Annotated in this window: 57 protein-coding genes (2 of these 57 only partly in view); 56 read left to right on the top strand and 1 reads right to left on the bottom strand. The window is 50.7% G+C overall.

The window, feature by feature from the left end; genetic code table 11:
- The 50 genes from C8J48_RS07615 to C8J48_RS07365 form a co-directional block, all read left to right on the top strand.
- A protein-coding gene (locus C8J48_RS07615; RefSeq protein WP_425430450.1) for a PolC-type DNA polymerase III crosses the window boundary here: on the top strand, positions 1-2,532 show its 3' portion. 1,767 nt of this gene lie to the left of the window's left edge; only the last 2,532 of its 4,299 coding nucleotides appear in the window; the start codon falls outside the window, past its left edge; its stop codon occupies positions 2,530-2,532.
- 446 nt (positions 2,533-2,978) lie between these two features.
- Entirely contained in the window at positions 2,979-3,440 is a 462-nt protein-coding gene (gene rimP / locus C8J48_RS07610) for a ribosome maturation factor RimP (RefSeq protein WP_107725705.1), read from the top strand.
- A 22-nt stretch (positions 3,441-3,462) separates the two neighbouring features.
- Positions 3,463-4,614 (top strand): transcription termination factor NusA, encoded by a 1,152-nt coding sequence (nusA, locus tag C8J48_RS07605; protein WP_107725704.1) that lies wholly within the window; start codon positions 3,463-3,465, stop codon positions 4,612-4,614.
- Between the two features lie 32 nt (positions 4,615-4,646).
- The gene (gene rnpM, locus C8J48_RS07600) at positions 4,647-4,925 is read left to right on the top strand and encodes an RNase P modulator RnpM (RefSeq protein ID WP_107725703.1); all 279 of its coding nucleotides are present in this window, start codon (positions 4,647-4,649) and stop codon (positions 4,923-4,925) included.
- The gene (locus C8J48_RS07595) at positions 4,918-5,220 is read left to right on the top strand and encodes a YlxQ family RNA-binding protein (RefSeq protein WP_107725702.1); all 303 of its coding nucleotides are present in this window, start codon (positions 4,918-4,920) and stop codon (positions 5,218-5,220) included. The genes rnpM and C8J48_RS07595 overlap by 8 nt, the downstream gene beginning before the upstream one ends.
- Complete coding sequence (infB, locus tag C8J48_RS07590) at positions 5,220-7,442, top strand: translation initiation factor IF-2 (RefSeq protein ID WP_107727641.1); 2,223 nt, start codon at positions 5,220-5,222, stop codon at positions 7,440-7,442. Before C8J48_RS07595 ends, infB begins: the two co-directional genes overlap by 1 nt.
- Positions 7,442-7,729: a DUF503 domain-containing protein gene (locus C8J48_RS07585; protein WP_107725701.1), complete on the top strand. Its 288-nt coding sequence runs from the start codon at positions 7,442-7,444 to the stop codon at positions 7,727-7,729. The genes infB and C8J48_RS07585 overlap by 1 nt, the downstream gene beginning before the upstream one ends.
- Before the next feature lie 34 nt (positions 7,730-7,763).
- On the top strand, positions 7,764-8,123 hold the full coding sequence (gene rbfA, locus C8J48_RS07580) for a 30S ribosome-binding factor RbfA (protein ID WP_107725700.1): 360 nt from the start codon (positions 7,764-7,766) through the stop codon (positions 8,121-8,123).
- Positions 8,104-9,096: a DHH family phosphoesterase gene (locus tag C8J48_RS07575; protein WP_107725699.1), complete on the top strand. Its 993-nt coding sequence runs from the start codon at positions 8,104-8,106 to the stop codon at positions 9,094-9,096. Before rbfA ends, C8J48_RS07575 begins: the two co-directional genes overlap by 20 nt.
- A complete protein-coding gene (gene truB / locus C8J48_RS07570) occupies positions 9,096-10,004 on the top strand; it encodes a tRNA pseudouridine(55) synthase TruB (RefSeq protein ID WP_245891092.1) in 909 nt (302 codons plus the stop codon). Before C8J48_RS07575 ends, truB begins: the two co-directional genes overlap by 1 nt.
- Positions 10,005-10,009: 5 nt before the next feature.
- On the top strand, positions 10,010-10,969 hold the full coding sequence (locus C8J48_RS07565) for a bifunctional riboflavin kinase/FAD synthetase (RefSeq protein ID WP_107725697.1): 960 nt from the start codon (positions 10,010-10,012) through the stop codon (positions 10,967-10,969).
- A 154-nt stretch (positions 10,970-11,123) separates the two neighbouring features.
- Entirely contained in the window at positions 11,124-11,393 is a 270-nt protein-coding gene (gene rpsO / locus C8J48_RS07560; protein ID WP_107725696.1) for a 30S ribosomal protein S15, read from the top strand.
- Between the two features lie 168 nt (positions 11,394-11,561).
- A complete protein-coding gene (pnp, locus tag C8J48_RS07555) occupies positions 11,562-13,652 on the top strand; it encodes a polyribonucleotide nucleotidyltransferase (RefSeq protein WP_107725695.1) in 2,091 nt (696 codons plus the stop codon).
- Between the two features lie 144 nt (positions 13,653-13,796).
- Positions 13,797-14,774, top strand: coding sequence for a polysaccharide deacetylase family protein (locus C8J48_RS07550; protein ID WP_107725694.1), 978 nt, complete (start codon positions 13,797-13,799; stop codon positions 14,772-14,774).
- A gap of 65 nt (positions 14,775-14,839) precedes the next feature.
- Positions 14,840-16,096 carry a M16 family metallopeptidase gene (locus tag C8J48_RS07545; protein ID WP_107725693.1) on the top strand — a complete coding sequence of 419 codons (1,257 nt, stop codon included), beginning with the start codon at positions 14,840-14,842 and terminating at the stop codon, positions 16,094-16,096.
- Positions 16,080-16,532: a dUTP diphosphatase gene (gene dut / locus C8J48_RS07540; RefSeq protein WP_107725692.1), complete on the top strand. Its 453-nt coding sequence runs from the start codon at positions 16,080-16,082 to the stop codon at positions 16,530-16,532. The genes C8J48_RS07545 and dut overlap by 17 nt, the downstream gene beginning before the upstream one ends.
- Positions 16,533-16,548: 16 nt before the next feature.
- Positions 16,549-16,728, top strand: coding sequence for an aspartyl-phosphate phosphatase Spo0E family protein (locus tag C8J48_RS07535; protein WP_107725691.1), 180 nt, complete (start codon positions 16,549-16,551; stop codon positions 16,726-16,728).
- A gap of 117 nt (positions 16,729-16,845) precedes the next feature.
- A complete protein-coding gene (locus C8J48_RS07530; protein WP_107725690.1) occupies positions 16,846-17,103 on the top strand; it encodes a YlmC/YmxH family sporulation protein in 258 nt (85 codons plus the stop codon).
- 115 nt (positions 17,104-17,218) lie between these two features.
- Positions 17,219-18,115 (top strand): dipicolinate synthase subunit DpsA, encoded by an 897-nt coding sequence (gene dpsA / locus C8J48_RS07525; protein ID WP_107727640.1) that lies wholly within the window; start codon positions 17,219-17,221, stop codon positions 18,113-18,115.
- On the top strand, positions 18,112-18,714 hold the full coding sequence (locus C8J48_RS07520) for a dipicolinate synthase subunit B (RefSeq protein WP_107725689.1): 603 nt from the start codon (positions 18,112-18,114) through the stop codon (positions 18,712-18,714). The genes dpsA and C8J48_RS07520 overlap by 4 nt, the downstream gene beginning before the upstream one ends.
- Before the next feature lie 104 nt (positions 18,715-18,818).
- A complete protein-coding gene (locus tag C8J48_RS07515) occupies positions 18,819-19,850 on the top strand; it encodes an aspartate-semialdehyde dehydrogenase (protein WP_107725688.1) in 1,032 nt (343 codons plus the stop codon).
- A gap of 19 nt (positions 19,851-19,869) precedes the next feature.
- Positions 19,870-21,111, top strand: coding sequence for an aspartate kinase (gene dapG / locus C8J48_RS07510; protein ID WP_107725687.1), 1,242 nt, complete (start codon positions 19,870-19,872; stop codon positions 21,109-21,111).
- Positions 21,112-21,132: 21 nt separating this feature from the next.
- Positions 21,133-22,029, top strand: coding sequence for a 4-hydroxy-tetrahydrodipicolinate synthase (gene dapA / locus C8J48_RS07505; RefSeq protein ID WP_107725686.1), 897 nt, complete (start codon positions 21,133-21,135; stop codon positions 22,027-22,029).
- 301 nt (positions 22,030-22,330) lie between these two features.
- Positions 22,331-24,010 carry a ribonuclease J gene (locus C8J48_RS07500; protein ID WP_107725685.1) on the top strand — a complete coding sequence of 560 codons (1,680 nt, stop codon included), beginning with the start codon at positions 22,331-22,333 and terminating at the stop codon, positions 24,008-24,010.
- A gap of 213 nt (positions 24,011-24,223) precedes the next feature.
- Positions 24,224-25,111, top strand: coding sequence for a phosphoenolpyruvate mutase (gene aepX / locus C8J48_RS07495; RefSeq protein ID WP_107725684.1), 888 nt, complete (start codon positions 24,224-24,226; stop codon positions 25,109-25,111).
- A 5-nt stretch (positions 25,112-25,116) separates the two neighbouring features.
- Positions 25,117-26,253, top strand: coding sequence for a phosphonopyruvate decarboxylase (aepY, locus tag C8J48_RS07490; protein WP_107727639.1), 1,137 nt, complete (start codon positions 25,117-25,119; stop codon positions 26,251-26,253).
- A 63-nt stretch (positions 26,254-26,316) separates the two neighbouring features.
- Complete coding sequence (locus C8J48_RS07485) at positions 26,317-27,432, top strand: 2-aminoethylphosphonate aminotransferase (protein WP_107725683.1); 1,116 nt, start codon at positions 26,317-26,319, stop codon at positions 27,430-27,432.
- A 2-nt stretch (positions 27,433-27,434) separates the two neighbouring features.
- The gene (locus C8J48_RS07480) at positions 27,435-28,178 is read left to right on the top strand and encodes a YheC/YheD family protein (RefSeq protein WP_211316602.1); all 744 of its coding nucleotides are present in this window, start codon (positions 27,435-27,437) and stop codon (positions 28,176-28,178) included.
- A gap of 123 nt (positions 28,179-28,301) precedes the next feature.
- Positions 28,302-29,342, top strand: coding sequence for a 1-aminocyclopropane-1-carboxylate deaminase (locus tag C8J48_RS07475; RefSeq protein ID WP_211316601.1), 1,041 nt, complete (start codon positions 28,302-28,304; stop codon positions 29,340-29,342).
- 113 nt (positions 29,343-29,455) lie between these two features.
- Positions 29,456-29,884, top strand: coding sequence for a hypothetical protein (locus C8J48_RS07470; protein WP_245891091.1), 429 nt, complete (start codon positions 29,456-29,458; stop codon positions 29,882-29,884).
- 131 nt (positions 29,885-30,015) lie between these two features.
- Positions 30,016-30,222: a YqaE/Pmp3 family membrane protein gene (locus tag C8J48_RS07465; RefSeq protein WP_107725682.1), complete on the top strand. Its 207-nt coding sequence runs from the start codon at positions 30,016-30,018 to the stop codon at positions 30,220-30,222.
- A 198-nt stretch (positions 30,223-30,420) separates the two neighbouring features.
- A complete protein-coding gene (locus tag C8J48_RS07460) occupies positions 30,421-31,152 on the top strand; it encodes a ClpP family protease (RefSeq protein WP_107725681.1) in 732 nt (243 codons plus the stop codon).
- The gene (locus C8J48_RS07455; RefSeq protein ID WP_107725680.1) at positions 31,149-31,364 is read left to right on the top strand and encodes a YlzJ-like family protein; all 216 of its coding nucleotides are present in this window, start codon (positions 31,149-31,151) and stop codon (positions 31,362-31,364) included. The genes C8J48_RS07460 and C8J48_RS07455 overlap by 4 nt, the downstream gene beginning before the upstream one ends.
- Before the next feature lie 122 nt (positions 31,365-31,486).
- Positions 31,487-33,820 (top strand): FtsK/SpoIIIE family DNA translocase, encoded by a 2,334-nt coding sequence (locus C8J48_RS07450; RefSeq protein WP_107725679.1) that lies wholly within the window; start codon positions 31,487-31,489, stop codon positions 33,818-33,820.
- Between the two features lie 364 nt (positions 33,821-34,184).
- The gene (locus tag C8J48_RS07445) at positions 34,185-35,222 is read left to right on the top strand and encodes a BMP family lipoprotein (RefSeq protein WP_107725678.1); all 1,038 of its coding nucleotides are present in this window, start codon (positions 34,185-34,187) and stop codon (positions 35,220-35,222) included.
- A gap of 104 nt (positions 35,223-35,326) precedes the next feature.
- Positions 35,327-36,835, top strand: a complete 1,509-nt coding sequence (locus C8J48_RS07440) for an ABC transporter ATP-binding protein (protein WP_107727635.1) — start codon at positions 35,327-35,329, stop codon at positions 36,833-36,835.
- Entirely contained in the window at positions 36,835-37,890 is a 1,056-nt protein-coding gene (locus C8J48_RS07435) for an ABC transporter permease (RefSeq protein WP_107725677.1), read from the top strand. Before C8J48_RS07440 ends, C8J48_RS07435 begins: the two co-directional genes overlap by 1 nt.
- The gene (locus C8J48_RS07430) at positions 37,890-38,828 is read left to right on the top strand and encodes an ABC transporter permease (RefSeq protein WP_107725676.1); all 939 of its coding nucleotides are present in this window, start codon (positions 37,890-37,892) and stop codon (positions 38,826-38,828) included. Before C8J48_RS07435 ends, C8J48_RS07430 begins: the two co-directional genes overlap by 1 nt.
- A 169-nt stretch (positions 38,829-38,997) precedes the next feature.
- Positions 38,998-40,299: an EF-P 5-aminopentanol modification-associated protein YfmF gene (yfmF, locus tag C8J48_RS07425; protein ID WP_245891090.1), complete on the top strand. Its 1,302-nt coding sequence runs from the start codon at positions 38,998-39,000 to the stop codon at positions 40,297-40,299.
- Positions 40,286-41,572 (top strand): EF-P 5-aminopentanol modification-associated protein YfmH, encoded by a 1,287-nt coding sequence (gene yfmH, locus C8J48_RS07420; protein ID WP_107725674.1) that lies wholly within the window; start codon positions 40,286-40,288, stop codon positions 41,570-41,572. The genes yfmF and yfmH overlap by 14 nt, the downstream gene beginning before the upstream one ends.
- 82 nt (positions 41,573-41,654) lie before the next feature.
- The gene (gene ymfI / locus C8J48_RS07415; RefSeq protein WP_170105269.1) at positions 41,655-42,410 is read left to right on the top strand and encodes an elongation factor P 5-aminopentanone reductase; all 756 of its coding nucleotides are present in this window, start codon (positions 41,655-41,657) and stop codon (positions 42,408-42,410) included.
- Positions 42,411-42,484: 74 nt separating this feature from the next.
- The gene (locus C8J48_RS07410) at positions 42,485-42,745 is read left to right on the top strand and encodes a DUF3243 domain-containing protein (protein ID WP_107725672.1); all 261 of its coding nucleotides are present in this window, start codon (positions 42,485-42,487) and stop codon (positions 42,743-42,745) included.
- Positions 42,746-42,991: 246 nt separating this feature from the next.
- Complete coding sequence (locus C8J48_RS07405; protein ID WP_107725671.1) at positions 42,992-43,765, top strand: DUF3388 domain-containing protein; 774 nt, start codon at positions 42,992-42,994, stop codon at positions 43,763-43,765.
- Positions 43,766-43,791: 26 nt separating this feature from the next.
- Complete coding sequence (locus C8J48_RS07400; protein WP_170105267.1) at positions 43,792-45,018, top strand: helix-turn-helix domain-containing protein; 1,227 nt, start codon at positions 43,792-43,794, stop codon at positions 45,016-45,018.
- A gap of 41 nt (positions 45,019-45,059) precedes the next feature.
- Positions 45,060-46,232, top strand: a complete 1,173-nt coding sequence (locus C8J48_RS07395; protein ID WP_245891191.1) for a helix-turn-helix domain-containing protein — start codon at positions 45,060-45,062, stop codon at positions 46,230-46,232.
- Between the two features lie 187 nt (positions 46,233-46,419).
- Entirely contained in the window at positions 46,420-47,250 is an 831-nt protein-coding gene (locus C8J48_RS07390; RefSeq protein WP_107725668.1) for a helix-turn-helix domain-containing protein, read from the top strand.
- 594 nt (positions 47,251-47,844) lie between these two features.
- Complete coding sequence (pgsA, locus tag C8J48_RS07380; protein ID WP_107725666.1) at positions 47,845-48,429, top strand: CDP-diacylglycerol--glycerol-3-phosphate 3-phosphatidyltransferase; 585 nt, start codon at positions 47,845-47,847, stop codon at positions 48,427-48,429.
- A gap of 20 nt (positions 48,430-48,449) precedes the next feature.
- Entirely contained in the window at positions 48,450-49,703 is a 1,254-nt protein-coding gene (locus tag C8J48_RS07375; protein ID WP_107725665.1) for a competence/damage-inducible protein A, read from the top strand.
- Between the two features lie 9 nt (positions 49,704-49,712).
- Positions 49,713-51,296 (top strand): DEAD/DEAH box helicase, encoded by a 1,584-nt coding sequence (locus C8J48_RS07370; protein WP_107725664.1) that lies wholly within the window; start codon positions 49,713-49,715, stop codon positions 51,294-51,296.
- 164 nt (positions 51,297-51,460) lie between these two features.
- Entirely contained in the window at positions 51,461-52,327 is an 867-nt protein-coding gene (locus tag C8J48_RS07365) for a cation diffusion facilitator family transporter (protein WP_107725663.1), read from the top strand.
- A 345-nt stretch (positions 52,328-52,672) separates the two neighbouring features.
- On the opposite strand, the gene C8J48_RS07360 is transcribed toward C8J48_RS07365, so the two are convergent.
- On the bottom strand, positions 52,673-52,984 hold the full coding sequence (locus C8J48_RS07360) for a metal-sulfur cluster assembly factor (protein WP_107725662.1): 312 nt from the start codon (positions 52,982-52,984) through the stop codon (positions 52,673-52,675).
- A 188-nt stretch (positions 52,985-53,172) separates the two neighbouring features.
- On the opposite strand from C8J48_RS07360, the gene recA reads away from it, so the two are divergent.
- The 6 genes in view from recA to C8J48_RS07330 are tightly spaced (at most 23 nt apart) and all read left to right on the top strand, a layout consistent with a single transcriptional unit that may run on beyond the window.
- Positions 53,173-54,255: a recombinase RecA gene (gene recA / locus C8J48_RS07355; RefSeq protein ID WP_107725661.1), complete on the top strand. Its 1,083-nt coding sequence runs from the start codon at positions 53,173-53,175 to the stop codon at positions 54,253-54,255.
- A gap of 23 nt (positions 54,256-54,278) precedes the next feature.
- Positions 54,279-54,926, top strand: a complete 648-nt coding sequence (locus tag C8J48_RS07350) for a RecX family transcriptional regulator (RefSeq protein ID WP_107725660.1) — start codon at positions 54,279-54,281, stop codon at positions 54,924-54,926.
- A gap of 4 nt (positions 54,927-54,930) precedes the next feature.
- Positions 54,931-55,926, top strand: a complete 996-nt coding sequence (locus C8J48_RS07345) for a metallophosphoesterase family protein (protein ID WP_107725659.1) — start codon at positions 54,931-54,933, stop codon at positions 55,924-55,926.
- Positions 55,923-57,413: an AAA family ATPase gene (locus tag C8J48_RS07340; RefSeq protein ID WP_107725658.1), complete on the top strand. Its 1,491-nt coding sequence runs from the start codon at positions 55,923-55,925 to the stop codon at positions 57,411-57,413. The genes C8J48_RS07345 and C8J48_RS07340 overlap by 4 nt, the downstream gene beginning before the upstream one ends.
- A complete protein-coding gene (locus tag C8J48_RS07335; protein WP_107725657.1) occupies positions 57,364-57,624 on the top strand; it encodes a hypothetical protein in 261 nt (86 codons plus the stop codon). The genes C8J48_RS07340 and C8J48_RS07335 overlap by 50 nt, the downstream gene beginning before the upstream one ends.
- Positions 57,608-57,671 carry the start of an ATPase gene (locus C8J48_RS07330; protein ID WP_107727634.1) on the top strand. The gene runs 617 nt beyond the window's last position, so 64 of the gene's 681 nt are visible here — the first part of the coding sequence; the start codon lies at positions 57,608-57,610; its stop codon lies off the right edge, out of view. The genes C8J48_RS07335 and C8J48_RS07330 overlap by 17 nt, the downstream gene beginning before the upstream one ends.

Genomic DNA, 57,671 nt, shown 5'->3' with positions numbered 1-57,671 from the left:
TTGGATCAACTGAATCAGCTGACGGGTGAGCGGGATGTCTCCCGTTTGCGTCCTTTTCATGGGATTGTGCTGGTGGAGAATCTGACCGGACTTAAAAATCTATACAAAATGGTATCGGAATCCCATCTTAACTATTTCCATCGCACACCCCGCATTCCGCGCAGCCTCCTGCAAAAATATCGTGAAGGTCTGATTGTCGGCTCCGGCTGTGAAAAGGGAGAGCTATATGAGGCGGCTTTGACTAAATCACCGGAGGAAGTGGAAGCGATCGCTGAATTCTACGATTATCTGGAGATTCAGCCGATCGAGGTGAACCGTCACTTGGTGGAGAAGGAATTGGTAGAGAATGAGGAGCGGTTGCGGGACGCCAACCGACTGTTGGTGGAGATCGGAGAAAAGCTGGGCAAGCCGGTTGTGGCTACTTCCAATGCACATTATCTGGATGCGTGGGATTCCCCTTTTCGGGATATTCTCGCCTTCAATCAGACCGGGGGCTTTCGCAACAGCGGCCCTCTCTCCCCAGTGCACTTCCGCACCACCGATGAGATGCTGGCGGAGTTTTCCTATTTGGGGGAGGAAAAAGCAATTGAGGTGGTAGTAACCAATCCGCGCGCCATTGCCGACCGCATCGAGGAGATGAAGCCCTTTCCCGATGATCTGCATACACCGATTATCGAGGGGGCGGAGGAAGAGCTGCGTCAGATCTGTTATGACACCGCCAGGGAGATGTATGGCGAGCCGTTGCCTACCATTGTGGAAGAACGGTTGGAAAAAGAGTTGGGCAGTATCATTAAGCACGGGTTTGCGGTGATTTATCTCATTTCGCAGAAGTTGGTGGTCAAATCGTTGCAAGACGGTTATCTAGTGGGATCGCGTGGCTCGGTCGGCTCCTCTTTTGTCGCTACCATGAGCCATATCACCGAGGTAAATCCGCTGCCGCCTCACTATGTTTGCCCTTCATGTAAACACAGTCAATTTATCGCTGACGGCACGGTTGCCTCCGGTTTTGATCTCCCGGACAAAGATTGTCCGGAATGCGGCAGCAACATGAAAAAAGACGGCCATGATATCCCCTTTGAAACATTTCTCGGGTTTAAAGGGGACAAGGTGCCGGATATCGATCTCAACTTTTCCGGGGAGTATCAGCCCCAGGCTCATAAATATACGGAAGAGTTGTTTGGCAAAGATTATGTGTATCGCGCCGGTACCATCTCAACGGTGGCGCAGAAGACGGCCTTTGGTTATGTCAAGAAATTCGAAGAAGAAAAAGGGCAGCAATGGCGCAGTGCCGAGATTGACCGTATGGTGGAAGGATGTAGCGGGGTGAAGCGTACCACTGGGCAACATCCCGGGGGCCAGATGGTGATTCCGCAGAATCTGGAAGTGTTTGATTTTACCCCGATTCAGCGACCTGCTGACGATGTCAAATCGGAGACCATCACCACCCATTTTGATTATCACGCCATCAGTGGACGCTTGTTAAAGCTGGATATCCTGGGGCACGATGATCCGACGGTAATCCGGATGCTACAAGATCTCACTGGTGTCGATCCCCAATCGATCCCGGTAGATGATCCTGAGGTGATGAAGCTTTTTTCCGGCACGGAATCACTGGGGATCACACCGGAGGAATTGGGTACGGTAACGGGTACACTGGGTATTCCGGAGTTTGGGACGCGGTTTGTACGGCAGATGCTGGAGGATACAAAGCCGACCACCTTCAGTGAGTTAGTGCGGATCTCCGGTTTGTCCCACGGTACCGATGTTTGGCTAAACAATGCGCAGGATTTAGTGCGAAACGGTACCGCAGTCTTGTCTGAGGTGATTTCCACCCGGGACGATATTATGATCTATCTAATTTATAAAGGGATGGATCCTTCGATCGCCTTTAAACTGATGGAAAAGGTACGAAAAGGAAAAGGGCTGACCGAGGAAGAAGGGGAGTTGATGCGGCAGCATGATGTGCCGCAGTGGTATATTGACTCCTGTCGCAAGATCAAATATATGTTTCCCAAGGCGCACGCTGTCGCTTATGTGTTGATGGCGGTCCGTATCGCCTGGTTTAAGGTGTATCATCCCATCGAATACTACGCCACCTATTTCACCGTCAGGGCGGATGACTTTGATGTGGAATTGGTGTTGAAGGGGAAAGATGCGGTCAAAAAGGCGATTGTTGAGATCGAGGAAAAAGGGGTGAGTGCCAGCCCCAAAGAAAAAGGGCTGCTTACCATACTGGAATCGGTGCGGGAGATGCTGGCTCGGGGGTTGACGTTTCAACGGGTGGATTTGTACCGCTCCGATGCCACCCATTTTAAAGTGGAGGGCGATTCGTTGATTCCCCCGTTTTCATCGGTTTCCGGCATTGGAACCAATGCTGCCAAAAACATTGTGGTCGCCCGTCAAGACGGCGAATTTCTCTCCATCGAAGATCTGACGAAGCGGGCTCGGGTCACCAGTGCCGTCGTCGAAGTCCTAAAGCGACTCGGATGCTTGGATGAGATGCCGGAGAGCAATCAGTTGACGCTTTTCTAGTAACTATCCGTAAAGGTATTTCGCTTTCAAAATCCTATCCTCATCTCACTATTTTCGGATGACAACATTACTTTTTCAGCCATTTGTAAGGAAGCTTTGCGCATGATGCGACGGTTGTGATATGATGGCGATTGGGAATACTCTCCACCTTAGCGGGAGAGTTTCTGTTTTTCCACGTTTAAAAGGTGGGGAAACTGTTGTAAACTGTGTAAGAACGGGCTGCTTGGAGCGAGGTGCCGTGTAAAGGGAACCATCGGTGGTGTGTGCCGTTCCGCCAAACACCGACGGTCGCGGATTTGTGCCATTCTGATGGCATTGTCGTTTACGATCTTTTTGGCTATACTGATAGGAGAAATGTCCGGCCGAAAAGAGTGGGTTGTTACCCACTCTTTCCCTTTGTAGCTGTAAGAAACGGTACAGCTCGTAATAGAAGGAGGGAGTCGCATTTGAGTCGCAAGGTGCTTGAGGCTGTAGAAGAGTTGGTAAATCCGATCCTGACAGAAGAAGGGTTGGAATTGTATGACACGGAATTTACAAAGGAAGGGAAGAGTTGGTTCCTGCGCGTCTATATTGACCGACCGGATGGAAAGGTGGACCTGGACGACTGCAGCCGGGTAAGCGAGCGGCTCGGTGCAGCATTGGATCGGTCGGATCCGATCAAGGGCGGTTATTATCTGGAGGTCTCTTCCCCCGGGGCGGAACGCCCGTTAAAAAAGGACAGCCATTTTCAGCGCGCTGTCGGTGAACGTATCTTTTTAACCACCTATGAGGCCATCGACGGCCGTAAACAATTTGAAGGGACGCTGGAAACGTACACCGCGGATATGGTCACGATTGATATGGATGGGGAAGTGGTGGAAATTCCTCGTGACAAAGTGGCGAAAGCGCGACGTGTCCTCGTGTTTTAATTGAAGGGAGGAGAAATGAGCGATGAATGCAGAGTTCATCGACGCCCTAGCCCAGTTGGAAAAAGAAAAGGGCATCAGCAAAGAGGTGTTGATCGAGGCGATTGAAGCGGCCTTGATTTCAGGGTATAAGCGAAACTTCAATTCCGCCCAAAATGTGCGGGTGGATATCGACCGGAATACGGGACGGGTTCGGGTGTTTGCCCGTAAAACGGTAGTAGATGAAGTCCTTGATCCAAGGCTGGAAATCTCCCAGGATGCCGCTGCGGATATTAGCCCCACTTATCAGCTGGGGGATATTGTGGAGATTGAGGTGACACCAGCCGACTTTGGCCGGATTGCAGCGCAAACGGCGAAACAGGTGGTAACCCAACGCATTCGCGAAGCGGAACGAAGCATTATTTACGAAGAGTTTATCGACCGGGAAGAAGATATTGTAACTGGGGTTGTGCAGCGATCTGACAATCGCCACTATTTTATCGACCTGGGGCGGGTGGAGGCGTTGCTACCTCATGTGGAGACGATGCCTGGTGAACGCTTTAAGCACAATGACCGGGTTAAAGCATATATCACCCGGGTGGAGAAATCGACCAAAGGTCCGCAAGTATTTGTATCCCGTACCCATCCCGGCTTGTTAAAACGGCTGTTTGAGTTGGAGGTTCCCGAGATTTACGAGGGAATTGTGGAGATTCGCTCCGTGGCCAGGGAAGCGGGCTACCGTTCTAAGATTGCGGTTTCCTCCCGGGATGAGCAAGTGGATCCCGTCGGTGCATGTGTGGGTCATCGGGGCATGCGGGTACAGACGGTGGTCAATGAGCTGCGAGGGGAAAAAATCGATATCGTTCGTCATTCCGAAGAAGCGGTAGAATTTGTCTCCAATGCCTTAAGTCCGTCCAAGGTAGTTAGTGTCGATATCCAAGAGGGAGAAAAAGTGGCCCGTGTGGTGGTTCCCGATCACCAGTTATCACTGGCGATCGGCAAGGAAGGGCAGAACGCTCGTCTTGCAGCCAAACTGACCGGTTGGAAAATCGACATTAAAAGTGAGTCTGAAGCGTTGAGTCAGGAAGAGACAGAGCCGGAAGTTAAATCCGTTGAGGCAGAGCCGGAAGCGGTAGAGACTGAAGTCGGTTTAGCGGAATCATCCGAAAGCGCTGTCGATGGTGATCATCAGTCCTGACGTCTCCTACGGGAGTGAAGGAGGTGGATGGGTTGAAAACGCGCAAGGTACCCATGCGCAAATGTGTTGCATCCCAGGAGATGTTTCCGAAGAAAGAGTTGATCCGGGTGGTGCGCACGCCGGATGAGGAGATCCTGATTGATCCGACGGGCAAGAAATCTGGTCGTGGTGCCTATCTATGTGCCAAGCCGGAGTATGTGGAGTTGGCGAAAAAGAAAAAGGCGTTGGACCGGGCTCTTAAGACAAAAGTGGATGAGAAAGTCTACCAACAGTTAGAGTCGTATATTGCGACGGGGAAGCTGGATGAGTGATTGGCTGAATCTACTTGGCCTAGCCATGCGGGCAGGTAGTGTCATTACAGGTGAAGAGCCGGTTCTACGGACGGTTCGCAGCGGTGATGTCGCTCTGGTAATACTTGCCGCAGACGCCGGTCCCAACACAAAAAAGAAAGTATCCGATAAATGCGCGTCCTACCGGATTCCCCTGATCCAGATTTCATCAAGGCAACAATTGGGCCACGCCCTCGGTAAAGCGGAGCGGGTGGTGATCGCCGTTACCGACCCGGGCTTTGCCCGTACGATTCGGGATCGGGTTTCCAGTCATTGATGGAGGTGAGCGATTTGTCGAAAGTTCGCGTATATGAATACGCTAAACAAATGAATATGAGTAGCAAAGAAGTTTTAACCATCTTGAAACGGATGGATATCGCGGTCAATAATCATATGAGCGTGATGACTGACGATATGGTAAAACGAGTAGAGAAATTTTTTAAAGACGTAAAGCAGGGGGCGGAGAAAACGAATACCAAAGCAGAAGCAACAGAGACAAAACAGCAGGATAGAAAGCCGCAGAGACAAGGCCAGGGAAACCGGCAAGGCCAAGGTCAGGGGAATCGTCAAGGCCAAGGTCAGGGAAACCGGCAGGGTCAAGGGCCAAACCGACAAAACCAGGGGAAAAGCCAACATAAAAACGCCAACAAGGGTGGCGGAAATTTTCGCGGTAAAAAAGGCGGTCGTGACCGTCGCGGCGGCCGTCGGGGCGGACGGGGTAGTCAAGCGCCTAAGCAGGCACCAGTATTGCCAACGGAGATTGAAGTATCCGGCCCGATGTCTGTCGGGGATCTGGCTAAACTCTTGCGACGCGAAGCATCCGAAGTGATTAAAAAGCTGATGGGATTAGGCACCATGGCCACCATCAACCAAGAGATTGATGTAGACACGATTCAATTGGTCGCTGGAGAGTTTGGTGCAAAGGTCAATTACAAAGAGATTATCGATGAATCGGCGTTTGAAGAGCAAGTGGAAGAAGACGCTCCTGAAGATCTACAAGAGCGTTCACCTGTGGTTACCATTATGGGGCATGTCGACCACGGTAAAACTACTTTGCTTGATACGATCCGCCATACAAAAGTGACGGCTGGTGAAGCGGGCGGAATTACCCAGCATATCGGTGCTTACCAAGCGGAAGCCAACGATAAAAAGATCACGTTCCTGGATACGCCGGGACACGCGGCCTTTACGACGATGCGGGCCCGTGGTGCCGAAGTGACGGATATCACGATTCTGGTGGTAGCTGCTGATGACGGTGTGATGCCGCAGACGATTGAGGCCATCAATCACGCCAAAGCGGCCAATGTGCCCATTATTGTGGCGGTCAATAAAATGGATAAACCGGAGGCCAACCCCGATCGGGTGAAACAACAACTGACCGAACACGGTTTGATACCGGAGGAATGGGGCGGCGAGACTATTTTTGTACCCGTGTCCGCGGTTAATGGAGAAGGCATTGAAGAGCTGTTAGAGATGGTTTTGCTGGTGGCTGAAGTGCAGGAATATAAAGCCAACCCGAATAAACGGGCACGAGGAATTGTGATTGAGGCTGAGTTGGATAAAGGTCGTGGCGCCGTCGCTACCATTCTGGTACAAAACGGAACCCTACATGTGGGCGATGCGATCGTGGCTGGCAACTATTTCGGTAAAATCCGGGCGATGGTCAATGATCGCGGCAAACGGGTGAAATCGGCTGGCCCCTCCACACCGATCGAGATTTTAGGTTTATCCGATGTTCCGGAGGCAGGCGATCCCTTTTTAGTGTTTACGGATGAAAAGAAAGCCCGGGAGATCGCCGACAAACGGAATGAGAAGAAACGGCAAGAGGAATGGGGAGCCAGCAGCCGCGTCACCCTCGATGATTTGTATAAGCAGATTAGTGAGGGAGAGGTAAAAGACCTCAATATTATCATTAAAGCGGATGTGCAAGGTTCAGCGGAAGCGTTGCGCGGTTCTTTTGAAAAGATCGAGATCGAAGGGGTTCGCGTCAACATCGTCCACTCCGGTGCCGGGGCGATTACCGAATCTGACGTTATTTTGGCTTCAGCATCCAATGCCATCATCGTCGGTTTCAACGTACGCCCGGAACCCAATGCCCGTGCCACGGCAGAGCAGGAAAAAGTGGATATTCGCCTGCATCGGGTGATCTACAACGCGATCGAAGAGATTGAGTCGGCGATGAAAGGAATGCTGGACCCCATCTTTCGGGAGCAGATGGTGGGTCGGGCTGAGGTTCGACAAACCTTTAAGGTTTCCAAAGTGGGAACGATCGCCGGTTGTTATGTGACGGAAGGAAAAATCGTGCGTGACGGCAAAGCCCAGCTGATCCGGGACGGTGTCGTGATTCACGAAGGGGATCTCGATACACTGAAACGGTTTAAGGACGATGCCAAAGAAGTAGCCCAGGGCTATGAATGTGGCTTGACGCTGAAAGGATATAACGACATCAAAGAAGGCGACGTCATCGAAGTGTTTATCCTGGAAGAAGTGGAGCGCTGATGGCGGCGGTTGTCGGCCTGTTGGAGTGCCGCTGCCGTATGATGGGTTCCACTTCGCTCAAAGATAAGCGGAGAGCCGTCAAAAGTGGACTTGCCCGCGTGCGGCAGCGATTAGGTTTATCCGCCGCAGAGGTAGGCGAACAGGATGATCGACAGTGGGCGCAGTTGGCGGTTGCGGCCGTCAGCAGCTCCCGTGTATTAGTGGAAAAAGAATTAAATACCGCTCTGCGCCTGTTGGAAGAGGTGGAAGGGCTGGAAATAATCGACGCCGAAATCACGTATCTGTGATGGGTGGATGGAAGGCGAGTAGGAGGTATCGGCGATGGCACGCATACGTGCGAGTCGTGTCGGCGAACAGGTAAAAAAAGTGTTGAGTCAAGTGCTGCAACAGGAGATGAAAGATCCCCGAATCGGATTTGTCACAGTAACGGCTGTAGAGATGAGCGGGGATTTGCAACAAGCAAAGGTATTTATCAGTGTGCTGGGTGGGTCCGATCAGCGTGAACAAACCTTAGCGGGATTAGAGAAGGCAAAAGGTTTTTTGCGTACGGAGATCGGCAGACGCGTTCAATTGCGCCATACACCGGAGTTAATTTTTAAGTTTGATGAGTCGATTGAACACGGTCAGCATATTTCAAAGCTGCTGAAGGAAGTGAACCGGGATGGCCGGGGACCACAGTGACGTCTGGCTTCAGACGTCATCGTTTCTGCGGGAGAAAGAGCGCTATCTCGTTGTCTCCCATCTTCACCCCGACGGAGATGCCATCGGTTCCACATTGGCCGTTAAGGCGATGTTGGAGCATCTAGGCAAAGAAGTCGTCTTAACCAATGAATCGCCGATCCCACCTAAATTTCAATTCTTGCCCGGCTGCGATAGGATTCTGCCGCCGACGGAGTTGGATGGATGCTCTTTTGATGGCGTTGTTGCCGTTGATGTGGCCGATCGGGAACGAATGGGAGTGGTGTGGGAGTATATCCCCGCAGATATCCCGTTGTTAAATATTGATCACCATCCCACCAATGATCGCTTTGGCACGGTTAATCTGGTGGTGGAGGATGCGGCGGCAACGGCCCAAATTCTCTATACGGTAGCAAAAGTGATGGATATACCCTTTTCGTCTTCCTTGGCGCTTGCTTTGTACACGGGCTTGCTGACGGATACAGGCGGATTTCGCTACTCCAACACGACGCCAGAGGTGATGGAGATGGCGGCTTCTCTCTTGCGTCACGGTGTGAACGCAGGGGAAGTAGCGGATCGGGTGATCGAAACGATGAGCCGGGGTCAGTTGGCCTTGCTGCAGCGGGGATTGTCCAACCTTCGCTTTACCGCTGACGGCCGCGTCGGCTGGATCTGGTTGACTCGGCTCGATTTTCAAGAATCCGGGGCGGAAGAGGACGATCTGGACGGCATTGTCAACTATGCCCGCAATGTGATCGGAGTCGATGTCGGGTTGTTATTTCGGGAAACGGAAGGCGATAAGGTGAAGGTAAGCCTTCGTTCCAGAGAAATCGTCGATGTGGCTGAGCTGGCTCATTCCTTCGGCGGAGGCGGCCATGCTCGTGCTGCGGGATGCACCTTGACGGGAAGCCGCGAAGAAGTGGAGCCGATGATGTTGGAACGGGTGAATGCCTGTTTAGAGGGAGGGAGGGAGTGATGTTGCATGGCGTTTTGCCGGTGGCAAAGCCAAGCGGCATGACTTCTCACGATGTAGTTTCCCGTGTGCGGCGTCTTACCCGTCAAAAAAAGATCGGTCATACAGGCACGCTTGATCCGGAAGTGACAGGGGTGCTTCCCCTCTGTCTGGGGCAGGCGACCCGGATTGTAGAGATCGTGCAGGAGATGCCTAAGCGATACCGTGGTTCATTGGTATTGGGCATGGCGACAGATACCCAGGATCAGACCGGGCGCGTGATTGAAGAGGCGGAAGTGTCCCCTCTCGATATCAACCAGGTGGACGAGGTGTTGCGCCGATTTGAAGGAGTGATCCGGCAAACACCTCCGATGTACTCCGCTGTCAAGATTGACGGCAAACGGCTGTATGAATGGGCGAGAGAGGGAAAAGAGGTGGAGCGCCCTTCGCGGGAAGTGGTGATCCATCGGTTGACCCGCGTCGGGTTTGAACCGGGCCCTCGACCGCGCCTTGACCTGGATGTCTGGTGTTCCAAAGGAACCTATATCCGTACCCTCTGTGTCGATATTGGACGAGCATTGGGAGCGCCTGCACATATGTCGGCACTGGTGCGAGTACAGAGCGGCCCCTTTTCGTTACAGGATGCCTGGTCACTGGAATCATTGGAGGAAGTGGCGCAGCGGGGGGATTGGAATCAGGTATTGGTAAGTGTTGGTGAAGCCTTGTCCCATCTTCCTGCAGTCACGATCACTGATGACGAGCAAAAACGGGTAGAAAACGGCGTCCCTCTTCCTTGGAACGGTGAGCCAACCGACGCAAAACCCGGCACCCGCTTTCGCATCTTGACGGAAGACGGGAACTGTCATGCATTGTATCGCTTGATGGAAGATCAACCGGTCCTTAAACCGGAAAAAGTTTTTCGGGTCAGGTGAAACCGATGGAAACGATCCAACTAAACTATCGACACATTCCAACTCCCGATACCCCATTGTCTATGGCGATCGGTTACTTTGACGGGGTTCACCTCGGGCATCAAGCGGTAATCAAACAGGCGGTAGACGTTGCAAAGGCGTCGCAAGCGACTGCGGCAGTGATGACTTTTGACCCCCATCCCCGCGAAGTTTTAGGCAAAAAAAATGGGATCAATCAGTATCTGACACCACTTCCGGAAAAGTTGGATCAGTTTCAACGTCTGGGTGTGGAGCGGGTCTATGTGATGCAGTTTAACCGTGCGTTTGCCGCCTTGAGCAAGGAAGCGTTTGTACAGGATGTGTTGCTTCCGCTGGGTGTGAACAGCGTCTCTGTTGGTTATAATTTCAACTTTGGACGTGGAGCCGAAGGGAAGCCGGAAGACCTTTCTCTTCTGGGACAAGGGCGTATCCAAGTAGAGGTAGTGGGTCCGGTCGATTGGGATGGCCAGCCGGTTTCCAGCAGTCGCCTTCGCACCTATCTGGATCAAGGAGAGGTGGAAAAAGCGATTTCCATTTTGGGGCGCCCCTACGGGCTACGGGGACATGTGATTCCCGGTGATCAACGGGGGCGAACCATCGGTTATCCTACCGCCAATTTATCCGTGAAGGAGCCTTATCGAATTCCGGCTACCGGTGTCTATGTGATAGAAGTATATCGGGGGGAATCCTCGTTTCCCGGCATGATGAATGTAGGGTTTCGCCCCACTTTTGCCAAAGATAACCCCTCTTTGCGATTAGAAGCTCATCTGTTTGATTTCTCCGGGGATTTGTATGGGGAGGAGTTAACGGCTGTATTTCTCCATCGCTTGCGCGGGGAGGAACGATTTGCATCGGTTGAGGCATTGGTTGATCAGCTTCGCAGCGATGAGAGAAATGCCCGGGCGTGGCTATCAGGGAGAGGAGAGTCCTCATTTACTTCTTCATGAAAGTTATGCTATACTGTTTGGGAATCAAAGGGGCCGCCTACTATCGCGGTCCCCTTTGATAGGCGGGGAAACCCGCTCAACCCTGGCTCGGAGAATCGACAGCCTCGGCGATTGCCTGGGCTACGGGGGTTTTCAAAAATAGGAGGTGAACGTCATGGGCCTTTCCCTGGAAAAGAAGCAGGAGATCATTAATGAGTTTAAGACTCATGAGAATGATACCGGGTCTCCGGAAGTGCAGATCGCAATCTTGACCACGCGGATCAACGAGTTAAACGAACATTTGCGTGAGCACAAGAAAGATCACCACTCCCGCCGCGGACTACTCAAGATGGTCGGACAACGCCGTAATCTTCTCAACTACCTGAAGAAGAACGATATCGCGCGGTACCGGTCATTGATCGGAAAATTGGGTTTGCGCCGGTAACACGAACAAAGCGGGGATATCCCCGCTTTTTTCAGTAGAAACCGGAAGCGCTCTACATATTTTTCAACCTGTTGCTTCAATGGGGTTGTAATGATGCGGAGGAAGGAAATACTGGAGTGGTAGAGAAGTGTTCATGTGCCTTTTACGAGAGGAGGAAAAACAGCGACGATGGAATCGACCATTTATGAAACGGCGTTGGCCGGCCGCAAACTAACCTTGGAGATCGGCAAGTACGCCAAGCAAGCTAACGGTGCCGTCATGGTTCGTTACGGCGAAACGGCTGTATTGGCGACGGCGACTGCCTCCAAAGAGCCGAAGGATTTACCCTTTTTTCCGTTGACGGTTAACTATGAAGAGCGACTGTATGCCGTTGGAAAAATCCCAGGTGGATTTATCAAGCGGGAAGGGCGGCCCAGTGAAAAAGCGATTTTAGCCAGTCGGCTAATCGACCGACCGATTCGTCCCTTGTTTCCCGATGGTTTTCGTAACGAAGTGCAGGTTGTGACGACAGTGATGTCTGTCGACCAGGATTGCTCAACCGAGATTGCAGCGATGATTGGTGCTTCAGTGGCTCTGTCCATCTCCGACATTCCTTTTGCCGGTCCGATCTCCGGTGTAATCGTAGGCCGGATCGACGGGCAATTGGTGATCAATCCGACGGTGGAGCAGATGGAAAAAAGCGATCTTCATCTGGTGGTCGCCGGTACCAAACACGGTGTCAACATGGTAGAGGCGGGAGCAGAGGAAATCCCCGAAGATATCATGTTGGAAGCGATTCTGTTGGGACACGAAGCGATCAAGGAAATGGTCGCTTTCCAAGAGAAGATTGTGGCGGAGATCGGGGCGGAGAAAATTGAGCCGCAACTACACGCGATCGATCCTGAATTGGACCAACGGGTACGGGAGCTGGCGGTCGTACCCATGGTGGAAGCGGCGCAGGTGTTGGAGAAACACGCCCGCCAAGAAGCGATTGACCGCGTAAAAGAAGAGGTTTTGGAACAGTTGGCGGAAGCGTACCCGGAAGGAGAGCAGCAGAAGGGTATTCAGGAAGTGTTGGATGCGGTGCTGAAGGAAGAGGTTCGCCGCATGATCTTGGTAGAGAAGAAGCGTCCCGACGGTCGTTCTCCTGAGGAGATTCGCCCTTTGTCCAGTGAGGTAGGGATTTTGCCCCGTACCCACGGTTCCGGTCTGTTCCGGCGTGGACAGACACAAGTGCTCACCGTCTGCACATTGGGAGCGCTGGGAGATGTACAGATTTTGGATGGGTTGGACTTAGAAGAATCGAAGCGCTTTATGCACCATTACAATTTCCCTCCCTTCAGCGTGGGAGAAGCGCGGCCTCTGCGGGCACCGGGTCGGCGTGAAGTGGGGCACGGCGCGTTGGGCGAGCGGGCATTGGAGCCGATCATTCCGTCAGAGGACGAGTTCCCTTATACGATTCGCCTGGTATCGGAAGTGTTGGAATCCAACGGTTCTACTTCACAAGCCAGTATCTGCGCTTCCACACTGGCCTTGATGGATGCTGGTGTCCCAATTCATTCTCCCGTTGCCGGAATTGCGATGGGGTTGGTGAAAGAAGGGGACCAAGTGACGGTGCTCACGGATATCCAGGGGATGGAAGACCACTTGGGTGATATGGATTTTAAAGTGGCAGGCACACCCAAAGGGGTTACCGCTTTACAGATGGACATCAAAATTGAGGAAATTGATCGTGGTGTACTGGAAGAGGCGTTGGCACAAGCCCATCGTGCGCGCTTACAACTGCTGGAGAACATGCAGGCGGCTATACCTGAACCGCGTCAGGAACTTTCCCCGTATGCACCTAAAATTCTCACCTTACGCATTCATCCCGACAAGATTCGCGATGTGATCGGGCCTAGTGGCCGTATGATCAATAAGATCATCGATGAGACCGGGGTTAAAATCGATATTGAACAGGATGGACGCGTTTATATCGCTTCAACCGACCCCGCCCAAAACAAAAAAGCGAAACAGATTATCGAGGATCTGGTGCGGGAAGTGATGGTGGGAGAAACTTACACCGGCACCGTGAAACGGGTGGAGAAGTATGGAGCGTTTGTGGAGGTCCTACCCGGTAAGGAAGGGTTGGTACACATCTCCCAGCTGGATCAAAACCGGGTCAACAAGGTGACGGATGTGGTTAATCTGGGAGACAGCATCCTGGTCAAAGTGACTGAGATTGACAACCAAGGCCGGATCAACCTGTCCCGCAAGGCGGTTTTGCAGGATAACAGCTGATTTTTCTTCCGGCTATTTTCCGGACGAGAAAAAGAGTCAGAGCGATCTGCCTCTTTTTTGTTTGCGCTTTAATGCCGTATTTGTGCTTTGTATAGGAGTTTGCCCCCGTGCATAAGTTAGTGATGATCACGGGAGGTGTAAGCTATGGAGAACAGATTGAAGATGCGGTGGTTATTGTTGGCGGTTCCGGTGGTTGGGCTGATTCTGTTTATTCCATCGGTTAGCGCATATGTGTCAGCGGTAAAAGCAGGTGAGGCGGAGCCGGTATTTCAACAGGATCAATTACGACAATGGATTGAGGAAGAAGCGGATAGACGGGATGAACCCCCCCGTGATGCGCGCCTGGACTCCATTTGGAAGGCAATTCCCGATTACGAGGGCATTACGATCGATCGGGAAGCGACTTATCAATTGGCCAAAAAACGAGGGGAGAAACGTCCCAGCCATTGGATTGTCAAAACGGTACCGTCAAAGGTGTCGCTCTCTGATCTGGGAGCGCAACCCATTTATCGTGGCAATGAACAGAAGCCGATGGCGGCGCTGATGATTAATGTCGCCTGGGGAACGGAACACTTGCCGACAATGTTGGAGATCTTACAGCGTGAAAGGGTGAAGGCGACCTTTTTTTTGGACGGGTCCTGGCTAAAAAAACACCCAAAAGAAGCTTTGCAATTGTTGGAGCAGGGGCATCAATTGGGAAACCATGCCTACTCACACCCGTTGATGAGTGGGATGGAGGCGTTTAAGATCAAGCGGGAGATTGAAAAAACGGAAGCGCTGATCCGCGACTTAGGCGTTCGCTCGCAATTTTTTGCGCCACCGGCAGGGGATTACGATCAACAAGTAGTAACAATCGCGCATCAGTTGGGCATGAAAACCGTATTGTGGACAGTGGATACGGTAGATTGGAAAAAATCTTCGTCTCCCGGATGGATGGTGGATCGGGTAAAAAAGGGGATCGGCAATGGATCGCTGGTTTTGATGCATCCGACCGATCGAACGGTGATCGCTTTACCCAAAATCATAAGCACGATCAAGGAAAAAGGATTAAAACTGGGGACTGTGGACGAGGTTCTCTCATCCAAACGAGTGGAACATGTTGAGTCCGTTCCGGGCTTTTGATATATTGGGGATACTTCGCGGAAAATACTTACAAAACGATGGTGGGCCGGAAGGGGACAAGCCGGGTGATACATAAACACACGTTGCCAAACGGGGTGCGCGTAGTGGCGGAACATATCCCACACGTTCGATCCGTAACCTTAGGGCTTTGGGTCGGAACCGGATCCCGGTATGAGGCGGTAGACAACAATGGTATTTCTCACTTTATTGAACACATGTTGTTTAAAGGGACCAAAAAGCGGACAGCCCGGCAGTTGGCGGAAACCTTTGATGAGATTGGCGGTCAAGTGAATGCTTTTACATCGAAGGAGATGACTTGTTACTATGCTAAGGTGTTGGACCAGCATCTGGATATCGCGCTAGAGGTGTTGGCCGACATGTTTTTTGAATCTACCTTCCAAGCGGAGGATGTGGACAAAGAGCGAAAAGTGATTGAAGAGGAGATTCGAATGGTGGAGGATACGCCAGACGATATTGTGCATGACTGGTTATCCGCGGCGGCGATGGAAAACCATTCGCTTGGTCTTCCTATCCTAGGCCATCGCGATAATCTCCGCCGCTTTGATCGAAATGCCCTCGTCACTTTTCGAGATGAAAACTATACACCGGATCGGTTGGTAATTGCCCTGGCTGGTCATCTACCGGATGATTATCTCGATCGGGTCGCCGGTTATTTCGCAGCCTGGACAAATCGGGGGAAAGAAGATCGTCCCACTGTTCCGCAGTTTACCTCCGGTGTGATCCACCGCAAAAAAGAGACGGAACAGACGCATTTGTGCCTGGGATTTCCCGGCATCTCTATTCGTGATTCTCGTATTTATTCACTTATTTTGCTAAACAATCTCGTTGGAGGAAACATGAGCTCCCGTCTCTTTCAGCAGGTACGCGAAGAGCGGGGGTTGGCCTACTCTGTTTATTCATATTTTAGTGCATACAGCGATAGTGGTCTGTTTATTTTGTATGTTGGTACGGGACAAGGACAGGAGAACGAGGTATTGCACCTCCTGTTTCAGATCCTGGATGAGGTTCGACAGCACGGTGTGACGGAAAAAGAGCTGCACAAGGGAAAAGAGCAATTAAAAGGTAGTCTGATGATGAGCTTGGAAAGCACCAATAACCGGATGAGCCGACTCGGCAAAAATGAGCTGCTCCTGGGAAAACACCGCTCATTGGATGAAGTGGTGGCGGCGGTAGAAGCGTTGACGCGGCAAGATTTACTGGAGACGGCGCAGGCGATTTTCTCCCATCCGACAGCACTGTCGGTCGTTTCCCCGGATGGTGCGATTCCATCCGCATATAGGAGGGATGCACTTGTTGGTTGATGTAAAGATTCAGCCGGTGGTCGGAGCCGAAGATTTGCCGCTGCCTCGACAGATGACAGCGGGAGCGAGTGGGTTTGATCTGTTAGCTGCGGTAGAGACGGAGGTACGGTTGGAGCGGGGTGAGCGGAAGCTGATCCCGACGGGGATTAGGCTGGAGATGCCCATCGGTTTAGAAGCACAAGTTCGCCCTCGCAGCGGTTTAGCGTTGAAATACGGGGTTACGACGCTTAATTCTCCCGGGACGATCGATGCGGATTATCGGGGTGAGATCGGTGTTATTCTGATCAATTGGGGAGAGACAGCCTTCATGATTCAGCGTGGAGAGCGGATTGCACAGTTGGTATTTCAAACGGTTCCATCGGTGCGGTTGATTCCAGGGGCTGATTTGACGGTGACGGAGCGGGGCAGTGGCGGATTTGGACATACAGGAAAATAATGCGGGAGGGAACCAGGTGAATGCCACAGATTTAAAATCGCTGGAACAGGAACTGGAGAAAATGAGACAAGTCCTTCATCAACAAGTAGGAGGAAATGTTTCCGCTCTTTCACATGCTGCGGTACTGCCCATCAGTCGCCGTTTGGATTATCTGTTAAACCGATATTATGAGCTAAAACAGAAACAATCCTTTTGAAAACGGCCGCCGGATTACCGGCGGCTTTATGTTGTGCGGTCATAAGGAAACGGAAGCAGGGATAGGTTGTAAGGAAACAGTTTGTCAACCACCTTGCAATGGGAGGAGAACATACCGATGCGCTGGAGCGAATTTGCAGAAAAAGAGTTGATCGATATGGCAGGAGGGGAGAAGATGGGGGTAGTGGGGCACGCCGATCTGGTGATCGATCCGGCGACAGGTCAGATTCATTCGTTGTTGTTACCGATTCCGTCCACTTCCTGGTTCGGCAAAAAGCAAGGACACCGGGAAATCCATTGGCATCATATTAAAAAGATTGGACCGGAGATGGTAATTGTGGAGGGGAAGCGAGGATCCAACAACGATCCGTATTAAAGACAAGGAACGACTCCATTCACCCCATCATATGATGTCAGCAGAAGCCACGCTTCCTGCAGATGAGGCGCCTTGAAGAAGGCGCTTTTTCTGGGAAAGGGGTTGGATGGGGGAGATGTTGACAGGTAAACATGTCGCTTTTCTCGGCGGAGATGCCCGCCAGTTGGAAGTGATCAAAAACTGCATCCAACTAAACGCCAATGTAAGTCTGATCGGATTTGACAATTTGGAAAGCCCGTTTAGTGGAGCGGTTAGACGCGACCTAGATCCAAAGTGGTTTGCCACCATTGATTTATTGATTTTGCCGATTTTGGGTACGGACGAGGACGGGCATGTGGACAGTATTTTTACGACACGATCGTTAGTGCTCACCCAGGATCATATCGGTAAGCTTCCTTCCCATGCCATGGTGGTGGCGGGTATGGCGAAATCATATCTTCAAAATCTTTGCTCCCATAATGGTGTGCAATTGGTGGAGCTGTTAAAACGGGATGATGTCGCCATCTATAACTCCATTCCCACGGTGGAAGGAGCCTTAATGATGGCCATCCAGAGCACCAATATCACCATTCACGGTTCCCGCAGTCTGGTATTGGGGTTGGGACGAGTCGGATTAACCTTGGCCCGCACCCTGCACGCGATAGGTGCTCGCGTAAAAGTAGGGGTACGAACAACGGCTCAAGTGGCGAGAGCGGTGGAAATGGGAATCACCCCTTTTTACACCGAGAATTTGGCCGATGAAGTGGAGGATGTTGATCTTCTCTTCAATACGGTGCCAGAGCTGATTGTAACGGAGCCGGTACTGGCGGTGATGCCGAGTACGGCGGTTATTATCGATCTGGCGTCAAAACCGGGAGGGACCGATTTCGCTTTTGCTAAAAAACGCGGCATTAAAGCGATGTTAGCCCCTAGTCTACCAGGCATAGTCGCTTCCAAGACCGCCGGTCGCATCTTGGCACAGACGATCACGGGCCTGCTATCGGAAGAGCTCGCGGAGGAGGGTCAATCATGAATTTCAGCGGCAAGACGATCGGGTTTGGCATGACGGGATCTCATTGTACTCATGAGGAAGTGCTACCACAGATGGAGCGCCTCGTTTCCATGGGAGCGAGGGTGGTGCCTATTTTATCCCATACGGTACAAACCGTGGACAGCAAATTTGGGGAAGCGGCCCAGTGGTTACGCCAAATTCGTTCCATCACTGGGGAGGAGCCAATTACTTCCGTTCCAGAGGCAGAGCCGATCGGTCCTAAAAAACTGCTGGATTGTATGTTGATCGCTCCCTGCACCGGCAATAGTCTCGCCCGTTTGGCCAATGCTTTAACCGACGGACCGGTTTTGATGGCCGCCAAAGCGCAGATGCGCAACCGTCGTCCGGTTGTGGTGGCCATCTCCACCAATGATGCCTTAGGCTTAAATGCTTCCAATCTGGCTCGACTGTTGCCGGCCAAGTATATTTATTTTGTTCCCTTTGGTCAGGATAACCCTTTTGCAAAGCCGAACTCGTTGGTAGCAGAGATGGATCGGATTCCGGATGCAGTGGATGCCGCGATGCGTGGAGAGCAAATCCAGCCATTGATAGTTGAAAAATACCGTGCTCCTGCCCCATAATAGAGATTAAGTTTAAGAGAACCGGATAAAAGACAAGGCCTTCCTCCTTTGGAATGAAGGCCCTTGCCTCTTTTATCCCACTTTTATAAGGGGGAACTGATACAATGCCATCACAACAGGTGACAGTGGCTGTTTTGGGAGCGACAGGTGCTGTTGGAGAACAGATCCTAAAAAACCTTGAAAATCGATCCTTTCCAGTAAAAGAACTTCGACCGCTCGCTTCTGCACGTTCCGCTGGTAAAACCGTCTCTTTTCGCGGGGAGGAAGTAACCGTGTTGGAGGCGACACCCGACGCATTTGAAGGGGTGGATATCGCCCTGTTTAGTGCGGGGGGGAGCATCAGCGAGAAATTGGCTCCAGAAGCGGTGAAACGGGGAGCCGTTGTGGTGGATAATACCAATGCATTCCGCATGGACCCCGATGTCCCTCTGGTCGTACCGGAAGTAAATGCCCATGAAATCAAGAATCATCACGGCATTATCGCCAACCCCAACTGTTCTACCATCCAGATGGTGGTGGCGCTGAAGCCGTTATATGATCGGTTTGGATTTGACCGTGTGATTGTATCCACCTACCAGGCAGTGTCCGGTTCCGGTGCCCAGGCGATGGAAGAGTTGCAAGCCCAATCCCGGGCTTATCTCTCCGGTGAAGAGATAAAAACGGAAATCATGCCTGTGGGTAAATTGGATAAACACTACCCGATTGCCTTCAATGCGATTCCACAATGCGATGTGGCCCAGGAGAACGGGTTTACGCTGGAAGAGATGAAGATGGTGCGCGAAACCAAGAAGATCTTTGGCGATGAGTCCATCGGTGTGACCGCCACATGTGTCCGGGTGCCGGTTCTCCGCGGTCACAGTGAAAGTGTCTATGTGGAGCTGAAGCGGGATTTCGATCTGGAAGAAGTGCGTACGGCATTGCGTGAGGCGGAAGGCGTGGTGCTAGAGGATGACATCCATCAACAATTGTATCCGATGCCGCTGGAGAAAGCGGGTCAAGATGAGGTGTTTGTCGGCCGGGTACGTCGGGATACAGTAAACCCCCGTGCGCTCAACCTGTGGGTTGTATCCGATAACTTGTTAAAAGGGGCGGCCACCAACGCTGTCCAAATCGCAGAAAAACTGGTACAACAATAGAGTGGAAGGGAACGTGCCCATGAAAATCCGAGTACAAAAGTTCGGAGGAACCTCGGTGGCTACGCCGGAACGACGGGAACGAGTGCTGCACCATATCCGTCAAGGGCTGGCTGAGGGGTGTCGCTTGGTGGTGGTGGTTTCCGCCATGGGACGGAAAGGGGACCCCTATGCGACGGATACCTTTCTGGACTGGATCGGGCAGAATGGACGCTCACTCCCCCCGCGGGAACATGATTTACTTTTAAGTTGCGGTGAGATTATCTCCGCGTCCACCTTGTCCAGCCTGCTCAATCACAAGGAAATTCCCAATACGGTTTTAACAGGCGGTCAGGCCGGTATTATTACCAACGATAATCATATGAACGCTCAAATTATGTCGATCAATCCCACACGAGTGATCGAAGAATTGGAACAGGGACGTGTGGTGGTTTTAGCCGGGTTTCAGGGTCGAACCACCGAGGGTGAGGTAACGACATTGGGGCGCGGGGGGAGCGATACGACAGCTACCGCTCTAGGCGTCGCCCTCCATGCGGATGTAGTAGATATTTTTACGGATGTGGAAGGAATCATGACGGCAGATCCTCGGATTGTGGATGATGCAGCCGCTTTGCATTCGGTCACATACAGTGAGATCTGCAATTTGGCTTTTTCCGGGGCGAAGGTGATTCACCCGCGTGCGGTGGAATTGGCGATGCAGACCAATGTACCGATCCGTGTCCGCTCTACGATGAGCGACTCTCCCGGCACGCTGGTCACCAATGCAACCCAGACCGATCATCTCGCCAGAGAACTGCGCGAACGTTTAATCACCGGGGTTACACAGATGCCGGACATTACCCAGATCCAGATCCCGGTGAAAGAGGGGCAATTGGATCTGCAATTATCCGTATTTAAAGCGATGGCGGAAAATCGGATCAGTGTTGACTTTATCAATATCAACCCCAGCCTGGTTACCTACACCGTTCACAACCAAGTAGCAGATCGGGCTCATGCGATTTTACGGGAGATGGGTCTGGAACCGGAACTTAATCGCAACTGCGCCAAAGTCTCCGTCGTAGGGGCGGGGATTGCGGGTGTACCGGGAGTCATGTCCCGTATTGCGGAAGCGTTGACTGATGAGGATATCCAAATCTTGCAAGCGGCTGACTCCCATACCACCATCTGGGTGTTGGTGCGAGGGGAAGACATGGTAAAAGCGGTGCGGGCGCTTCACCGCAAATTTGACCTTCATAATCTACCACAGCCCGCACAGTATATGTAAAGGCGAAGATCATTTAGGGGGATGGAGACAGTGCAATTTGGAAGACTGCTGACAGCGATGATAACACCTTTCACATCGGATGGAACCGTGGATTGGCCCCGGTTTGACGCGGTTTTGGAACATCTGATCAATCATGGGTCCGATTCTGTAGTGATTGCGGGTACCACCGGGGAGTCACCCACACTTGCCCACGATGAAAAGCTGCAACTGTTTAAACGGGCGGTACAACGGGCTCAAGGTCGGGTAAAGGTGATCGCCGGCACCGGAAGTAACGATACAATCGCTTCCCAGAAGCTAACACAGGAAGCGGAAGCAATCGGGGTAAACGGTGTGATGTTGGTGGTCCCTTATTACAATAAACCGACCCAGGAGGGGCTGTATCAGCACTTCCGAAAAGTAGCCGGGGCCACCTCCCTTCCCGTCATGCTGTACAATGTCCCAGGGCGGACAGCGCTCCATATGGATGTAGATACGATGGTACGGCTCACCCATGATGTGCCGAACATCACTTCCATTAAAGAATCCAGCGGTCGCCTGGTGGATGTGATGAAACTGGCTGCCCACAAACGGGAAGATGTTGAGCTGTACAGCGGAATGGATGAACTGATCATCCCCTACCTCGCTTCCGGGGCGGACGGCGTTGTCAGTGTGGCCAGTCATGTAGCCGGACTGGATATGAAGCAGATGATTGAAGCCTTTATCAATGGGGAGATAAAAACAGCGACGGCGATGCAGCAACGATTGATACCCTTGGTAGAAGCGTTGTTTATGACTTCCAGTCCTGCTCCGCTGAAATATGCCCTCTCCCGGATGGGATTGTGTGAGGAAAGCGTTCGTCAGCCGATTTTACCGCTTTCCGACGCAGAGAAAAAAGAGATGGACTCCATTTTGCAGGGGTTTGTTTTGGCGGAAGCCTAGTTGCCTCGTCAGGCAGGCAAAAGGCCACTCTCACTGCTCTTATTGTCATAGCAAGGACGGACAATAATCAAACACTTAAATATCAGTAGCAGCCGTGCCCACGAGTAGGGACGGCTTTTTTTGTTACTAAAGATTACCCAAATATCCCCTCGTTTTACGTCTGAGTCAAGGCATTGACGGAAATGGAAGATCTTTGTGTTGCCAGCTTGCAAGTGGGCCGTCGGATTGTATATAATATCGATAAGTGACTTGTGCGGTTAATTTGGGTGGCTGACAACTGAATAGTACAGGAGGAATTTTTTTGACTAAAAACAACTCACGAAGCAAATTGACGATTTTTGCTCTCGGTGGGTTGGATGAAATCGGGAAAAACATGTACGTGGTACGGTACGGTGACGATATTGTTGTCATTGATTCCGGTTTGATGTTTCCGGAAGAAGAGATGTTGGGAATTGACGTGGTAATTCCCGATGTTACGTACTTGGTTGAGAATCAGGACAAGGTTCGCGGAATCCTGCTGACACATGGACACGAGGATCACATTGGCGGGCTTCCCTACATTTTGAAACAACTTAATGTGCCGATTTTCGGCACGAAGTTGACCATGGGTCTTGTTGAACATAAACTGCGTGAAGCCCACTTATTAAACCAAACCAAACGGGTGCTGGTTAACAATCGCTCAGAAATCAAACTGGGTTCGATCAAGGCGACGTTCTTTCGAACCAATCACAGTATCCCTGACTCAGTGGGCGTCTGTCTGGAAACGCCGGAAGGAAACGTGGTACACACCGGTGATTTTAAGTTTGATATGACACCGGTGAACGGAAAGGAAGCGGATATACACAAGATGGCCGAGATCGGGCAGAAAGGCGTCTTATGTCTGCTTTCCGACAGTACCAACGCAGAACGTCCCGGCTTTACCGGTTCAGAGCGGGAAGTGGGAGAAGCGATTGAAAACTTGTTTCGGAAATCGAAACAACGGGTGATTGTTGCCACTTTTGCCTCCAATATTCACCGTATCCAACAAGTAGTGGATGCGACTTGCAAATATAACCGTAAGTTGGCGGTGATCGGTCGCAGCATGGTAAATGTGGTCAATATCGGCATGGAGTTGGGCTATTTACACGTTCCGCCCGATCTCTTAATTGACCCGGATGATATCAACCGCCTGCCGGCTCATAAGGTGACAGTGATGTCGACTGGGAGTCAAGGCGAGCCGATGTCAGCATTGACCCGCATGGCACACGGATCTCATCGCAAGATTGAGATTTTACCAGGAGATACGGTGATCCTGGCAGCTACTCCGATCCCCGGTAACGAGAAAGCGGTGGCTCGTACGGTAAACCAGTTGTTCCGGGTAGGGGCTGATGTTTTTTACAGCAACAATACCCAACAAGGTGTCCACGTGTCCGGACACGGATCGCAGGAAGACCTCAAACTGATGCTTAACCTGATGAAACCTCAATTTTTTATCCCGATTCATGGTGAGCACCGTATGTTACGGGCTCACGGCCAACTTGCCGAAAGTATCGGTGTGCCGTCGGAAAACATCTTTGTCTGCGACAATGGGGATGCGGTTGAAATCTCCGGCGGAAAAGCGCGCTATGGAACGAAAATCACAACAGGTAACGTCTTGATCGATGGTCTGGGCGTTGGCGATGTCGGAAACATCGTCTTACGTGATCGAAAATTGTTGTCCCAAGACGGAATTCTGGTGGTTGTGGTGACTCTCAGCAAAAATAACGGAAAGGTTTTGTCCGGACCGGACATTATCTCCCGCGGGTTCGTCTATGTACGGGAATCCGAGAAATTGTTGGAAGAAGCCAACCGCATTGTCACCCAAACGATGGAAAAATGCGCCAATGAACGCGTCAGCGAATGGGCTTCTCTGAAGACCAGCATCCGCGATGCATTGGGTCGGTACCTTTACGACCAAACCCGCCGTCGCCCGATGATCCTGCCGATCATCATGGAAGTATAATATCCAGCAGTCACCCAAAAGCCAAGAAGCCGTGATCCTATAGGGATTGCGGCTTCTTGGTTTTTTAGGATGTTTGCCCAGTTGGAGAAGGATGGTCGTGTGTGGCGTGCAGCTTCCTGTAGAAAATTGATTATTTCCGAGATAGGTGCCGATTCCGATTGATTCCTTTTTCATAAATTAGGGTAGCTCCATTTTTGGCGAAAGGAGAATGAAATGAAAAAAACAGCAAAATTAAGAAAGATGATTCAGACGAATAACCTGGATTTCATCATGGAAGCTCACAACGGTTTATCAGCAAAAATCGTGGAAGAGGCGGGCTTTAACGGGATATGGGCCAGCGGACTTACCATCTCCGCAAGTTTAGGTGTCAGAGACAACAACGAAGCTTCCTGGACGCAGATATTGGATATGTTGGAGTTTATGAGTGACGCCACCTCCATTCCAATCTTGTTGGATGGGGATACGGGATACGGGAATTTCAATAATGCAAGGCGATTGGTGAAAAAATTGGAGCAGCGCAATATAGCCGGTGTGTGTATAGAAGATAAATTGTTTCCTAAAACCAACTCCTTTATCAACGGAGAAGCGCAACCACTGGCCGATGTAGAAGAATTTTGCGGCAAGATTAAAGCGATGAAAGACAGCCAATTGGATAAGGATTTTATTGTGGTTACAAGAGTGGAAGCTTTTATCGCAGGCTGGGGTTTACAGGAAGTATTGCGGCGGGCGGAGGCATACCGGCAAGCGGGTGCAGATGCTGTATTGATTCACAGTAAACGATCGGACTTGACAGAAATTGAAGCATTTATGAAAGAATGGAGCGGTAGACACCCCGTGGTCATTGTCCCCACAAAATATTATGCCACTCCAACGGAACGTTTCGCTGAATTAGGGGTTAACCTCGTGATATGGGCCAATCATAATCTACGGGCATCCATTGACGCCATGAAAATTATCTCGCAGCAAATTCGCCAACAGAAGAGTCTCATCGGTGTGGAGGGCAAGGTGGCATCGATCGACGAAATTTTCCGATTACAAGGAGCTGACGAGCTGCAAATGGCGGAAAAAAAATATCTTCCCGGTAAAAAGAGTGTAAGGTAATGCCGATGTTAAATACAAAAGGGTTTGGGGACGAACTGCAAAAGATGGGTTTTTCTTTTTATAGTGGTGTTCCATGTTCTTTTTTGAAAAGCTTCATCAATTACGCGATGAATGAATGCGAATATATTGCGGCGGCGAACGAGGGAGAAGCGGTGGCCATTTCTTCCGGAGCGGTGCTGGCAGGAAAAAAAGCCGTGGTTCTCATGCAAAATTCAGGGCTGACGAATGCAGTTTCCCCATTGGCCTCTCTTAACTATCCGTTTCAGATTCCGATCTTGGGATTTGTCAGCTTGCGCGGGGAACCGGGGACCTCTGATGAACCGCAACATGAGCTGATGGGAAAAATTACGACCGAAATGCTGGATTTGATGCAAGTGGAATGGCAATTTCTTGCAACGGATTTAGAAACAGCGAAAGGCCAATTGTGGCAGGCGAATAAGTGTATCACCAATAATCAACCTTTCTTTTTCGTTGTTAGAAAAGGGACATTTACTGATGAATTCTTGCAGAAAGAGATGGTTTCCTCATGTACCAACCGCATCAAGAGGATAAAAAATCCAACGATAAAGGAAGAGATGCCGCTCCGATACGAAGCACTTCACATCATTAACGGCTGGAAGGATAATCAAACCGCCGTGATCGCCACCACGGGAAAAACAGGCCGGGAATTGTATGAAATCGAAGATGCCCCGAATCACTTCTATATGGTCGGATCAATGGGGTGTGCCGCTTCGCTTGGACTGGGATTGGCGCTGGCTTGTCGCGATCTGGATGTTACGGTTATCGATGGCGACGGAGCGTTGCTCATGCGTATGGGGAGTTTAGCTACCAATGGCTATTACAATCCGGGCAATTTGCTTCATATCCTGCTTGATAATCATACCTATGATTCGACAGGGGGGCAGAGTACGGTCTCCGTTAATACTGATTTTGTGGAGATTGCCGCTGCCAGCGGATATACCAACTCCATCTACGTTCACAATCGAAAAGAATTGAAATCTGCCCTCAGCGAGTGGAAACAGAGCGGTGGACTAACTTTTCTCCATATGAGAATTGCTAACGGATCAAAAAGCCGACTGGGTCGTCCCAAAATGAAACCGTATGAAGTAAAAGAACGGTTACAATCTTTTATTAAGCAATAAGCCCCCTACTTCAAGTACATAAGTAGGGGGTTATTTACTCTCTGAATAAACGAAGGTGAGAAGATGGTTAAAAGAAATATTCTGTTGACGCCTGGACCCGCTACTACATCGGATCGTGTCAAATACGCTCAAGTCGTTCCCGATATATGCCCCCGTGAAGCGGAATTTGGCCAATTGATGGCATGGATCTGTATTGAATTAACCCGATTGGTGGGTGATCCAAAACCGATTGCGACGATATTGTTTGGCGGTTCAGGAACGGCGGCGGTGGAATCCATTTTAAGTTCGGTTGTGGATGAGGGTACATTGCTCATTGTCAACAATGGTGCCTACGGTAAACGGATGTGTGAGATTGCGGACGCCTACGGACTCGATTTTCAAATATTTAATAGTTCTCCTGAGAAGGGAATCGACTTAAACGCCTTAGAAAAGCGGATTAACCACTCTTCCCGAACGATTACACATCTTGCCGTTGTTCACCATGAAACGACTACCGGTCTCTTAAATGATATAGAGTCGATCGGTCAAATTTGCCGAAAACACCAAATCGAGTTGATCGTGGATGCAATAAGTTCCTTTGCAGCGATCCCCATCCAGATGAGAAGCATGAATATTAGTTTCCTGGCCGCCAGTTCCAATAAAAACTTGCAGGGAATGGCAGGGTTGGCTTTTGTAATCGCAGATCGCAGCAAGTTGGAACGCATTCGGCATCATCATCCGCGAAATTATTATTTAAATCTGTATAAGCAATATCAGTTTTTTTCCCAAACTTCCCAGATGCGTTTTACACCTCCTGTACAAACCTTATATGCCCTTAAACAGGCGATTATGGAGTTGAAACAAGAAGGAGTCGTGAGCCGATACAGACGATACGTCAAATCGTGGGAAACGTTGACGAAGGGAATTGCACGGCTTGGATTCAATCATATCGTCCCAGAGAAACATCACTCCAAATTGATTACGGCCATCCGTGAACCGGATTGCTCCAGGTATGATTTCAATCGCATGCACGACTACTTTTACAGTCGGGGTTATACCGTATATCCGGGCAAACTGGAACAGCTAAAAACCTTTAGAATCGCCAACATCGGTGAGATTGATCACAAAGATATTGAAGCGTTTTTAAGTTTGTTTGAACGTTACCTACATTCGATCGGTTATGTTTCGAAAGGGGAATAACCATGAAAAAAATTCGAAGAGGCGATAAATGGTTTAAATATTCATATATGGTGAAGAGTACCCATTTGGCTCCCCATATGCCGAAGACCTGTTTTTTTACCGCTGAATCGTTGCAGAAGATGATTACCCGTTATGGAGAGGTAATTTTGAAACCAGTGATAGGAAGTCGTGGATCGGGTGTGATCAAGGTGTCGTTTTTAAAAGAAAACGGTTATGAAATCCACACGGAAAACAAAAAAAAGGAAATCACAGAATTTGAAAATGTGGTCAACCATATCAAAAAAAAGATTGGATCCCGAAGATATCTGATTCAGCGGCGAGTCAGACTGTCCGAAATCGACAACCGTCCATTTGATATACGAATAATCGTTCAACGAAAAAAAAATTCCCGCTCATGGAAAGTAACAGGGAAAGTGGCCAAAGTGGCCGGAAAAGGGTATATCGTCACGAACATTACAAGAAGTAAAGGAACACTGCTCACGGTGGAGACTGCAATTGAACGATCGAGCTTAGAGCACATTTCTGTAAGCGAACTGACTGCAAAGATCGATCAAGTTGCTTTATTGTCAGCTCGAAGATTGACCAAGTTATTTCCTCACCATCGTATCTATGGATTGGACATGGGTTTGGATCAGAAAGGTCATATTTGGGTGATTGAAGCCAACACATCCCCCATGATGTCCCACTTTCGCAAAATGGAAGACAAATCGATGTATCGTCGAATTAAGGCATACAAACAAGGGTAACGCTTCTTTATAAGATCGTTTATTGCTATGATGAGGGGCATTCGATTACTGAAATAAATCTGCCTGTATCTTATACTTATATAGACAACCCCTCATCAACATTGTTTTTTCTGGAGGATGGATATGGAAAAGAAAAGCGAACAGGTAGATTCTTTGTCTCTCAACGTGTTTAACCGCTACCCGCTGTTGTTTGGTCCATCCCCTGTCCATCGGTTGGACCGGTTGACGGCTCACTTGGGCGGTGCGGAGGTATGGGCGAAACGGGAGGATTGTAATTCTGGGATTGCCTATGGCGGCAACAAAACGCGCAAGCTTGAGTATCTGGTCGCCGACGCATTGGCCCAGGGTTGTGATACGTTGGTATCGATCGGTGGTGTACAGTCCAACCATACCCGCCAGGTGGCGGCAGCTGCGGCTCGTGCCGGGCTCAAGTGTGTGCTTGTCCAGGAGAGCTGGGTTGATTGGCCAGATGCGGTGTACGATAAGGTTGGAAATATTTTGTTGTCCCGGTTGATGGGTGCGGATGTGCGTTTGGTGCAATCAGGCTTCGGTATCGGCTTTAAAGAAAGCTGGCAGCAGGCGCTCGCTGAGATCGAAGCTTCCGGGGGAAAACCTTACGCCATCCCCGCGGGGGCATCGGACCACCGACTGGGTGGACTCGGTTTTGCAAACTGGGCTTTCGAGCTTGCTGAGCAGGAACGTGAACTTGGTATGTTCTTTGACACCATTGTAGTCTGTTCAGTCACGGGCAGTACGCAAGCAGGTATGATTGCCGGATTTGCCGCACTGGGAGGGAAACCACGACGAATCATCGGCATTGACGGTTCCGCCAAGCCCGAGGAAACATGGGGACAGGTAGCACGGATTGCTCGCAACACTGCTGAACTTATCGGTGTCGATCGCGATCTTACTGATGAGGAAATCATTCTCAACGAAGATTACCATGCGGGTACATACGGTATTCCGGATGAGTCTACTCTAAATGCCATGCGGCTGGCTGCTCGTACGGAGGGATTGATTACTGATCCGGTATATGAGGGGAAATCGATGGCAGGGTTGATCGATCTCGTGACAAGTGGCGACATCGACAAAGACGCTAAAGTCCTTTATGTTCACTTGGGAGGCCAACCCGCCCTCAACGGCTACAGTGCCCTGTTCGGCTAATCGTTTGGGACCAAATTCTAAACTGATTTGTTTTCCGATCAATCGCTAAAATTGAAATTCAACATACAATATGGCAGGCGACTCGCCCAAATTCTCAGGGAAGGTGTTGTAGGGTGTTTGGGATCCATCAATCATGGCAGTCTGTCGTGGCGGAACTTAACCGCAGTATGTACGGGGAAGAAATGGTTTGCTCCATGAGTTCGCAGTTGTTTCACATTCCGGAAACGGAAAATTTACAAGGGAATGCGGAAATGCACAGTCATCTGGTTCCGGCATCGTATCATCGGGTGACGGCACTAGGATCAGCGCGACGATTGCAGAGCGGAGAGAGTGCCCGCTCGCTGATGAAGACACTAACCGCTTGCATTCAAAACGCAGAACGGCAAGACCGTGATGTACGTGCTGGTTTACAAGTGATGAGAAATGCGGCTCCCGCTGCGTACAAAACGTTTGTAGAAACGATAATCCGTTGGCAGGATTATACGGAACTCCATTTGCGAAATGCAAAGCAACTGACGAGCCAAATGACGGGAACACGATAGGAAGAGAAATTTTAGTCATCAAAAAAATTTTCCCGCCGCTACTTGTTGTTGGGCGGTTTTTTTTCGCCGTGGAACAAAAATGGAATTCTGTATAAGATAAAAAGGAATCCGTATTGAAAGGAGCCGTCATCATGCTATATTTACTCGCGGTCATTCTTCCACCGGTTGCGGTTTTGTTTGTAGGAAAGCCATTCCAAGCCTTGCTCAACCTGATCCTCACTTTAATTGGATGGCTTCCCGGTATGATTCATGCCATTCTAGTGGTGAACGAATACAAAGCGGATAAACGAGCAAAACGGCAGGCGGAGTATCTGGCTGCCGTAAGAAAGCGAGCATAGGCGCCAAGACCCAAAGATTGAGTTGGTAAAACCGGGAGGCTGATTTCCGCGAAGTGCCCGATAAAGGATATTCGGTGCACCTGCTGCCCTCTGTTCTCAAATTTTTCACCTTTACACCCTGTAAACAGGGTGTTTTTTTCGCTTCTGTATGTGTTCCATTCTCCAGAGCATACTAGGGTTGGAAAAGGAGGGCGAATCATGTCAGATGAAACGACCACTCAGCCGGCACCGGAAGTGGAACGGGATAAGGATACACACAAAAAGAACGCAATGGACGCGATTCGGCAATTGGGGCAAGCCAATGTGCCGCAATTGGAATCCAATATTTATTGTTTATCGGTGATTGGGCAGGTGGAAGGCCACTTGGTGATGCCAGCCCAAAACAAAACGACAAAGTATGAGCATGTAATCCCCCAGATTGTAGCGGCGGAGCAAAATGAAAACATCGAAGGCATCATCGTTATTTTGAATACCGTCGGCGGCGATGTAGAAGCGGGGTTGGCGATCGCTGAAATGATCGCGTCTATGAGCAAACCCACGGTTTCATTGGTGTTGGGGGGAGGGCACAGCATCGGGGTGCCGATCGCTGTCAGCGCCAATGTCTCCTTTATCGCGGAGACGGCTACCATGACGATTCATCCAGTTCGGTTGACGGGGTTAGTGGTGGGTGTGCCGCAAACCTTTGAATACATGGAAAAGATGCAGGAACGGGTGATTCGATTTGTGGCCAACCATTCCAATATCTCACAGGAACAATTCCGGGAATTGATGTTTCGTACTGGAGAGTTAGCCCGAGACATCGGAACCAATGTGATCGGCTCGGATGCCGTTCAACACGGGTTAATCGACCGTGTGGGAGGATTGGGGGAAGCGTTGGCAGAACTCAACCGGCAAATAGAAGAGAGCCGCAGTGGAGGGATTGTTCAATGATCTATTATTCAGTGATACCGGCGGAGACGGCTTTGACGGATGAAACGGAAATCTCAAATGTGCGGGAAGTGAGTATCAATGGGGTGATGATGCAAGTAGAGATGATTGGTCCAGGACAAGGGCGTATCCAGCGTCTTCTGTCCCCGGAACCCCACCATTATCTGGACGCTCGCTATCAGCCGGGTCAATCAATTGCGATTCCACTACAATGACAAATGCGTTATTACCGCAACAAACCCCCTTCAAATCACATGGAGGGGGTTTTGTACTATAATTGGAGGCTCTTTCCATGCTATAATGGTGGTGAAACGAGCGGTGGAAAAAGGTGATCGAAATGGCAAAATCCAAAGGTAGAAAAAAGAAGGCGAAAGCATCTAAAGTAGCGGTGTTAAAGGAGGCCATTCGATTTGAACTGTATGCCATCATTTTGCTGACCCTGTCTCTTCTGACCATTGCACAACTGGGAGCGGTGGGCCGATCGTTTACATACCTGTCCCGTTTTTTTGTTGGTAACTGGGATTTCCTTTTACCTTTGGCCGGTATTTTCGTTGCGGGTTATCTGGCATTGAAGCGGCAGTGGCCGCAGGAGTGGTCATCCCGGTGGACGGGGATGCTGTTGTTATTGTTGGCGTTTTTGATTTGGAACCATATCGATACATTTGACGGTCTTCAACAACGGGGACTGGACGGGTCCGTTATTCCGGTCACCTGGGATTTGATCCTGGAGGAACGGCAATCCCGTTTGCCGACAGATATTGGCGGAGGGATGGTAGGGGCATTGGGTTACGCCTTGTTTCTCTATCTGTTTGATCGAGGCGGTTCTACGATTGCAGTTGTTGCTGTGGGGATCGCAGGAGCACTGTTGGCGAGTGGATTTTCTTTTGTGCAGACAATGGAGCGTTTGCGCGATTGGAGTCGGCAAACGCTCCAGGAGTGGAAAGCCCGTTTGAGTCAGATCGTCGGCCGGATGAAACAGAGGGATTTGCATAAACAAAAACCAAAACGGATGAAAAAAGAGACTGTAGCGGAAGAGGAAATACCAGTAATTCACGACTTTTCCGACAAAGAGGTTCCAAAGAGGTGGGAACAACCGGAATTGTTTCCACCAGGACAAGAACCCCCTTCCCCATCGAAGGTGGAGAAAAAAGTTTCACCACCGCTGGAGAGTGGGCCAAAAGAAGAAAAAAATACGGGTGGTGTGGTCGTTCAATTCAACCATGATCAGGATATGTCGGAATACCGGCTTCCTCCTTATTCGCTGTTGGAAAAGCCAAAAAACAAAGGGCGTAGCCGTGAACGTCTCGACATGACGGAAAACGCCAAAAAGCTAGAGGCCACGTTGGCCAGTTTTGGCGTCAAGGCTAGAGTGACGCAAATTCATCGGGGGCCTGCTGTGACCCGATATGAGGTGCAACCCGATATTGGTGTCAAAGTGAGTCGCATCGTTAATCTGTCCGATGATATTGCCTTATCGCTGGCGGCTAAGGATATTCGCATCGAGGCTCCCATTCCCGGGAAGGCGGCCGTGGGGATTGAGGTACCCAATCCGGAGATCTCCATCGTCGGTTTGCGCGATGTGCTGGAAAGCTCCCATTATCATGAATCACCGTCTAAGCTTTCCATCGGTCTGGGGCGGGATATCTCGGGCGAGCCGATTGTAGGCGACCTGGCAAAGATGCCGCATTTGTTGGTGGCTGGTGCCACGGGGGCGGGAAAAAGTGTCTGTATCAACGATATCATCTGCAGTATCCTGTATAAAGCGAAGCCCAATGAAGTGAAGTTTATGATGATCGATCCTAAGATGGTGGAGTTAAATATCTACAATGGCATCCCCCATCTGTTGACACCGGTGGTGACCGATTCACGCAAAGCGGCGATTGCTCTAAAAAAAGTGGTGGCGGAGATGGAGAAGCGCTATGAGCTTTTTGCTGATTCCGGTGCCCGAGATATTGAGCGGTATAATCGGATTCAACAAGAGCGGGAAGGAAAAGAGGGTGCCACGCTTCCCTATATTGTGGTGATTGTGGATGAGTTAGCCGATTTGATGATGGTGGCTCCCGCAGATGTGGAAGATGCCATCTGCCGGTTAGCGCAAATGGCCCGGGCGGCGGGAATCCATTTGATTATCGCTACCCAACGCCCCTCTGTCGATGTGATTACCGGGGTGATTAAAGCCAACATCCCATCCCGCATCGCCTTTGGGGTTTCCTCCCAAGCGGACTCTCGCACCATCTTGGATATGGGCGGTGCCGAAAAGTTACTGGGACGGGGGGATATGTTATATTTGCCGGTCGGAGCTTCTAAACCGATCCGTGTACAAGGATCATTTCTGTCGGATAAAGAGGTGGAAGCGGTTGTCCGGTTTGTGAGTGATCAGCAGCAAGCACGTTATCAGGAAGAGATGATCCCAGAAGATGTCGGCGAGGAGATGGAGCAAAAAGTAGAGGATGAGCTTTTTCCGCAAGCAGTCCAGCTTGTGGTGGAGGCTAAAACCGCATCGGTTTCGCTGTTGCAGCGTCGCCTCCGCATCGGCTATACCCGTGCGGCCCGGCTGATCGATTTTATGGAACAACGGGGCATCGTCGGCCCTTATGAAGGGAGCAAACCACGTGAAGTGTTGATGGGACCTGAACAATGGAACCTTCATCAACAAAAACGGGATGCTTGACCACTCCCCATGCGTAAAGGCAGGGGATTCACCACAGGCACTTCCTACGGTCGTTTGGGTAATCCTCGGTAGCGCGAGGATATGGAGAGCGGTTTGTGCCCATTTTACTACTCAGGAGGCAATCCCTCCTGTTTATTTTTGTCTAGGTATTTAGGCGGTGTATTTAACGCAAACTAGTAGCAAAAAGGGATAACCCATGGTATAACAGTAGAGGAGCATGTACGCTGGACAGGATAACGGAAAGGCTCACGATTTGGTTGGAAGGACATTTGTACAATCAATCCATTGGATAGAGGTTGATACAATCAAACTTCCATCGTCTGGTTGATTTCCGTTTGTCCACCACACAAGGGGGTTTTTGTAAATGTCTTTTAAAAAAGCTTGGGCAGCGGGTCTCTTGTGCGCTGTATTGGTTGTTTCCACTGCTTGTGGCGGAGCGGGAAGTAGCGACGGTGGCGACAAAGCCGAACTTAGCACCGCTCTGGTTACCGATACCGGCGGTTTAAACGACGAATCTTTTAACCAAATTTCTTGGGCCGGTTTGCAACAGGCAGAGAAAGAATTAAACGCTGACATCGCTTATCTCGAATCGAAACGGGATGAAGATTATGTTCCCAACTTAACCAAGTTTGCTCGTGATGGGCGCGATATCACTTGGGGAATCGGGTTTAAATTTGAAAAAGCACTCCCTGAGGTGGCCAATCAGTTCCCGGATGCCAAGTTTGGGATTGTAGATACCAATCTGGGTGGAGACATCCCGGAAAACGTCGTGGCTGTCACCTTTAAGGAAGAGGAAGGCTCCTTTTTGATGGGAGTGATTGCCGGCTCCATGACAAAAACGGATAAAGTGGGCTTTATCGGTGGGGTAACTTCCCCTCTGATCAAGAAGTTTGAAGCGGGCTTTACCGCCGGGGTGAAATCGGCTAACCCTGATGCCAAAGTGGTCCCCGCTTATGCAGAAAGCTTTAATGATGTATCCAAAGGGCGTTCGCTAGCCGCCAATATGTATAATGACGGCGTCGATGTGATTTATCACGCTGCTGGTGGCGTTGGCAAAGGATTGTTTGACGAAGTGAAAACCCGTGAGCAAGGGAAATATTGGGCGATCGGCGTCGATATGGATCAGTCGAAACTAGCCCCGGATCATACCCTCAGTTCTATGATTAAACGGGTGGATGTGGCTGTTTTCGATATCGTAAAAGATCTGAAAGAAGGTAAGTTTGAAGGCGGTAAGCAGGTGGAGCTAAGCTTGGCCGATGACGGTGTGGATATCGCAGAAAACACGGATAAGCACGTTCCGGAGGATGTATTAAAAACCGTGGATGAGTATAAGCAGAAGATTATTGATGGTGAAATTGAAGTGCCTGCCACTGAAAAGGAGTTAAAGGCATTTTTGAAGTAAGTTTCTCACCTGCATCAATTGGATGGCAATTGAAACAGGGCTGGCGATAAGCTAGCCCTGTTTCTCAGGTAAGAAAGGGGGATTTTGCGTTGAACGTCGTGGAAATGAAAGAAATCACGAAGCGATTTCCCGGTATCGTCGCCAATGACGGCATCAATTTGACGGTGAAGCAGGGAGAGGTTCACGCATTGCTGGGGGAAAATGGTGCCGGGAAATCGACGTTGATGAACATCTTGTTCGGCTTGTATCAGCCTGATGAAGGAGAGATCCACATTAAAGGCGATCCTGTCACGATTACGGGACCGTCTGATGCAGGCAGGTTGGGGATTGGGATGGTTCATCAGCATTTTATGTTGGTAGAGCCCTTTACTGTAACAGAAAATATTATTCTTGGTGTAGAGCCCAACCGCCGCGGGTTTATTGACCGCGAAAAAGCAGAGCGGGAAGTACAGGAGATCTCGGACCGGTATGGATTACGTGTCGATCCTCGTGCTCGAATTCGCGATATCTCTGTCGGCATGCAACAGCGGGTGGAGATTCTAAAAACGTTGTATCGAGGGGCGGATATCCTCATTTTTGATGAGCCGACAGCGGTATTGGCTCCGCAGGAGATTGATGAGTTGATTGAGATTATGCATAATCTCGTTCGGGAAGGGAAAACGATTATTTTTATCACCCATAAATTAAAAGAGATTATACAAGCTTGCGATACGGTTACTGTGATCCGGCGTGGGAATTATATTGGTTCCGTCAATGTGAAAGAGACGGACCAAAACCGCTTAGCCGCGATGATGGTGGGACGGGAAGTCTCTTTCCAAGTGAATAAAAAACCGGCTGAACCCACAGAACAGGTGTTATCGGTTGAAAATTTAGTTGTTGCCGATGCTCGTGGGGTTGATGCGGTGCGAGGATTAGATTTGGATGTGCGTGCCGGGGAGATTGTGGGACTGGCCGGAGTAGACGGCAACGGACAATCGGAGTTGCTGGAAGCGATCACCGGTTTGCGCAAAGTCCGGTCCGGTCATGTTCGAATCAATGGAAAAGCGATTACCAATAAAAAACCACGGCAAATCACCCGTTCCGGTGTAGGGCATATCCCAGAGGATCGTCATCGCCGCGGATTGGTGCTCGATTTCTCTATCGGAGAAAACATGGTGTTACAAACCTATGCTCAAGCTCCTTTTTCCAAGGGGATGGTGATGCAGTTTCCCCAGATACATCGCTACGCCGACAAGTTGATCCAGGAATTTGATGTGCGTACGCCAGATGTTCACACCTTGGCTCGCTCTTTATCAGGAGGCAACCAACAAAAAGGGATTATTGCCCGGGAAGTGGATCGGGACCCGGATCTCCTCATTGCTGCTCAACCCACCCGAGGCTTGGATGTGGGGGCGATTGAGTTTATCCATCGCCGCCTGATTGAACAGCGGGATCGTGGCAAGGCCGTTCTCCTGATGTCCCTTGAACTGGATGAAGTGTTAAAACTGAGCGACCGTGTTGCCGTCATCTATGAAGGAAAGATTGCCGGTTGGGTTGATCCGGCGACCGTCACCGAAGAAGAAGTCGGGTTGTTGATGGCTGGCGGTCAACCAGGGGCGGAGGTGGATGTCTGATGCAATTACTCTCCAAAATCAATAAACAGGCGTCGTTGTTGGCGGCTGTTATTTCGGTACTGATGGGGATGTTGATAGGAGCGGTTATGATGCTGGTGGCGGGATACAATCCGCTGGTGGCTTATAGTGCTCTCTTTCAAAGCGCTTTTTTAGAACCCTTTGATATGGGTGAGACGATTCGGACGATTACACCGTTGATCCTCACCGGTTTAGCGGTGGGACTCGCCTTTCGTACGGGATTGTTTAATATCGGGGTAGAAGGACAATTGATTATCGGCCAGTTGGTGGCGGTGATTGTCGGCTTAAAATTGGACTTGCCACCGGTTATCCATGTGACAGTCGCCGTGATGGCCGGAGCTTTGGGCGGAGCCTTATGGGCGGCGATTCCAGGATTGTTGAAGGCGCTTAGAGGGGTTCATGAAGTGATTATCACCATTATGATGAACTTTATCGCCCTTTATCTGGCCAATGTGACGGTGCGGGAATGGCTGACCAGTGGGGCTGATTCTACTGCCCGCATCCCGGAGTCGGCATCGTTGCGCTGGGAGTTTCTCTCCGATCTATTTGGACACTCGCGGATTCACTTGGGGATCTTTGTGGCGCTGTTGGCTGCACTTTTGATGTATTTTATCTTATGGCGCACAACTCTGGGCTTTGAATTGCGAGCGGTCGGACTCAATCAACATGCGGCGGAGTATGCAGGCATGGGTGTCAAACGGGGTATTATTTTATCGATGATGATCAGCGGCGGCTTCGCTGGGTTGGCCGGAGCCACCGAGCTGTTGGGTACTTCCGAATATTTATCGATCCAGTCGGCTTTTACGGGAATCGGCTTTGACGGAATCGCTGTCGCTCTCTTAGGCGCCAATTCTCCGATCGGGATTGTGTTGAGCGCAACCCTGTTTGGTGTGCTCACTTATGGGGGAAGCAGCATGCAGTTTGCCGCCGGTGTACCCTTTGAAGTGATCCGGGTCGTGTTTGCGGCGATTATCCTGTTTGTGGCTGCTAATGTCGCTAGCTGGCTGATGCAGAAGTTGAAGGCGGTGAAAAAGTGATGGAAACATGGACAAATGTGCTACAAACCACCGTTCTTTATGCAACACCACTAATCTTAGCGGCGATGGGCGGGTTGTTTTCGGAACGGTCCGGGGTGGTTAATATTGGCTTGGAAGGGTTGATGACCATCGGCGCTTTTGCTGCAGCCGTCACGACGCTGATGACCGGCAATCCTTGGGTGGGGCTGTTGGTCGCTATGGTTGCCGGTATCCTGTTCGCGGTTCCACACGCGGTGGCGTCGATTACATTTCGCGCTGATCAGGTGGTTAGTGGGGTTGCCATTAATTTTCTCGCACTAGGAATTGCGGTCTATACGGTGAAATCGATGTACGACGGCGCGGCACAAACACCAGCCATTCCGTCTGCGGATACATTGAACCGGCTGCCGATTCCCGGGTTAACCGAGATTCCGGTGATCGGACCCGCATTGTTTAACGCCTTTCCCACTACTTATATCGCTGTGATTGTGGTCATCCTCTCCTATGTCATTCTGTACCGCACCCCCTTTGGTATGCGTTTGCGCGCGGTGGGGGAACATCCGCGAGCGGCAGCGACCAATGGCATTTCCGTGATCCGGTTGCGCTATATTGCGGTTCTGATCAGTGGAGCCTTAGCAGGCCTTGGTGGGGCGGGGCTTTCCATCGCCATCGCCAGTGAATTTAACCAGACGACTGTTGCCGGACAAGGATTTATCGCATTGGCGGCGTTGATTTTTGGCAAATGGAACCCCTTCGGCGTGCTGGGAGCGGCCACCTTTTTCGGATTTGCCGTCTCCCTTTCCCTCATCGGTCAATTGATTGGATTGACGGCGTTTGTACCTTCCGAGGTGCTCAGTATGACGCCTTATATCTTGACGATCCTCGCCTTGGCTGGTTTTGTCGGACGGGCGGAAGGGCCTGGTGCCTTAGGAAAACCGTATGAAGCCGATGGTCGCTGATGATCCACTGTTGAAACCGGTCGCTTTTTTGGCGGTCGGTTTTTTGTGTGTATGGAAACATTTCTTTAACGGTCGGTCATACTATGGAACAATAGGAAGTAGATCTTTTCCATGACGGAAGCGATCCTCTATAATGAAAAAGACACGAACAAAGAAAAGGGGTGTGGTTGTGACGGAATCGCTGCGTTTTGAAAGCTTTCAAGCGGGAAATGTGCATGTGCACGTCTGTTCCACGGAAAAATTTAAGACCAATCTGTTGATGGCAATGGTGCAACAGGAGCTATCTTCCCAACATGTAACACAACACGCGCTACTACCCAGTGTATTACAGCGGGGCACACGCTCGTATCCAACAACCCTGGGCCTAAAACGGAAGTTGGATGAGCTGTACGGTGCCGGTCTGTTCGGTGATGTGGGCAAACGAGGGGAAAACCACGTATTGCAGTTGGGGTTAGAAGTGGCCAATGAACGGTTTTTATCCGGCACCTCCTCTTTGTTGGAGGAAGGGGCGGCTTTTTTAGGCGAAGTATTGCTACACCCGGCGACGGATGGGGACCGATTTGCAGACGGCTTTGTCCAAGCGGAAAAAAAGAATCTAAGGCAAAAAATTGAGAGTCTCATGGATGATAAAATCCGTTATGCTGCCCATCGTTGCGTCTCTGAGATGTGTGCCGGCGAACCCTATGCCTTGTTTAACCATGGGCGTGTGGAAGATTTCGATCACATCGACGCGGACACTCTTTATACATACTATCGTCAATTATTACAATCCCGACCGCTGGATTTGTACTTTGTCGGCCATCTGTCGCGGGCGGAAGTGGAGTCGTTGGTGAAGCGCCATTTTCAAGTGGAAGGAGGGAAGCGTTCAACCCCACAGCGCACCCAAGTGCGGACGGAAGTGAACGAGGTAAAACATGTGGTCGACCGGCTAAATATCAAACAAGGCAAGCTTAATATGGGCTTCCGCACGCCGGTTACGCTGGTGGATGACGCTTATCCCGCCCTGTTGATGTATAACGGGATTCTAGGTGGATTTCCACATTCTAAGCTGTTTATCAATGTGCGCGAAAAGGCGAGTCTCGCTTATTACGCTGCTTCCCGGATCGAAAGCCACAAAGGGATCTTAACGGTACAGTCGGGGATTGAGATTGAAAACTACCAACGGGCGGTCGATATCATTCAGGAGCAGATTGAAATGATGGCCCAAGGAAAAATCAACGATACGGAATGGTCCCAAACCCGCACGATGTTGATTCATCAACTGCGTGAACGGCAAGACCGGGCATACGATTTGATCGATGCACACTATCACGGTGTGCTGTCAGGTCGGGAGCGTCCTTTGGAAGAGATGATCCAGGAGTTGGAAGCGGTGACGCAGGAGGATGTAATCGCCATCGCCCGCCAGGTGAAGCTGGATACGATATACTTTCTGCGGGATCAGAAGGGAGGAGCCGACGATGGAACGGATTGAACATCAACAGTTAGAAGAGACGTTGTACTATGAACAATTGCCCAATGGACTGCAAGTTTATTTACTGCCGAAACCGGGTTTTAATAAAACCTATGCTACTTTTACCACCCGTTACGGTTCGATCGACAATCACTTTCAGCCGCCGGGTGGTGAGGAAATTCAAGTTCCTGACGGCATTGCTCACTTTTTGGAGCACAAAATGTTTGAGAAAAAAGACGGAGACGTATTTAATCTTTTTTCACAACAAGGCGCTTCCGCCAATGCTTTTACCAGCTTTGACCGCACTGCCTATCTCTTCTCTTGCACGGAGAATGTAGAACAAAACTTGACTACACTGATCGATTTTGTGCAGGACCCGTATTTTACCGATCAATCGGTAGAGAAGGAAAAAGGAATTATCGGTCAGGAGATTCGCATGTATGACGACAACCCGGATTGGCGTTCCTACTTTGGATTGATTGAGTCAATGTATGCCGCCCATCCGGTTAAAATCGATATCGCAGGAACAGTGGAGTCGATCGCCAAAATCGACAAAGAAGCGCTTTATACCTGCTACAAGACCTTTTATCACCCCAGCAATATGTTGTTGTTTGTGGTGGGAGCGATTGAGCCGGAATCAATTATGGAGCTGGTGCGCAACAATCAGGCGGCAAAATCATATCAAGCGATGGACGAAATCGGCCGCTTCTTCCCGGATGAGCCGGAGAAAGTGAATCAAGCCCAGCTGGAGATTCAGTTGAGTGTTGGGATCGCCAAATGCTTATTCGGTTTTAAAGAGAGCCCCCATGCGGTCCGTCTGCAAGGGGAAGACCTGGTTCGGCAGGAGCTGGCGACCGAGGTGATGTTGGAAGCGATTTTCGGCGAAGGCTCCGATCTGTACCAATCCCTCTATGATGAGGGGCTAATCGATGATCATTTTGGCTATGATTACAGCTTGGAACAAGGATATGGCTTTTCGGTCATCGGAGGGGATACACCGGACCCGGACACTCTCGTGAAACGGATTCAAGCGGCTTTACCGGAAATCCAGGCACAAGGCATTCCCGCTGATGTGGTGGAACGGATTCGTAAGAAAAAAACAGGCGGCTATATGCGTTCGCTCAACTCTCCCGAATGGATCGCCAACCGCTTTACCCGTTATAAGTTTAACGATGCCGATCTATTCCAGATCGTGCCCTTGCTGGAATCGCTCTCTGCCGATGATGTCAATCGACGCTTGCAGGAGCATATCGATTGGGAGCGCTTTGCAGTATCAACGGTGCGATCACATTAGGGATTGACCCGAGAACGGTTTATACGACGCTGGCCCGCGCCTGATCAGGCGCGGTTTTTCTGTAAAAGGGAGGGGGAGCGATGTGAATAAGGATCTAGCGAATCAAATCGCCTTTATCTCTGGTGGCAGCCGCGGGATCGGCGCCGCTGTGGCGAAGGCTTTAGCTGATGCAGGTGCGGATGTGGCGATTAACTACAATCGCTCACACCAACAGGCGGAACGGGTGGCTGATCGATGTCGGAAAAAGGGAGTGAAAGCGATAACCGTTCAAGGCGATGTCCGCTTTCGCTCCCAAGTGGAGGCAATGGTGGATCAGGTGGAACAGGCTTGGGGGGCACCTGCCCTATTGGTGCACAGCGCCGGCGTTGTAGGAGAGAGTGATGTGTTCCAACTGGTGGATGACGAGGAATACGATCGTGTGATGGATGTTCATGTACGTGGGGCGTTTTTCTTGATTCGACGCCTTTTACCTGATATGGTGCGAAACCGATATGGCCGCATCATCATTCTCTCTTCGGTCTGGGGGGAGTCCGGGGGAGCGGGAGAGGTGCTTTATTCTACCGCCAAGGGAGCTTTAAACGGATTGGTTCGCTCATTGGGGAAAGAGACGGCACCGTCAGGAATCACTGTTAACGCGGTTGCTCCTGGAGCGATTCGGACTGAGATGTTGGATCAGCAGCTCACAACGGTGGAACAACATGCTTTAGCTACCGATATACCGGTAGGAAGGCTGGGAGAGCCTGCTGAGGTAGCTTCGTTGGTTCGTTGGCTCTGTGAGAGACAAGCGGCTTATGTGACGGGGCAAGTCTTTCATATTGACGGCGGGTGGACGGTTTGACGGTGGAATAGAGATTGTATCTTTGGATCATATTATCCATGGAAGACAGGTTTTGAAAAAGGAGGCAAATATCCATGTCGGTCTTGAACAACTTCCAAGAATGGAAAAACTTCTTGAACCAGCGGGTGGAACAAGGGGAAGCTTTTGGGATGGATAAAGAGGCGATCACCGATGTCGCCTATCAGATTGGGGATTATCTAGCGAAGGATGTCGATCCTAAAAACGAACAAGAACGGTTGTTAAAAGAGTTATGGGATTGTGCGGATGAAGAAGAGCAGCGTACAATTGCTGGGTTGATGGTAAGGCTGGTCCAAGGTGGAGAGCAGCAACATTAACACATTAGAAAACAAGAGGGAAAGATCCGTCTAAAGGTGGATCTTTCCCTCAATTGGCCTATTATGGATCTGTTAATCGCATTGCGCCCTTTAAAATAAGGGCGTTTGTTTTTGATTCACCATTATTTCTTAGCTGGATAGGGTTCGCTTCTTCTTAAACATATGATATACTAAAAACCAAATTTGCTCGGCTTTCCAATCTACAGAACACTTTGATAGAGGATTTGCTGGGAAAGGTGTGTTTGAATGGGCGGTCATGATTGGTACTTAGAATATCAGATTCACAAAAATCGTCCTGGATTATTGGGTGATATTGCCTCGTTATTGGGGATGCTTTCCATTAATATCTTAACCATTAACGGAGTAGAGAACAAACGGCGTGGCATGCTTCTTAGAACTGATGATGAATTAAAAATCGATGCACTCAAACAAATTCTGAATCGAGTGGACAATATCACGGTGACCGCCATCCGTCCACCCACACTGATGGATCGTATGGCCGTTCGCCATGGACGCTACTTGGATCGTTGTCTGGAGGATGAGCGAACCTATCGTTTTACCCGGGAAGAGCTTGGATTACTGGTTGACTTTATGGCCGAGCTGTTCCAAAAAGAAGGGCATCAAGTAGTGGGAGTCAGAGGGATGCCCCGTGTGGGCAAGACGGAATCCATCGTCGCTTCCAGCGTATGTGCCAATAAACGATGGACCTTTTTATCCTCGACGCTGCTAAAGCAAACGGTTCGCAAACAATTGGCAGATGATGAGATGACTCCCAACAATGTGTATATCATCGACGGGATCGTCTCCACCCTGCGCTCGACTGAACGACACCATTTGTTGGTGCAGGAGATTATGCGTATGGGGGCAACCAAGGTAATTGAACACCCGGATATTTTTGTGCGGGAAACGGAATTTACTTTTGCTGATTTTGATTATATTATCGAGCTGCGCAATCATCCCGATGAAGCCATCTCATATGAGGTTTTGGACAATGATATGGCGGCCTTTGATATACGATAAGGAAAGGAAAATAGGAGGTGTCCCATGTGTCAGGTATCGGTTCTTATCTGAAACAAACCCGTGAATCGTTGGGTTACACCTTGGATCAAGTGCAAAAGAGCACCAAGATCCATATCGAGTACCTGCGTGCTCTGGAAAACGATCAATACGACGCCTTACCCAGTGCATTTTATGTGCGGGCTTTTTTACGCACATATGCACATAGCCTCGGTTTGGACGCGCAACCGCTGCTCGATCGTTATGAGCGATATGCCGCGTCGGGGCGTCCCTCTGTCCGTCGAATGTCCCAACCCTCGCCGCAGAAATCAGACAACAGGCCGACGCTACCTCCCACCCGCAATAAGATGTCCGGCACTCATCCCCGTATCGGGCGCACTTATTCACCGCAGTCGCAACGAATGGCACCACCAGTTCAACCGACACAGCCGTCGATGGACGAGCAACAGCAGCAGGCGCAATACTATACAGGTCAAACCCCACCGGTTCAACCGACACAACCGTCGAAACCACCAGCGCAAGAATACCAGTCTTCTCGTGCTACACCCCCCTCACCGTCGACACCAGCTGTTGAACAAATGGGACAAGCCACCCAGCGAATGCAACCGGCCGCGATGCAACCACAACCGATGCAACCGCAACCGACGCGCTCTGCTTCCAAGCAGGAATCGGTCAGCCAGAACACCTTTACTCCTCGTCGGGTAAGCCAAGAGGTGAGTAGAGGGATCGAGCAGGGGGACGGGAAACCGAAAAAGAAAAAAGCGAACTGGTTTGTACGCGTAGCCGCTGTCGGCGCACTGATATTGATTCCTCTCGGCGCGTATGTTTCCGGTGTGTGGCCGTTTACCTCCTCACAGGCGATCGATTCGGAGCAACCACAAAATCAGGATACAGCCAACAGTGGTAGCACTCCGACAGTGGATGCCCAAACCCCGGATGAGATTAAGCTGCAGGTGGCGGAATCCGGAAGCGATATGGAGGGGGATCTGTACACCCTGGAAGGGGCGGAACAGATTGAAATTGAGATTAAGGCAAACAAAGGAGATAGCCAATTTCGCTTCGGCAATAAAGTGAACGATTCCGATGGAGAGGCTTTTGAGCTCCAGATTGGCGACCGCAAAAAGATCACCGATGATACGATGGTATGGTTCCGCTTAGGATCACCCTCCAACACCGAGATTAAGGTTAACGGCTTGGAGATCGATACCACAGCCCAAGATGTTCCTAAAAGTTATCGCATTCAGTTGGAGAAATAAATCGTTCTGATTTTCATTGTAGGAGGTGGGCCGGGGTGTCGATGGAAATCGGTCACCGACTCCGGCAAGCCAGAGAATCGATGGGTTATACCCTTGAGGAGATGGCAGAAGAAACCCAGATTCATGTTTCCTATCTGGCTGCATTAGAAGCCGGGGATTGGAACAGTTTGCCCAGCCCCTATTATGCCCGCGCCTACCTGCGCACCTATGGAAGCAGTCTGGGGTTGGATCCAAAATCCTTAGTGCAACAAGTACGAAGGACCGGTGGAGGCGTGGAATCTCGTCGCTCCACTCGACCCTCCCCGAAGACGGGAACACACCAACGGAGACGAACACTCCCCCCTGAACCGTTATCGGGGGAAGATGGGAAGCAGGTTGGATCACGGCGGGGAAAAAACGACCGGCGGCAGGGACATCCCGAGAGCGGAGCTGCCGTCGAGGAGACGGCTGCAGGCCAACTGGCGCTTCCCTCTCGGGGATCCAGTGGGGCACGCCGCCCCAGCCTGCCACCGGATATGCCGGAGCCGCAGGAGTTAGGACTGTCTCCACGAAAGAAGACGAGACAGTCACTTCCTCCTTCGCCAGTCGTTGAAGCAGAAGAGGATCAGCAAAGCTCCCGCTTACATAGCACTCATGCTGAAGATGGAAATCAACTTTCCCGCACCGCTCGTTCCAAACGGGGTAAGGAAGGAAAAAGTTCCAAACAGACGCTAGTGACATGGCATATTCGCTTGCTCAAGTGGGGTGCCATCCTCTTGATTCCCGCTACGATTGGCTTGATCTGGTTGACGTTCTTCAGCGATGGGGGCGACGCGCAACCGGAGACATCGGAAAAAACAGAGGGCGAAACAGCAGCTGCTGAAGAGAGAGCGGAAGAAACGGATTCCGCTCCAGCTTCAGATACGGTATTAACCCCAATCGAAACCGGAGAGAACATTCACGACCGCTATGAATTGACGGGTGCGGATCAGATTGAACTGCAACTGAAGGCAACAGGAGAGTGCTGGTTTCAGATTCGAAGCCAGGAGGCGGGAGGGATGTTGGAAGATAAAGTGTTAAATACTGGTGACACTTTTCCGTTTTCATATGAAGATGGAAAAACCCTGTGGTTGCAGCTGGGTAATGCTTCCAATGTCGATGTTACTGTAAACGGTAAAAAGGTGAATACCAATTATCAAGGCAGTAAACAAATTCAAATCAACCGGGTGAATTAAAGGCTCTCGAATATCTCGGGAGCCTTTTGACATGAGACTTTTCGCTCCGTTATACTGAACGGGGACAAGGCGTGGTTTTAAGGTTGAAGCTTGTCTGGGAGTCTGTAAAATTTTTATCATCAGACCTATCCTAGGCAGACACGTCCCCGCTTCAAACTTCAGGGGACGTAGGAGGTGGGAACACGGCATGTCCAATCCGACGGATCAGTTGCGGGAAGCGCGGGAACGAGCCGGGCTTTCGTTGGAAGACGTACAACAACGGACTAAAATTCAGGTTCAATACTTGGAAGCGATTGAAAAAGGAGAGTTTGAACGTTTACCCGGCAGTTTTTATGCCCGGGCCTTTATCCGATCGTATGCCGAACATGTAGGTGTGGAGCCGTTACCTCTGGTAAAGTTTTATGAGCAAGAGACACCAACGGAAGCGGAAGAAAACGGGGGGGAACAATCCCTTTCCTCCTTAAGCCGCCGACAACGATATGCTCGCAAATCCCGGCACAAGCAGTTTAAGGGTTTCTCTTTTTCCTTCCCTCGCTCCATTCTCCCCAAGGGATATGCATGGCTGCTGCTGGTATTGTTCATCTTGTTGATTCCCGCCGTCATCTATGTTTTTAAGGTATATGGTGACGACGGTGGAAAGGAAGAGGCTCAGGGACAAGTATCTGCTGAAGCCGCCCAGCAAGAGGAGGATGGCGATGAAGTTGTTGTGGAATTAGTACAGCCCGCGGAGACATATGAGTATGGAGATGTGTTTGAGATCAGCAACGCTGAGCAGGCGGAAGTTACGTTAGAGGCCAAAGGGGACACTCGGTTTCGATATCGCGCCGGTGGACCAAAGGAAGAGGTAACCGAAGAAGCCGATTTGGCCAAGGGGCAGTCAAAGACCTTTACACACTCCAGTTGGGTTTCGATTTTTATTCAAAATCCTGATCAGGTTGAGTTGACGGTGAACGGTCATGTGATTGATACCACTGAAGCGACGGAAGCACAGGCGTACCAATTGAAGATAAAAAAATAGGACAATCCTATCCATTAAATTGATGACAAAGTGGGGGCTCAGGGTCCGATTTCGGTCTCTGGCCTCTTTCCCTTTCACTGATGAAGGATTATCCACGCAAAAGGTGCTACACTGGAAATCGTATCCCTCTTCCATTCATCAGTCGGAAGGGGTTTTTTCACCCCTTGCAAGTTCGACAGGTTTATGGGTACAATGAAACCACTGAGTGCGGAAACACTTTAAACTATCAACTGAGCGGGATCTCGTCACTTCTACATTAGGGCTTGACCGTTGGATATTCGCATCCGATCGCCCCAACACCAACGGCATCGAAACATATAGGGAGTGCCTTGGAGGGTTTATTTGTGTGGGAGGCAAGTCAACCTTACAGAAGAATTGCGAGAGTGGAAAAGTGCGTGCCACTAAGCCCGCCCAGCGTGCCGGGCTTGTTTTGCCTTCCCGGTGTCCGGACGCCGGGACCCGTTCCAAAAGCGGACAAGGGGATGTGCCGCTTTTCTATTTAAAAATAGGATCCGTCGCGCTCAATAACCGCGGGGTGTTCGTATCTGAATGGCACCTGGCGTGTTTTGATTTCGCGGGGGGAGGTTCGTCGACGTGAATCTAGCCAATAAAATCACGCTTGCCCGCATCTTTTTGGTACCGGTGGTTATGATTTTTCTTCTGGTCAAGTATGATATGGGACAATTCCAGGTGGGGCAAGGCGTCATCACCGTCAGCGAAATTATCGCTACTTTGGTGTTTATCCTGGCTGCAGTCACTGACGGTCTGGATGGGTATATCGCCCGGAAAAAGAAATTGGTTACCAATCTGGGGAAATTTTTAGACCCATTGGCGGATAAATTGTTGATTTCTGCTGCGTTGATTTCTTTGGTGGAAATGCAGCGATTGGATGCATGGATTGCGATTGTCATCATCAGCCGTGAATTTGCTGTCACGGGTCTTCGCTTAGTGGCAGCTGCTGAAGGAGAGGTTATTGCTGCCAGTCCGATGGGTAAACTGAAAACGATCATCCAGATTATCGCCATCGCTGCTTTGATGTTGAACAATTTCCCCTTCTCCTCCATCGCGTTTCCGTTCTCCCAGATTTTTATCGGGTTGGCGGTTGTGATCACCGTCTGGTCGGGCATTGATTATTTTTTGAAAAACCGACGCGTGATCCGATTTTCTAAATCCCGATGAGGGAGAAAGGGGTGGCTGGTTTGCGGGCTGAATTGGTTGCGGTGGGAACAGAGTTGTTGTTGGGGCAGATTGTGGACACCCACTCTGCCTATTTGTCACGTTTCTTGTCCGATATCGGCATCGATGTGTTCTACCACACTGCTGTGGGTGATAACCAAGCGCGCCTGCAGGATGTGATCCGAGCCGCTCACTCCCGCTCTGATCTGGTAATTTTTACTGGAGGATTGGGTCCGACGGAAGACGATTTAACCAAGGAAGCGGTTTCCGCAGTATTGGGATTAGATTTGGTTGAACATCCTCCCTCTGTCAAGGCGTTGGAGGAGCTGTTCATCGAGCGGGGATTAGATGTTCCAGCCTCAAACTACAAACAGGCGCTGGTCTTCCCACAGGGAACCGTTTTCCCCAACCCTAACGGAACCGCTCCAGGAGTAGCCGTCACCCATGACGGAACCACATTCGTCCTCCTTCCGGGACCGCCGGTGGAGCTTTATCCGATGGTCGAGAACGAGGTGCGTCCATTCCTGGAAGCGTTGCTCCCTACCAAAGAAGTGCTGCTTTCCCATGTGCTTCGTTTTTATGGGATTGGTGAGTCCCATCTGGTAAAAAAGGTTGAGCCACTCATTCAGCACCAGTCCAATCCGACAATTGCCCCGTTGGCGAAGGAAGGGGAAGTGACGCTACGTTTAACGGCCAAAGCTGCGGATCACAAGCAGGCATGGAATTTGATCCAGCCTGTTAAAGCAGAAATCGTAAAACAAGTGGGTCACTATCTCTACGGTGTAAATGATGATACCTTAGAAGTGGTGGCGATACGGGCTTTGTCCGAAAAGAGGCAAACCGTCGCTTTGGCTGAAAGCTGCACAGGCGGGCTGATTGCCCGAATGCTGACGGCGATTCCCGGTGCCAGCAATGTGTTCCGTGGTGGCTTTGTCAGTTACAGCGATGATGCAAAACAGAAGTGGTTGCACGTATCTTCGGAAGTGCTCGCCTCCGCTGGAGCGATCAGCGAAGCGGCTGCCCGGTCGATGGCGGAAGGGGCGATGGCGCAATTGGACGCCGACTGGGGTGTGAGTGTAACCGGGGTAGCGGGCCCTGATCCCGCTGAAGGGAAGCCTGTGGGGTTAGTTTTCCTTGGAATCGCAGCAAAGGAGGGAAAGACAACCGTACATCGTCTCTCCTTACGGGGTTCCAGGGAAAAAATTCAGATCCGGGCTGCCAAACATGCCTTGTTTATTCTACAGGAACGTTTACGAGGAACGTTTAGAGAAAGGTGAAACGACGCGATGAAGCAATTTGAATCTTTTCAATTGGATCCTGCCATTTTAAAAGGGATCCGCGAGATGGGTTTTGAAGAACCTTCTCCTATCCAGGCGGAATGTATTCCCGCCGTTTTGCGGGGAGAAGACGTGATCGGTCAAGCACAGACCGGTACGGGTAAAACGGCGGCCTTTGGGATTCCGTTGCTGGACCATGTGGATACCAGCCGCCGCAAAGTGCAAAGTGTGGTGCTAGCACCGACGCGGGAGCTGGCGATCCAAGTATCGGAAGAGCTCCGCAAAATCGGTCGACCGAAGCGGGTGATCACACTACCGATTTATGGTGGTCAATCGATCGGCCGACAGATTAAGACGTTAAAACAAGGGGTCCATGTGGTGATCGGAACGCCGGGGCGGATGTTGGACCATCTGCGCCGGGGGACGTTAAAGCTGGACGATGTAGAGATTATGGTGTTGGATGAAGCAGATGAAATGCTGGATATGGGCTTTATCGACGATATTGAGGCAGTGATGAAGTTTCTGCCGGAATCCCGTCAACTGCTGCTCTTTTCTGCAACGATGCCGCAAGGGATTCGCCAACTGGCCCAAAAATATATGCGCAAGCCCCGCTATATAACCGTAAGTCGGGGGGAAGTGACTGCACCGGTGATTGAACAGGTGTTTTATAAAGTGTTGGAGAGCGCCAAGTTGGAATCCTTGTGCCGTATCCTCGATAGTGAAGAAGTGGGACAAGGCATCCTGTTCTGCCGTACCAAAAAAGGTGTGGACGAACTGGCGGAAGCCTTGATGGCCAGAGGCTATCTTGCAGGCGGTTTGCATGGGGATATGGCCCAACAACAGCGTGACCGGGTGATGAATGCGTTTCGCCGCGGGGATGTGGAATTGTTGGTGGCAACCGATGTAGCGGCGCGGGGAATTGACATCGGCAGCATTTCCCATGTGATCAACTATGATATTCCTCAAGATTCCGAGAGCTATGTTCATCGGATCGGCCGTACCGGTCGTGCTGGACGCACTGGAATCGCCCTCACCTTGGTGACTCCTCGTGAGATGAAACAGTTGCGCTCGATTGAACTGGAGATTGGTGATCATCTGACTGCCCGTGAGTTACCCAGCTTGGAAGAAGTGGCGGAACGGCAGCAACAGGTGTTGACGGAACAGTTACAGGAAATTATCCAGTCCGATGAACCGGCTTCCATTTTCCAAGAGATGGTGGAGGCGTTGACAGAGGAGCATGATCCGAAAAAAGTGGCTGTAGCCGCTTTACAGATGGCTTTTGCCGATCGCTTTACTTCTGGCAATGATGCGGTGTATGATTTTGGTGAAACCGGTGCATCACCGGGGATGGTTCGCTTCTTTATCAATGTCGGCCGCAATGCTAACATTCGTCCCCCAGAGCTGGTGAAAGCGATTGCCGAGCAGTCCGGGATCCATCCGAAAAAAGTGGGACGTATCAATATCTACGACCGCTTTTCCTTTGTCGAGGTGCCGGAGGAAGCAGCACCCTTCGTTTTTGAAGCGCTGCGCCAAACTAAAATCAATGGGGCTCGGGTAAACTTGGAACCGGCCCGCCCACGTAACCGCAACTGATCCATCTTTAAAAGGGGATGGTTCCCATGAATATCCTTTTAACGTGTGACAAACAAAAAAACCGGTAACGCTTATGCGTTACCGGTTTTTTTGTTTGTTTACCATCCCCAACTTCTCTGTATAGAGACTAATTTTTTCACAAAAACCATAAATGGAGGAAACCAATGAAACCAAATCGTGCGGCAGGATTATCGATTATTAGCAACTTAACCGTTGTGTCGATGAAATTCGTCACCGGTTTACTTACGGGGTCTGTTGCCATATTATCCGAGGCGATCCACTCCTCTCTTGACTTGATGGCCTCCATTATGGCTTATTTTTCGGTGAAAATATCCAACAAACCGCCGGATCGTGAACATCCATACGGTCATGGTAAGATTGAAAACATCTCCGGCACGATTGAAACCTTGCTTATTGTTGTGGCGGGGATATGGATTATCGTTGAATCGACGAAAAAGCTAATGCACCCTGAACCGATTCACCTTCCTTTTCTCGGGGTGGCGATCATGTTAATCGGCGCGCTTATCAATTGGATCGTGGGCAGAATTGTAAAACGGGTGGGGGAGGAGTCCAAATCCGTCGCTATGAAGTCTAATGCGTTGCACCTGCTGACCGATGTATATTCATCGATCGGTGTTGCAGCCAGTCTGCTCGTGGTTAGTCTGACCGATCTGTATATTTTGGACCCTCTGATCGGGATTGGGATTGCGTTGTATATCATGAAGGAAGCTTTGCAGCTGGGGAACGAATCGTTTTTGCCCCTGTTGGATGTGAAGCTGTCAGAAGAAGAGGAAAAACAAATCCGGCAAATTCTGCGTTCTTACGCTGACGAATATGTGGAATATCACGATCTCAGAACCCGGCGGTCGGGTCCGGAAGAACATATCGATCTACATCTGATTGTGGAATCGAAGATGACGGTAGATGAGGCCCATCGCTTATGCGACCGGATCGAGGTGGAGATGCAACGTGCGTTTCCACAGGCGCAAATTTTGATTCATATCGAGCCGGAACACGAAAAACGGGATTAGAGATTGATGACAAAGTGGACCCGGGTCCCGATTTTCGTCTTCACGCCTCTTGCTCTTGCAACGATGGTAGACTGTCCGCTCCGTCTCCTCCGTCCCCAACCAACGACCAAAAGAAAAGCATGTGTGGTCGCTAAACGGTTGGGTTCTGCGGAGACTTGGCTGGATAGTCGAGCAAAGCGAGACTAAGGAACGAAGTGACTGTAGCGAGACTTGTGCTTTAGTGCAAAGGGCGCTACACCGGAAATCGCTCCCCTTTTCCCATTATCAGGGTTTGTCAGCAGCCTCGCATGAGAGAGAAAAAGCCAACTCTTCACCTGTCACCAGGTAAAAAGTCGGCTTTTTTGTTCAGTGAATGCCCAGGGCCATCTTGGCGTAGCGGGACATGCGTTCTTTTGACCACGGCGGGTTCCAGACGATATTGACCTCCACGTTCTTGACGCCTTCCACCGATTTAGCGGCAGCGGTTACCATTTCGTTGATCATGCCCGCCAGCGGACAGCCCATGGCGGTGAGGGTCATGGTTACTTTCGCATTTCCCTCATCATCCACTTCCACGCCATATACCAAACCAAGATTGACAATATCGATATGAAGCTCCGGATCTTCCACAGTTTCCAGGGCTTCCATCACTTCTTCCTGGATTTTTTCTTTATCCAATTTCTGCTCACTCCTTCACATCAATCTCCAGTTACCGTTATTCTAATTTTACTGTACCATACACCAAGGCGTCTTCCAATGTTCCCATCATAAAAAATGACGAATAAATGTTCGCAAAAGATCTTGGCACAGATCAAAAAACAAGGTATGATGAAAGTATCCAAGGGAGACGAAGGAGTGGTCTACGCATGTCCGATCGTCGTCAGGCATTAGATATGGCCTTAAGACAGATTGAGAAGCAGTTTGGCAAAGGCTCGATTATGAAGATGGGCGAAGGCGGTACTCGCCAGGTAGAGACGATTTCCAGCGGTGCGCTGGCTCTGGATATTTCGTTGGGTATTGGCGGTTATCCGCGCGGACGGATTATTGAAGTGTATGGTCCGGAATCCTCCGGTAAAACGACGGTCGCGCTCCATGCAATCGCAGAAGTGCAGCGCACCGGGGGACAAGCTGCTTTTATCGATGCGGAGCATGCCCTGGACCCGGTGTATGCGGGTAGATTGGGAGTTAATGTCGATGAGTTGCTGCTTTCCCAGCCCGACACAGGAGAGCAGGCACTGGAAATCGCGGAAGCGTTGGTGCGTAGTGGGGCGATTGACATTATCGTGATCGACTCTGTCGCGGCTCTGGTGCCGAAAGCGGAGATCGAAGGGGAGATGGGTGATTCTCACGTCGGGTTACAGGCCCGCCTCATGTCTCAAGCATTGCGGAAATTGTCGGGAGCGATCAGCAAATCGAATACGATTGCCATCTTTATCAACCAGATCCGTGAAAAAGTAGGCATTATGTTTGGAAATCCGGAGACGACTCCCGGCGGTCGAGCGTTAAAATTCTACTCCAGTGTGCGTTTGGAAGTACGCCGTGCCGAGACAATTAAACAAGGCAATGAAATGGTAGGGAACCGCACCCGCATCAAAGTGGTTAAAAACAAGGTTGCCCCTCCCTTTAAACAGGCGGAAGTCGATATTATGTACGGTGAGGGAATCTCCCGTGAAGGAAGTATTCTCGATATCGGCAGTGACCTGGATGTGGTGAAAAAGAGCGGCGCTTGGTATTCGTTCAATGGCGACCGTTTGGGTCAAGGCCGGGAAAATGCAAAACAATTCCTCAAGGAAAATTACCCCTTGTCCCTACAAATTGAAAATAAGATCCGGGAGCACTATAACCTGAGCGGTGTTTCCTCTGAAGAGGTAGAGGAGGAGCAGCCGGAGAGCAAGAAAAAGAAGAAAGAAAAGGATGAAGAGACGCTCACCCTGGATGCCCAAGAGTGAGAGACGAGGAAAGGGTATGATCGATGGAAACGGGAACGATCACGCGCATTGAGAGGCAGAAAAGCGGAGCGCCCCGTTACAACATCCATATTGACGGTGAATACCGACTGGCGGTTCATGAAGATGTGCTGGTGCGCTTTGCGCTGTCTAAGGGGATGAAGGTAGACCCGGAGGAGTTGGCTTCCATTTTAGAAGCGGAGGAAGTCAACAAAGTGAATCAAGCCGCCCTACGCTTTTTAGGCTATCGCCCCCGTACGATTGCCGAAGTGGAACGCCATTTACTCGAAAAAGGATTCGCTGCCCATCCTATTACATCCGTACTTGACCGTATGACAAAGGCAGGTTACTTGAATGACCGCCGCTTTGCCCAAGAATGGGTAAGGGAGCGCAGCCGCCGAAAAGGATACGGTCCCCTCTTGTTACGGCAGGAGTTGGAGCGAAAAGGGATTGCTACGGAGTGGGTAGATGAGGCTTTGGCTCAAATGGGGGAGGAAGAGAGAGCATCTCAGATCCAAGAGGTGGCGGAAAAACGCTTTATCCGACTTCGCCATCATCCCTGGCCCACGGTGGAACGCCGCCTGGGCCAATATTTGTTGCGCCGGGGCTTTTCCGGGTCTGAGGTTTATCCGATATTGGCGGCGTTGAAGAAACGGCATAACGAAGGGGAGTGAAGTGATGGTTAGCCTCTTGTTTGTGACGGATACACATATCAGAGGAACCGCTCCCCGCAGTCGTGTGGATGATTTTGTAGGGGCGCTGCGAGGGAAGCTGGCGGAAGTGGTGGAAATTGCCCATCGGGAACAAGTGGATGCCGTCCTTCACGGTGGTGATTTATTTGACCGGCCGGATATCTCACCGGCTGTGGTACGAGATTTTGCCCGTATTTTGCGACAGTTGGAAGTACCGCTCTATACGATTGCAGGTAACCACGACATCTACGGCCATAACCCGGATACCGTCGATCGCTCGATGCTGGGCCTATTGGATGCTTTCGGCATCGTTCGCCTGTTGCGTCCCGGTGAGCGTGCGTGGGTGCGACGGGATGGGGTGGCGGTACAAGTGACGGGGCAACCGTTTCACTACGATCTGGACAAGCGGGATCCCGGTGATGATTATCGGGTGGAAAAGAGTGATGGGGCCGACTACGCTGTCCATATGGTACATGGAATGGCAGTGGAGCGGGCATTGCCGGAAGGGGTAGCCCACACCATGGTCAATCAGCTCTGGTTTGAAGAGGTAGATGTGTTATTGACCGGTCACTATCATGCCGGGTTTCCTCTGCAGCACCGCGATGGACGCTATATTATCAATCCGGGGGCCTTGGCGCGCATCAACAACCATCCTTCGGAAATGAAACGGATGCCGCAAGTGGTGTTGCTGCGTTTTCGGAATCGTATCGATGTTCGCTTTCTCCCTATCGCTTGTGCCGCTCCTGGAAAAACGGTATTGGATCGTTCCTATCTGGAAAAGGCGGCGTATCGGGAGGAAAAAATGGCCTCATTTGTACAGGAGGTACGGGCCGCTGGTGAATTTAAAGGCATCGGCATTCTGGATATCGTGGAGGAAATCGCGGGGATGGAAGGGATCGACGGTGAGGTGAAGTCGGAGGCGATGCGCCGCATCGCTGTCGCTCAGGAGCAGCTGGCAGGCGAGGGAGGGGAGGGTGAATGAAGGGGTTTCAGCGAGTGGTCATTGAAAATTTCCAATCCCATGACCGTACGGAGATCGATTTAACAGATGGTCTCAATGTATTTGTCGGCCCCTCGGATAGCGGCAAAAGTGCGATTCTACGGGCGTTGCGGTGGCTGTTGTACAATCAGCCTAGGGGAAGTGACTTTATCCGGGCGGGAAAAGATCGCTGCCGTGTCACACTCACCTTAACCAATGGCGTCAGCATTATCCGGGAGCGCACGCCATCCAGCAATCGATACATACTGCGTAATTCCGATGGGGAAGAGCAGGTGTTTGAGGGTTTTGGCGGGCAGGTACCGTTAGAAGTGATGGAAGCCCATGGGATGCACCCGTTAAAAATGGATACGGACTGGAACTTGCCCGCTCAGTTTGGCACGCAGTTGGAAGGGCCGTTTCTCCTGTCTGAGACCGGGGGAGTAAAAGCGAAATCGATCGGCCGTATCAGCGGTGCCCATATTATCGATATGGCTTTACAGTCAACGGTAAAGGACCAGAAGCAGCTGGCGGCGGAAACGCGCTATCTCGCGCAGGAAACGGAGCGGTTGGATGAGGCGCTAAAACCCTACGCCGATCTCCCGCAACTGATAAAAGGGTTGGAGCGTTCCGAGCGCATTTATGCCGAGATACGGGAAAAAGAAGAAAAGCTGAAACGGCTGCAACATTTGAGCCAAGTATGGGCGACGTGCAGACAGAAGCAGAAAGAGACACGACACCGTATCGATTCCTTGCGTTCGCTTCCCGTCCTAGAAGGGCGATTAGCTGGGATAGAAGGCTATTTGCAACGGGTCAAGGAGCTGGAGCGGATGTGGCGGCGCTTGGGTGAACAACGAAAAGAGCGTACCCGAACGGAAACGATACTGACACAAACGGCCCACTGCGACCAGGTGGAAGCACGATTGCAGGAGTTGGAGAATTTGTTTAACCGTTTAAACGGTTGGCGTGAGCGGCAGCAGCGCTGGGCGGTAATCTGGAGGGAACGGACTGCGATGATCCGTTTGCGCGAGGGTGCTAAACAGATGGAGCAGATTCCGCTTGCTACCATGGAGGAACAAATACAACGCTTGCGTCAGTTGCAGCGACTCTCGCCACGGGTACGTCAATTATCCCGTAACCGTCAAAGTTGGGAGAGGTGGATGGAGCGAACCGCGCACTTGCCAGAACAAGCGGCGGAGGAAGCAAGTGCACGCCTGGAACGCTTACGGGTGCTGCGACAGGCGGCGGAGCGCTATGCTGATGTATATCGTCGCTTGCGGGAAGGACGAAGGTTTTACCGGCAAAAAGAAGAAGAGATTGAAAAGGGGACAAGCCTGTTGGTAGATTCGTTTCGCCGTTTGGGTCGTTGCCCCACCTGTGGTTCGCCAGTGAATGGAGACGTACTGGATCACATCATGGAAGAAGTGGGGGGAGGGTGGAGCCGTGCAGCAGCTGGAGCAGAGAATCAAGGAGATAAAAACAAAACTGGATGAGGCCAAAAATCTTCGTTACAAAGCGGAAGTACGTTTAGAGGATCTTGAGCGGCAGGAGAAGGAGATTCTGGCTGAACTAAAGGAGCTCGGAGTGGAGCCGGAGCAGCTGGATGAAGAAATTACAAAGCTGGAACGGGAGATTGAGCAGGGGTTGCAGGATGCGTGGGCATTGTTGCCCCGGGAGTTGATCCATGATGGCCGCTCAGAGTGAACGGTTGAAAGAGTTAGGCGCAGTACTGGCCCAGGCGCGGGAGGAAG

Source organism: Desmospora activa DSM 45169 (assembly GCF_003046315.1).
Taxonomy (GTDB): Bacteria; Bacillota; Bacilli; order Thermoactinomycetales; family DSM-45169; genus Desmospora; species Desmospora activa.
The sequence above is the reverse complement of the archived record's forward strand: the minus strand, read 5'-3'. Positions and strand labels throughout refer to the sequence as shown.

Excerpts from the sequence above, each read along its gene's own strand:
- C8J48_RS07460 (WP_107725681.1), top strand. The coding sequence starts at position 30,421 with ATGTCAGATGAAACGACCACTCAGCCGGCACCGGAAGTGGAACGGGAT.
- C8J48_RS07520 (WP_107725689.1), top strand. The coding sequence starts at position 18,112 with ATGAATTTCAGCGGCAAGACGATCGGGTTTGGCATGACGGGATCTCAT.
- C8J48_RS07485 (WP_107725683.1), top strand. The coding sequence starts at position 26,317 with ATGGTTAAAAGAAATATTCTGTTGACGCCTGGACCCGCTACTACATCG.
- C8J48_RS07595 (WP_107725702.1), top strand. The coding sequence starts at position 4,918 with ATGAGTGATTGGCTGAATCTACTTGGCCTAGCCATGCGGGCAGGTAGT.
- C8J48_RS07435 (WP_107725677.1), top strand. The coding sequence starts at position 36,835 with ATGCAATTACTCTCCAAAATCAATAAACAGGCGTCGTTGTTGGCGGCT.
- infB (WP_107727641.1), top strand. The coding sequence starts at position 5,220 with ATGGAGGTGAGCGATTTGTCGAAAGTTCGCGTATATGAATACGCTAAA.
- C8J48_RS07390 (WP_107725668.1), top strand. The coding sequence starts at position 46,420 with ATGTCCAATCCGACGGATCAGTTGCGGGAAGCGCGGGAACGAGCCGGG.
- truB (WP_245891092.1), top strand. The coding sequence starts at position 9,096 with ATGTTGCATGGCGTTTTGCCGGTGGCAAAGCCAAGCGGCATGACTTCT.
- yfmH (WP_107725674.1), top strand. The coding sequence starts at position 40,286 with ATGGAACGGATTGAACATCAACAGTTAGAAGAGACGTTGTACTATGAA.
- C8J48_RS07410 (WP_107725672.1), top strand. The coding sequence starts at position 42,485 with ATGTCGGTCTTGAACAACTTCCAAGAATGGAAAAACTTCTTGAACCAG.
- aepX (WP_107725684.1), top strand. The coding sequence starts at position 24,224 with ATGAAAAAAACAGCAAAATTAAGAAAGATGATTCAGACGAATAACCTG.
- dapG (WP_107725687.1), top strand. The coding sequence starts at position 19,870 with ATGAAAATCCGAGTACAAAAGTTCGGAGGAACCTCGGTGGCTACGCCG.
- C8J48_RS07585 (WP_107725701.1), top strand. The coding sequence starts at position 7,442 with ATGGCGGCGGTTGTCGGCCTGTTGGAGTGCCGCTGCCGTATGATGGGT.
- C8J48_RS07395 (WP_245891191.1), top strand. The coding sequence starts at position 45,060 with ATGGAAATCGGTCACCGACTCCGGCAAGCCAGAGAATCGATGGGTTAT.
- C8J48_RS07530 (WP_107725690.1), top strand. The coding sequence starts at position 16,846 with ATGCGCTGGAGCGAATTTGCAGAAAAAGAGTTGATCGATATGGCAGGA.
- C8J48_RS07515 (WP_107725688.1), top strand. The coding sequence starts at position 18,819 with ATGCCATCACAACAGGTGACAGTGGCTGTTTTGGGAGCGACAGGTGCT.
- nusA (WP_107725704.1), top strand. The coding sequence starts at position 3,463 with ATGAATGCAGAGTTCATCGACGCCCTAGCCCAGTTGGAAAAAGAAAAG.
- C8J48_RS07565 (WP_107725697.1), top strand. The coding sequence starts at position 10,010 with ATGGAAACGATCCAACTAAACTATCGACACATTCCAACTCCCGATACC.
- dpsA (WP_107727640.1), top strand. The coding sequence starts at position 17,219 with ATGTTGACAGGTAAACATGTCGCTTTTCTCGGCGGAGATGCCCGCCAG.
- C8J48_RS07465 (WP_107725682.1), top strand. The coding sequence starts at position 30,016 with ATGCTATATTTACTCGCGGTCATTCTTCCACCGGTTGCGGTTTTGTTT.
- pnp (WP_107725695.1), top strand. The coding sequence starts at position 11,562 with ATGGAATCGACCATTTATGAAACGGCGTTGGCCGGCCGCAAACTAACC.
- C8J48_RS07430 (WP_107725676.1), top strand. The coding sequence starts at position 37,890 with ATGGAAACATGGACAAATGTGCTACAAACCACCGTTCTTTATGCAACA.
- C8J48_RS07405 (WP_107725671.1), top strand. The coding sequence starts at position 42,992 with ATGGGCGGTCATGATTGGTACTTAGAATATCAGATTCACAAAAATCGT.
- C8J48_RS07365 (WP_107725663.1), top strand. The coding sequence starts at position 51,461 with ATGAAACCAAATCGTGCGGCAGGATTATCGATTATTAGCAACTTAACC.
- C8J48_RS07550 (WP_107725694.1), top strand. The coding sequence starts at position 13,797 with ATGGAGAACAGATTGAAGATGCGGTGGTTATTGTTGGCGGTTCCGGTG.
- C8J48_RS07455 (WP_107725680.1), top strand. The coding sequence starts at position 31,149 with ATGATCTATTATTCAGTGATACCGGCGGAGACGGCTTTGACGGATGAA.
- C8J48_RS07440 (WP_107727635.1), top strand. The coding sequence starts at position 35,327 with ATGAAAGAAATCACGAAGCGATTTCCCGGTATCGTCGCCAATGACGGC.
- aepY (WP_107727639.1), top strand. The coding sequence starts at position 25,117 with ATGTTAAATACAAAAGGGTTTGGGGACGAACTGCAAAAGATGGGTTTT.
- C8J48_RS07575 (WP_107725699.1), top strand. The coding sequence starts at position 8,104 with ATGGCCGGGGACCACAGTGACGTCTGGCTTCAGACGTCATCGTTTCTG.
- C8J48_RS07370 (WP_107725664.1), top strand. The coding sequence starts at position 49,713 with ATGAAGCAATTTGAATCTTTTCAATTGGATCCTGCCATTTTAAAAGGG.
- rpsO (WP_107725696.1), top strand. The coding sequence starts at position 11,124 with ATGGGCCTTTCCCTGGAAAAGAAGCAGGAGATCATTAATGAGTTTAAG.
- dut (WP_107725692.1), top strand. The coding sequence starts at position 16,080 with ATGCACTTGTTGGTTGATGTAAAGATTCAGCCGGTGGTCGGAGCCGAA.
- C8J48_RS07475 (WP_211316601.1), top strand. The coding sequence starts at position 28,302 with ATGGAAAAGAAAAGCGAACAGGTAGATTCTTTGTCTCTCAACGTGTTT.
- C8J48_RS07445 (WP_107725678.1), top strand. The coding sequence starts at position 34,185 with ATGTCTTTTAAAAAAGCTTGGGCAGCGGGTCTCTTGTGCGCTGTATTG.
- C8J48_RS07345 (WP_107725659.1), top strand. The coding sequence starts at position 54,931 with ATGGTTAGCCTCTTGTTTGTGACGGATACACATATCAGAGGAACCGCT.
- C8J48_RS07350 (WP_107725660.1), top strand. The coding sequence starts at position 54,279 with ATGGAAACGGGAACGATCACGCGCATTGAGAGGCAGAAAAGCGGAGCG.
- rbfA (WP_107725700.1), top strand. The coding sequence starts at position 7,764 with ATGGCACGCATACGTGCGAGTCGTGTCGGCGAACAGGTAAAAAAAGTG.
- C8J48_RS07480 (WP_211316602.1), top strand. The coding sequence starts at position 27,435 with ATGAAAAAAATTCGAAGAGGCGATAAATGGTTTAAATATTCATATATG.
- C8J48_RS07450 (WP_107725679.1), top strand. The coding sequence starts at position 31,487 with ATGGCAAAATCCAAAGGTAGAAAAAAGAAGGCGAAAGCATCTAAAGTA.
- recA (WP_107725661.1), top strand. The coding sequence starts at position 53,173 with ATGTCCGATCGTCGTCAGGCATTAGATATGGCCTTAAGACAGATTGAG.
- dapA (WP_107725686.1), top strand. The coding sequence starts at position 21,133 with ATGGAGACAGTGCAATTTGGAAGACTGCTGACAGCGATGATAACACCT.
- C8J48_RS07340 (WP_107725658.1), top strand. The coding sequence starts at position 55,923 with ATGAAGGGGTTTCAGCGAGTGGTCATTGAAAATTTCCAATCCCATGAC.